The organism is Microbacterium sp. NPDC056234, assembly GCF_042267585.1.
In the GTDB taxonomy this organism is placed as follows: Bacteria; Actinomycetota; Actinomycetes; order Actinomycetales; family Microbacteriaceae; genus Microbacterium.
The window spans coordinates 390,489-445,900 of sequence record NZ_JBHJTE010000001.1 but is presented as its reverse complement, the minus strand read 5'-3'; the positions used below and the strand labels follow the sequence as shown (position 1 = coordinate 445,900).

59 protein-coding genes (2 of these 59 cut by a window edge) are annotated in these 55,412 nt (G+C 68.8%); 35 read left to right on the top strand and 24 right to left on the bottom strand.

Features of this window, described 5'->3' with window-relative positions; all coding sequences use genetic code 11:
• On the top strand, positions 1-466 hold the 3' end of the coding sequence (locus tag ACFCYE_RS02180) for an ABC transporter substrate-binding protein (RefSeq protein WP_376175913.1). It extends 884 nt beyond the left edge of the window; only the last 466 of its 1,350 coding nucleotides appear in the window; its start codon lies beyond the left edge, outside the window; its stop codon occupies positions 464-466.
• Between the two features lie 51 nt (positions 467-517).
• On the opposite strand, the gene ACFCYE_RS02175 is transcribed toward ACFCYE_RS02180, so the two are convergent.
• The 5 genes from ACFCYE_RS02175 to ACFCYE_RS02155 form a co-directional block, all read right to left on the bottom strand.
• Entirely contained in the window at positions 518-667 is a 150-nt protein-coding gene (locus ACFCYE_RS02175) for a hypothetical protein (RefSeq protein WP_376175912.1), read from the bottom strand.
• Positions 668-681: 14 nt separating this feature from the next.
• The gene (locus ACFCYE_RS02170) at positions 682-1,095 is read right to left on the bottom strand and encodes a hypothetical protein (RefSeq protein ID WP_376175911.1); all 414 of its coding nucleotides are present in this window, start codon (positions 1,093-1,095) and stop codon (positions 682-684) included.
• Between the two features lie 558 nt (positions 1,096-1,653).
• Complete coding sequence (locus ACFCYE_RS02165) at positions 1,654-2,166, bottom strand: hypothetical protein (RefSeq protein WP_376175910.1); 513 nt, start codon at positions 2,164-2,166, stop codon at positions 1,654-1,656.
• 82 nt (positions 2,167-2,248) lie between these two features.
• A complete protein-coding gene (locus ACFCYE_RS02160) occupies positions 2,249-2,947 on the bottom strand; it encodes a zf-HC2 domain-containing protein (RefSeq protein WP_376175909.1) in 699 nt (232 codons plus the stop codon).
• Positions 2,944-3,447: a sigma-70 family RNA polymerase sigma factor gene (locus ACFCYE_RS02155; protein ID WP_376175908.1), complete on the bottom strand. Its 504-nt coding sequence runs from the start codon at positions 3,445-3,447 to the stop codon at positions 2,944-2,946. Before ACFCYE_RS02155 ends, ACFCYE_RS02160 begins: the two co-directional genes overlap by 4 nt.
• A gap of 83 nt (positions 3,448-3,530) precedes the next feature.
• On the opposite strand from ACFCYE_RS02155, the gene ACFCYE_RS02150 reads away from it, so the two are divergent.
• Entirely contained in the window at positions 3,531-3,995 is a 465-nt protein-coding gene (locus ACFCYE_RS02150) for a DUF2231 domain-containing protein (RefSeq protein ID WP_376175907.1), read from the top strand.
• 34 nt (positions 3,996-4,029) lie between these two features.
• Positions 4,030-4,845 carry a tyrosine-protein phosphatase gene (locus ACFCYE_RS02145; protein WP_376175906.1) on the top strand — a complete coding sequence of 272 codons (816 nt, stop codon included), beginning with the start codon at positions 4,030-4,032 and terminating at the stop codon, positions 4,843-4,845.
• A gap of 30 nt (positions 4,846-4,875) precedes the next feature.
• Here the strand turns inward: ACFCYE_RS02145 and ACFCYE_RS02140 are convergent, their stop codons facing one another.
• Positions 4,876-5,997, bottom strand: coding sequence for a hypothetical protein (locus tag ACFCYE_RS02140; RefSeq protein WP_376175905.1), 1,122 nt, complete (start codon positions 5,995-5,997; stop codon positions 4,876-4,878).
• Positions 5,994-6,950: a hypothetical protein gene (locus ACFCYE_RS02135; protein WP_376175904.1), complete on the bottom strand. Its 957-nt coding sequence runs from the start codon at positions 6,948-6,950 to the stop codon at positions 5,994-5,996. Before ACFCYE_RS02135 ends, ACFCYE_RS02140 begins: the two co-directional genes overlap by 4 nt.
• Before the next feature lie 139 nt (positions 6,951-7,089).
• Between ACFCYE_RS02135 and ACFCYE_RS02130 the strand changes: the two genes are divergently transcribed.
• The 9 genes from ACFCYE_RS02130 to rplI all read left to right on the top strand — a co-directional run bounded on the left by ACFCYE_RS02130 (position 7,090) and on the right by rplI (position 14,741).
• Positions 7,090-8,070: a glycosyltransferase family 2 protein gene (locus ACFCYE_RS02130; RefSeq protein ID WP_376175903.1), complete on the top strand. Its 981-nt coding sequence runs from the start codon at positions 7,090-7,092 to the stop codon at positions 8,068-8,070.
• Positions 8,067-9,416: a polysialyltransferase family glycosyltransferase gene (locus ACFCYE_RS02125; protein ID WP_376175902.1), complete on the top strand. Its 1,350-nt coding sequence runs from the start codon at positions 8,067-8,069 to the stop codon at positions 9,414-9,416. Before ACFCYE_RS02130 ends, ACFCYE_RS02125 begins: the two co-directional genes overlap by 4 nt.
• Positions 9,413-10,567, top strand: a complete 1,155-nt coding sequence (locus ACFCYE_RS02120; protein ID WP_376175901.1) for a cytidylyltransferase domain-containing protein — start codon at positions 9,413-9,415, stop codon at positions 10,565-10,567. The genes ACFCYE_RS02125 and ACFCYE_RS02120 overlap by 4 nt, the downstream gene beginning before the upstream one ends.
• Before the next feature lie 85 nt (positions 10,568-10,652).
• Positions 10,653-11,525, top strand: coding sequence for an N-acetylneuraminate synthase family protein (locus tag ACFCYE_RS02115; protein ID WP_376175900.1), 873 nt, complete (start codon positions 10,653-10,655; stop codon positions 11,523-11,525).
• Positions 11,522-12,931 carry a DUF6716 putative glycosyltransferase gene (locus ACFCYE_RS02110; RefSeq protein WP_376175899.1) on the top strand — a complete coding sequence of 470 codons (1,410 nt, stop codon included), beginning with the start codon at positions 11,522-11,524 and terminating at the stop codon, positions 12,929-12,931. Before ACFCYE_RS02115 ends, ACFCYE_RS02110 begins: the two co-directional genes overlap by 4 nt.
• Positions 12,932-13,118: 187 nt before the next feature.
• Positions 13,119-13,484, top strand: a complete 366-nt coding sequence (gene rpsF, locus ACFCYE_RS02105; RefSeq protein WP_376175898.1) for a 30S ribosomal protein S6 — start codon at positions 13,119-13,121, stop codon at positions 13,482-13,484.
• A 5-nt stretch (positions 13,485-13,489) separates the two neighbouring features.
• Positions 13,490-13,996 (top strand): single-stranded DNA-binding protein, encoded by a 507-nt coding sequence (locus ACFCYE_RS02100; protein WP_376175897.1) that lies wholly within the window; start codon positions 13,490-13,492, stop codon positions 13,994-13,996.
• A 26-nt stretch (positions 13,997-14,022) separates the two neighbouring features.
• The gene (rpsR, locus tag ACFCYE_RS02095; protein ID WP_071641238.1) at positions 14,023-14,277 is read left to right on the top strand and encodes a 30S ribosomal protein S18; all 255 of its coding nucleotides are present in this window, start codon (positions 14,023-14,025) and stop codon (positions 14,275-14,277) included.
• Between the two features lie 11 nt (positions 14,278-14,288).
• Positions 14,289-14,741 (top strand): 50S ribosomal protein L9, encoded by a 453-nt coding sequence (gene rplI, locus ACFCYE_RS02090; RefSeq protein ID WP_376175896.1) that lies wholly within the window; start codon positions 14,289-14,291, stop codon positions 14,739-14,741.
• 68 nt (positions 14,742-14,809) lie between these two features.
• On the opposite strand, the gene ACFCYE_RS02085 is transcribed toward rplI, so the two are convergent.
• The 3 genes from ACFCYE_RS02085 to ACFCYE_RS02075 all read right to left on the bottom strand — a co-directional run bounded on the left by ACFCYE_RS02085 (position 14,810) and on the right by ACFCYE_RS02075 (position 18,803).
• On the bottom strand, positions 14,810-15,760 hold the full coding sequence (locus tag ACFCYE_RS02085) for a DNA topoisomerase IB (protein ID WP_376175895.1): 951 nt from the start codon (positions 15,758-15,760) through the stop codon (positions 14,810-14,812).
• A 231-nt stretch (positions 15,761-15,991) separates the two neighbouring features.
• A complete protein-coding gene (locus tag ACFCYE_RS02080) occupies positions 15,992-17,632 on the bottom strand; it encodes a hypothetical protein (RefSeq protein ID WP_376175894.1) in 1,641 nt (546 codons plus the stop codon).
• Between the two features lie 106 nt (positions 17,633-17,738).
• On the bottom strand, positions 17,739-18,803 hold the full coding sequence (locus ACFCYE_RS02075) for a hypothetical protein (protein WP_376175893.1): 1,065 nt from the start codon (positions 18,801-18,803) through the stop codon (positions 17,739-17,741).
• 505 nt (positions 18,804-19,308) lie between these two features.
• Between ACFCYE_RS02075 and dnaB the strand changes: the two genes are divergently transcribed.
• From dnaB to ACFCYE_RS02050, 5 genes are all read left to right on the top strand, one after another.
• Positions 19,309-20,709: a replicative DNA helicase gene (gene dnaB, locus ACFCYE_RS02070; protein ID WP_376175892.1), complete on the top strand. Its 1,401-nt coding sequence runs from the start codon at positions 19,309-19,311 to the stop codon at positions 20,707-20,709.
• Between the two features lie 216 nt (positions 20,710-20,925).
• Positions 20,926-21,909 carry a hypothetical protein gene (locus ACFCYE_RS02065; protein WP_376175891.1) on the top strand — a complete coding sequence of 328 codons (984 nt, stop codon included), beginning with the start codon at positions 20,926-20,928 and terminating at the stop codon, positions 21,907-21,909.
• Positions 21,910-21,969: 60 nt separating this feature from the next.
• On the top strand, positions 21,970-22,497 hold the full coding sequence (locus tag ACFCYE_RS02060; protein ID WP_376175890.1) for a hypothetical protein: 528 nt from the start codon (positions 21,970-21,972) through the stop codon (positions 22,495-22,497).
• Positions 22,464-22,922 carry a hypothetical protein gene (locus ACFCYE_RS02055; RefSeq protein ID WP_376175889.1) on the top strand — a complete coding sequence of 153 codons (459 nt, stop codon included), beginning with the start codon at positions 22,464-22,466 and terminating at the stop codon, positions 22,920-22,922. The genes ACFCYE_RS02060 and ACFCYE_RS02055 overlap by 34 nt, the downstream gene beginning before the upstream one ends.
• Positions 22,919-23,146 (top strand): hypothetical protein, encoded by a 228-nt coding sequence (locus tag ACFCYE_RS02050; protein WP_376175888.1) that lies wholly within the window; start codon positions 22,919-22,921, stop codon positions 23,144-23,146. The genes ACFCYE_RS02055 and ACFCYE_RS02050 overlap by 4 nt, the downstream gene beginning before the upstream one ends.
• A gap of 108 nt (positions 23,147-23,254) precedes the next feature.
• On the opposite strand, the gene ACFCYE_RS02045 is transcribed toward ACFCYE_RS02050, so the two are convergent.
• The 3 genes from ACFCYE_RS02045 to ACFCYE_RS02035 are packed head-to-tail and all read right to left on the bottom strand — an operon-like array spanning position 23,255 to position 24,825.
• Positions 23,255-23,572 (bottom strand): NIPSNAP family protein, encoded by a 318-nt coding sequence (locus ACFCYE_RS02045; RefSeq protein WP_376175887.1) that lies wholly within the window; start codon positions 23,570-23,572, stop codon positions 23,255-23,257.
• A 16-nt stretch (positions 23,573-23,588) separates the two neighbouring features.
• On the bottom strand, positions 23,589-24,476 hold the full coding sequence (locus ACFCYE_RS02040; protein WP_376175886.1) for an oxidoreductase: 888 nt from the start codon (positions 24,474-24,476) through the stop codon (positions 23,589-23,591).
• A 49-nt stretch (positions 24,477-24,525) separates the two neighbouring features.
• The gene (locus ACFCYE_RS02035; RefSeq protein WP_376175885.1) at positions 24,526-24,825 is read right to left on the bottom strand and encodes a Dabb family protein; all 300 of its coding nucleotides are present in this window, start codon (positions 24,823-24,825) and stop codon (positions 24,526-24,528) included.
• 98 nt (positions 24,826-24,923) lie between these two features.
• On the opposite strand from ACFCYE_RS02035, the gene ACFCYE_RS02030 reads away from it, so the two are divergent.
• A complete protein-coding gene (locus tag ACFCYE_RS02030) occupies positions 24,924-25,925 on the top strand; it encodes a phosphotransferase (protein ID WP_376175884.1) in 1,002 nt (333 codons plus the stop codon).
• A gap of 87 nt (positions 25,926-26,012) precedes the next feature.
• Here the strand turns inward: ACFCYE_RS02030 and ACFCYE_RS02025 are convergent, their stop codons facing one another.
• Entirely contained in the window at positions 26,013-26,669 is a 657-nt protein-coding gene (locus ACFCYE_RS02025) for a peptidoglycan recognition family protein (protein ID WP_376175883.1), read from the bottom strand.
• Between the two features lie 124 nt (positions 26,670-26,793).
• Here ACFCYE_RS02025 and ACFCYE_RS02020 point away from each other — a divergent pair, with 124 nt between their 5' ends.
• Positions 26,794-27,102, top strand: coding sequence for a SelT/SelW/SelH family protein (locus ACFCYE_RS02020; protein ID WP_376175882.1), 309 nt, complete (start codon positions 26,794-26,796; stop codon positions 27,100-27,102).
• Positions 27,103-27,131: 29 nt separating this feature from the next.
• Positions 27,132-28,079: a zinc-binding alcohol dehydrogenase family protein gene (locus ACFCYE_RS02015; RefSeq protein WP_376175881.1), complete on the top strand. Its 948-nt coding sequence runs from the start codon at positions 27,132-27,134 to the stop codon at positions 28,077-28,079.
• A gap of 24 nt (positions 28,080-28,103) precedes the next feature.
• On the opposite strand, the gene ACFCYE_RS02010 is transcribed toward ACFCYE_RS02015, so the two are convergent.
• The 3 genes from ACFCYE_RS02010 to ACFCYE_RS02000 form a co-directional block, all read right to left on the bottom strand.
• Positions 28,104-31,451 (bottom strand): AAA family ATPase, encoded by a 3,348-nt coding sequence (locus ACFCYE_RS02010; protein ID WP_376175880.1) that lies wholly within the window; start codon positions 31,449-31,451, stop codon positions 28,104-28,106.
• A gap of 85 nt (positions 31,452-31,536) precedes the next feature.
• Positions 31,537-34,464, bottom strand: coding sequence for a hypothetical protein (locus ACFCYE_RS02005; protein ID WP_376175879.1), 2,928 nt, complete (start codon positions 34,462-34,464; stop codon positions 31,537-31,539).
• Positions 34,464-37,004 carry a S8 family serine peptidase gene (locus tag ACFCYE_RS02000; protein ID WP_376175878.1) on the bottom strand — a complete coding sequence of 847 codons (2,541 nt, stop codon included), beginning with the start codon at positions 37,002-37,004 and terminating at the stop codon, positions 34,464-34,466. Before ACFCYE_RS02000 ends, ACFCYE_RS02005 begins: the two co-directional genes overlap by 1 nt.
• Positions 37,005-37,193: 189 nt before the next feature.
• On the opposite strand from ACFCYE_RS02000, the gene ACFCYE_RS01995 reads away from it, so the two are divergent.
• From ACFCYE_RS01995 to ACFCYE_RS01970, 6 genes are read left to right on the top strand one after another with little or no spacing between them, the layout of a single operon-like run.
• Positions 37,194-38,618, top strand: a complete 1,425-nt coding sequence (locus tag ACFCYE_RS01995; protein ID WP_376175877.1) for an adenosylhomocysteinase — start codon at positions 37,194-37,196, stop codon at positions 38,616-38,618.
• A complete protein-coding gene (locus tag ACFCYE_RS01990) occupies positions 38,615-39,925 on the top strand; it encodes an amidohydrolase family protein (protein WP_376175876.1) in 1,311 nt (436 codons plus the stop codon). Before ACFCYE_RS01995 ends, ACFCYE_RS01990 begins: the two co-directional genes overlap by 4 nt.
• Positions 39,922-40,353 (top strand): cupin domain-containing protein, encoded by a 432-nt coding sequence (locus ACFCYE_RS01985; protein WP_376175875.1) that lies wholly within the window; start codon positions 39,922-39,924, stop codon positions 40,351-40,353. The genes ACFCYE_RS01990 and ACFCYE_RS01985 overlap by 4 nt, the downstream gene beginning before the upstream one ends.
• Positions 40,354-40,385: 32 nt before the next feature.
• On the top strand, positions 40,386-41,240 hold the full coding sequence (locus ACFCYE_RS01980) for an ABC transporter substrate-binding protein (RefSeq protein WP_376175874.1): 855 nt from the start codon (positions 40,386-40,388) through the stop codon (positions 41,238-41,240).
• Positions 41,237-42,103, top strand: coding sequence for an amino acid ABC transporter permease (locus ACFCYE_RS01975; RefSeq protein WP_376175873.1), 867 nt, complete (start codon positions 41,237-41,239; stop codon positions 42,101-42,103). Before ACFCYE_RS01980 ends, ACFCYE_RS01975 begins: the two co-directional genes overlap by 4 nt.
• Positions 42,100-42,837 carry an amino acid ABC transporter ATP-binding protein gene (locus ACFCYE_RS01970; protein WP_376175872.1) on the top strand — a complete coding sequence of 246 codons (738 nt, stop codon included), beginning with the start codon at positions 42,100-42,102 and terminating at the stop codon, positions 42,835-42,837. The genes ACFCYE_RS01975 and ACFCYE_RS01970 overlap by 4 nt, the downstream gene beginning before the upstream one ends.
• A 21-nt stretch (positions 42,838-42,858) precedes the next feature.
• On the opposite strand, the gene ACFCYE_RS01965 is transcribed toward ACFCYE_RS01970, so the two are convergent.
• Genes ACFCYE_RS01965 through ACFCYE_RS01955 form a run of 3 tightly spaced genes read right to left on the bottom strand, consistent with a single transcriptional unit; the run spans position 42,859 to position 44,077 of the window.
• On the bottom strand, positions 42,859-43,086 hold the full coding sequence (locus ACFCYE_RS01965; RefSeq protein WP_376175871.1) for an RNA-binding S4 domain-containing protein: 228 nt from the start codon (positions 43,084-43,086) through the stop codon (positions 42,859-42,861).
• On the bottom strand, positions 43,083-43,634 hold the full coding sequence (locus ACFCYE_RS01960) for a putative immunity protein (protein ID WP_376175870.1): 552 nt from the start codon (positions 43,632-43,634) through the stop codon (positions 43,083-43,085). The genes ACFCYE_RS01965 and ACFCYE_RS01960 overlap by 4 nt, the downstream gene beginning before the upstream one ends.
• The gene (locus ACFCYE_RS01955) at positions 43,631-44,077 is read right to left on the bottom strand and encodes a DUF6194 family protein (protein WP_376175869.1); all 447 of its coding nucleotides are present in this window, start codon (positions 44,075-44,077) and stop codon (positions 43,631-43,633) included. Before ACFCYE_RS01955 ends, ACFCYE_RS01960 begins: the two co-directional genes overlap by 4 nt.
• 61 nt (positions 44,078-44,138) lie before the next feature.
• On the opposite strand from ACFCYE_RS01955, the gene ACFCYE_RS01950 reads away from it, so the two are divergent.
• A complete protein-coding gene (locus ACFCYE_RS01950; protein WP_376175868.1) occupies positions 44,139-44,858 on the top strand; it encodes a MerR family transcriptional regulator in 720 nt (239 codons plus the stop codon).
• Positions 44,859-44,932: 74 nt separating this feature from the next.
• A complete protein-coding gene (locus ACFCYE_RS01945; protein ID WP_376175867.1) occupies positions 44,933-45,499 on the top strand; it encodes a dihydrofolate reductase family protein in 567 nt (188 codons plus the stop codon).
• Positions 45,500-45,502: 3 nt separating this feature from the next.
• Here ACFCYE_RS01945 and pnuC read toward each other — a convergent pair whose 3' ends face one another.
• Positions 45,503-46,219: a nicotinamide riboside transporter PnuC gene (pnuC, locus tag ACFCYE_RS01940; protein ID WP_376175866.1), complete on the bottom strand. Its 717-nt coding sequence runs from the start codon at positions 46,217-46,219 to the stop codon at positions 45,503-45,505.
• A gap of 13 nt (positions 46,220-46,232) precedes the next feature.
• Entirely contained in the window at positions 46,233-47,285 is a 1,053-nt protein-coding gene (locus tag ACFCYE_RS01935) for a LacI family DNA-binding transcriptional regulator (protein ID WP_376175865.1), read from the bottom strand.
• An 84-nt stretch (positions 47,286-47,369) separates the two neighbouring features.
• On the opposite strand from ACFCYE_RS01935, the gene ACFCYE_RS01930 reads away from it, so the two are divergent.
• From ACFCYE_RS01930 to ACFCYE_RS01905, 6 genes are all read left to right on the top strand, one after another.
• Complete coding sequence (locus ACFCYE_RS01930; protein ID WP_376175864.1) at positions 47,370-48,749, top strand: extracellular solute-binding protein; 1,380 nt, start codon at positions 47,370-47,372, stop codon at positions 48,747-48,749.
• Between the two features lie 57 nt (positions 48,750-48,806).
• Complete coding sequence (locus ACFCYE_RS01925) at positions 48,807-49,790, top strand: carbohydrate ABC transporter permease (protein ID WP_376175863.1); 984 nt, start codon at positions 48,807-48,809, stop codon at positions 49,788-49,790.
• Positions 49,787-50,602, top strand: a complete 816-nt coding sequence (locus ACFCYE_RS01920) for a carbohydrate ABC transporter permease (RefSeq protein WP_376175862.1) — start codon at positions 49,787-49,789, stop codon at positions 50,600-50,602. The genes ACFCYE_RS01925 and ACFCYE_RS01920 overlap by 4 nt, the downstream gene beginning before the upstream one ends.
• A 2-nt stretch (positions 50,603-50,604) precedes the next feature.
• Positions 50,605-53,022 carry a TIM-barrel domain-containing protein gene (locus tag ACFCYE_RS01915; protein WP_376175861.1) on the top strand — a complete coding sequence of 806 codons (2,418 nt, stop codon included), beginning with the start codon at positions 50,605-50,607 and terminating at the stop codon, positions 53,020-53,022.
• Between the two features lie 69 nt (positions 53,023-53,091).
• On the top strand, positions 53,092-53,472 hold the full coding sequence (locus ACFCYE_RS01910; protein WP_376175860.1) for a GntR family transcriptional regulator: 381 nt from the start codon (positions 53,092-53,094) through the stop codon (positions 53,470-53,472).
• 34 nt (positions 53,473-53,506) lie between these two features.
• Positions 53,507-53,686, top strand: coding sequence for a hypothetical protein (locus ACFCYE_RS01905; RefSeq protein WP_376175859.1), 180 nt, complete (start codon positions 53,507-53,509; stop codon positions 53,684-53,686).
• 10 nt (positions 53,687-53,696) lie between these two features.
• On the opposite strand, the gene ACFCYE_RS01900 is transcribed toward ACFCYE_RS01905, so the two are convergent.
• Positions 53,697-54,668, bottom strand: coding sequence for an FUSC family protein (locus ACFCYE_RS01900; RefSeq protein WP_376175858.1), 972 nt, complete (start codon positions 54,666-54,668; stop codon positions 53,697-53,699).
• Positions 54,669-54,772: 104 nt separating this feature from the next.
• On the opposite strand from ACFCYE_RS01900, the gene ACFCYE_RS01895 reads away from it, so the two are divergent.
• Positions 54,773-55,159 (top strand): SHOCT domain-containing protein, encoded by a 387-nt coding sequence (locus ACFCYE_RS01895; RefSeq protein WP_376175857.1) that lies wholly within the window; start codon positions 54,773-54,775, stop codon positions 55,157-55,159.
• Between the two features lie 70 nt (positions 55,160-55,229).
• Here ACFCYE_RS01895 and ACFCYE_RS01890 read toward each other — a convergent pair whose 3' ends face one another.
• Positions 55,230-55,412 carry the 3' portion of a GAP family protein gene (locus ACFCYE_RS01890; RefSeq protein WP_376175856.1) on the bottom strand. It continues 489 nt past the right edge of the window, so only the last 183 of its 672 coding nucleotides appear in the window; the start codon falls outside the window, past its right edge; its stop codon occupies positions 55,230-55,232.

The window sequence follows — 55,412 nt, the reverse complement described above, 5'->3', positions numbered from 1 at the left end:
TCAGTACGCCTCGTACGACGGAATCGATCTCGGCATCGCTCCGACGCCGATCGGACCCGAAGGCCGGCGCGCGTCGATGTTCAACGGACTCGCCGATTCGATCTGGGTCGGCACCGACAACCTCGAGGGTTCCAGGAAATGGGTCGAATACCTCGGTTCGCCGGCCTGTCAGGACGTCGTCGGCGACCGGGGCGTCGTGTTCCCCGCGATCCTGTCGTCCGCGGAGCGCGCGGTCGCAGCATTCGAGGACCGCGGCCTCGACGTGTCGCCGTTCACCGACCACGTGACCGAGGGGACGACCTTCCTGTTCCCGATCACGGCGAACGCCGCGCAGGTCGACGGCATCATGCATCCGGCCATGGATTCCGTGCTCACCGGCCAGGCGGATGCGAGCTCGCTCACGAACGCCAACGATCAGGTGAACGCCCTGTTCGAGCGTTCGAGGGAGGATGCCGCGGACGACTGATCGTGGCGCGGTAGGGTCGCCCGACGCTGCGGGACGATGATCTCGACGTCGTCAGCGACCGGCTCCACGTCCTTCGGGCTGGTCGGTCGACCGGGCGTCCCCCGCGACGGCATCCAACCAGCCCGTGAGGTCGATTCCGATCGTGACGATGCCCTCCTCGGCATCCGAGATCGTCTGAGGGCGGAAGATGTGCTGGTCCATCGTCTGCTCCCCGGTCAGGGCGCCGGTGTCGTGGTCGGCTCCGGCGCTGGGGTCTCCGGCGCCGGTGAGGGAGTCGGCTTCGTGCTCTCCGAGTCGATCGCCGTGGCCTGACCGAACGGCGCGCGTGCGGGCGTCACGGAGTCCTCGTCGACCTCGCCCATGTCGTTCAGCTCGGCCTCCGGCAACGGGTAAACGTTCCAGATCGGCTGGCCACGGAAGTCGCGCAGCGGGACGGTGACCTTGTCGCTGCCGTCCTGCCAGCCGTAGTCGCCGCTTTCCGGATCGTGCAGATTGAGCGGGGTGCCCTTGCCGGTGAACAGCTGGACGTCCTGGATGGGCTTTCCTTCGGCGTCGTAGGCGAAGATGTTGCCCACCTGCACGCCGTCCAGGGAGCAGTTCGCCGGGCGGATAGTGGCCTTCGGAGACATACTCCGTCTGCGTGCTGACCATCCAGACGAAGACGAACGGCAGCGCCGCCGCGGCGATGATGCTCACGACCGTGCGGATGTGCCGCAGGCCGTTCGACGGGAGCCATCTGCCACGTCCCCACTGCACGCTGACGAGCGCGAGGGCTGCGAGCAGGCCCCATCCCGGCAGGCTCCTCGGCCAGTAGCTTCCGTATCCCTGGCCGGTGATCCCGAGGAGCAGGCCGTAGATCGCCGCGGCGCGCAGCACCCACCACACCGGGCGCAGGGCGATGAACAGATCCAGCATCCAGGCACCGAACCGGCTGGAGCGGATGTCGGTCGCGAGGGTGTGCAGGCGGGAGCGCACCCGGACGCTGAGGGAGTGCCGCATCTTCGCGTCGGACCGTGGCGGGAGGCCGGCGGCGTTGCGCAGCTCCTCGGCGTAGCCGGCCGGGTCGTCGAGATCGATGGACCCGTCGTTGTCCGCCGCCTTCTCCGTGAGGTCGGCGACGAGCCCGACGGTGATGTCCTCGGCATCCTCGCCGGGGAGGCTTTTCGTATCGCAGCTCGCGCCGGCGCTCAGCCCGCCATGCGCTCACCGTCGGGTGTCAGCACCCACCACACGTCGTTGACGCCCTGTCCCTTGACCTCTCCCGGTGCGGCATCGCCGACGAAGTAGTACAGCGGCCAGCCGTTGAGAGTCAGCTGCGTCTCTCCGTCGACGCCCGTGATCGTGCCGACCTCGCCTGTGACGCCCTCGACCTCCGGCGTCTCACTGTCGACGGTCACGGCGGGCCAGTTGTCCGCGCACTCGCCTTCGCACGTGCTCGCATCGGCACCCTGCGTGTCCTTGTCGAACATGTAGACCGTCATGCCTTCGCCGTCAACGACGATGCTGCCCAGGGACGAATCGGCCGTCATGAGGGAGACGTCGGCGGTCTCGGCCGGCTCCTCCGCCGGCGCACTGGATTCGCCGCCCGATCCGCCTGAGTACGGGTCCTCACCTGTGCCGGACCCCGAGGAGCATCCGGCCAGTCCGAGGGTGAGGATGACGGCGACGGCGCCGAGGCGGGCTGCGAGTGGGGCGTTCATGATGAGACTCCTTCGTCCGGTTCGAACGGGATGGGCATCCCGTCACCGTGGACACGAGAACCGCGCCCGAAGGGTTCAGGTCTCAGTCGTCGAGCTCGCTCCGCATCAGCACCGCACCCGACGGCGCGCGCAGTTCGATGGCCGCGATCTCGCTCGACCGCAGCGCCGTGCCGGCCGCGACCTGCGCGGTCGTGTCGGGGAAGGCGCGCCAGGTCGACAGCTGGCTCTCGTCACCGGATGTCGAGACGACGACGAGCGCGTACTCCCATCCGTCATAGGGTGCGGTTGCGGCGGGGCCGTAACTGCAGGTCAGCGAGAGCCGTGTACCCCATGCGGCATCCTCGAGTCGGACCCAGGCGTCCAGCGGCACGTCCTCGACGAGCTCGAGCGCAACGGTCTCGACCGGATCGGCCTGTTGCGAGAGGACGGTCGGCACCGCCACGATGCCGGCGATCATCGCGGCCGTGGCCGCCGAGGCGAGAAGCCAGCGGGTGCGTCGCGTGCGCCGTGCTCTGGCGACGCCGAGCTCGACGATGCGTGTCCGTGCGGCGTCGCTCGCGGGCGTCTCTTCAGCCATCTCGTCCCCTGACAGCAGGTCGATCGAGTTCGCCCGGGGCACGCGGGCGAGCAGGCCGGGCAGCGGGGAGAGATCGACGAGGGCGGCGCGGCACACCGCGCATTCGGAGGCGTGCGCCTCGTACGCAGCGCGATCGCCGGGGCTCAGCGCGCCGAGCACGTAGGCCGCATCCCACTCCGCGAAGCGCTCATGCTCCTGGTTCATCGCGTCACTCCCTTCTCCTGCAGTGCCAGTCGCAGAGCCCTCAACCCGTAATGAAGACGGGACTTGACGGTGCCCTCCGCGACGGCGAGCTCCTCGGCGATCTCGGCGATGCTCGAACCGAGGTAGTAGGCGCGCACCACGACGTCCCGGTGGGCGCGGCTGAGGCCGGCCAGTGCCTCCTCGATGAGCATGGCGTCCAGCACAGCGTCGGCGGCATCCTGCACTGCCGTCTCCGGCGTCTCGGCCATCGTGATCTCGCGCCGACGCCGCGCGCTCCTCGCCTCGTCCACCACGAGATGGCGTGCCACCGTGTACATCCACGACCGTGTGGCCGCCGGATCCTCGGCCAGGATGCGGGGCGTGCGCCAGGCGCGCAGCAACGTCTCCTGCACGACGTCGTCGGCTGCCGCGCTGTCTCCCGTGAGATGCACGGCGTAGCGCCGGACCGAGGCCGCATGCGCGTCGTAGAGCGCGCCGAGGCGAGCCGCGTCGTCGGGCATCGGTCACCTCCTCACCAGGGACACGAGGCCGACGTCCGCGAAGTTCAGATGAACCGGAGACGCGATCGTCTCGTGTTCCCCGCATGGACACGTTCGAGATCGCTGGACTTCCGCTTCATCCTCTCATCGTGCATGCGCTCGTGGTGCTGCTCCCGCTGACGGCGCTCGCACTGCTGCTCGGCACGTTCCTGCCGGCGGCCCGGCGAAGGCTGGGCATCGTGACGCCCGTCGCCGCCCTGATCGTCCTCGCGCTCACACCGGTCACGGTCGCGGCAGGCGAGTCGCTGATGCAGGCGGTCGGTCCGCTCCCCGGCGTGGCCGAGCACGCCGAGCTCGGCCGGATGCTGCTGCCCTGGACGATCGGACTGTTCGTCGTCTCGGCGGCGCAGTGGGCCTGGTACCGTTTCCGCCCTGACCGGACGGACCCCCGGCGATCGGATGCCGTCGTGACGGTCGTCCTCGGCGTCCTCGCCGTCGCGGTGGCGGTGGGAAGCACCGTGATGATGGTGCTCATCGGCGAGGCCGGAGCACGGGCCGTCTGGGGCTGAGCCCCGTCGAGCCGCACGCCGATAGCCTGGGCGCATGAGCGATCTCACCGCCGCCCTCCAGGTCACCCACAACGCGCGAGGCATCGGAGGCATGGCCGCGGAATCCGGAGGCGCGGTGCGCTCCGGCATCCTGTACCGCTCCGATGCGCTGGGCGGGCTCACCGAGGCGGGAGCGGCGGCGCTCGCCGACCTGGGGATCGGCACCGTGATCGACCTGCGCACGGATGCCGAGCGTTCGCGATCGGCCGACGTGCTTCCGCTGGACGGCAGTGTGCAGCTGATCAGCCTTCCGATCCTCGGCGGTGCGATGGATGAGATGGTGCGCCGGATGCTTCCCGGTGGCGGAGGTACGCGTCCGAGTGAGGCGGATGTGGCCCGCATGCTGGATGCCGTGCCGGCTCTCGAAGAGCTCTATCTCGGCATGCTGCAGGACGGCGCGGCGCAGTTCGCAGCTGTCGGGCGGGCCGTGATCGCCGCCGCCGGCACCGACCGCCCAGGGGTGCTGTTCCACTGCACGGCCGGCAAGGATCGCACCGGTGTCGCCGCGGCCCTGCTGCTGCAGCTCGCCGGCGCGAGCCGCGAGGACATCGTCGCCGACTACGCCCTGACCGGACAGAACCTCGCCGGTGCCTTCGCGGAGTCGCTCGCCGCCCTCATCACGAGCATGGGTGTGCCTCTCACTCCGAAGCTCCGCATTCTCGCGACCGAGGCGCCGGCAGAGGCGATCGAGGCCGTCCTCGACCGGCTCGCGTCCGAGTACGGCGGCGCGGCCGGCTATCTGCGCGCCGCCGGAATGACGGATGCCGAGGTCGATGAGCTCATCGGCATCCTGACGGCCGAAGCCGAATAGGCCGCGACTCCGGCCTCAGGCGGCTGCCGGTCAGAACGCGCGGAGCCAGATGTTGATCACGATGACCGCGACGATGAAGACGATCCACATCCATCCGGTCCTGCGCTTCAGCCGTCGTCCTGTCGGGGCGACCCCCGGAGGCGGCGTGATCATGCCGACGGGCGGGGCGAAGGGCAAGCTGTCGGCCCCGCCACCGGGTGACGCCGTTGCCGACGCGGCGGCGGCTCCGTACTCCGCCGGCAGACGTTCGTCACGCCAGCGCGCCCACTGGTCGAACTTCGTGATCAGCGCGCCGACGCTGCCGAACAGCCACGCCCAGGTCGCCGGATCCAGGGTCGAGGCCTGGCGCTGCGTGTACAGGAACAGCCAGTCGTCGACGATCTCGACGTCCAACTGAGCGGCGTTGTCGATGAACCGGGCCATGATGTCCGGCGTGAACAGGTACAGCGCATCCTGCTCGTAGCCTTCGGGGCAGTACAGCGTGAAGTACCGGTCGAAATCCCCCTCGAGCGACAGATGCTGATCCTTGTCGAACGATGCGGGCAGGTTCGATCCGAAACCGTTGTTGCCCACGGCATCCAGGACGATGTTCGGCAGCGGGACGTCCAGCTTCACTGCGACATACCCCCAGTGGTACGTCGTCGAGCTCTTGCCGTGCTTGACCGTGTACTGGAAGTTGCCGAACTCGACGAAGCGGGGGCTGTGACCGCGCACCAGCATGGTCGAGCGACGCGAGTTGCCGAACTGGAAGATCATCCCGGGGAGGCCGGGGTTGTCGACCTGGTCCTCGTACGTCATGTTGTTCGCTGCGGCGAATCGGCTCAGCCGGTAGCGCATGACGCGTCTCTTGCGGTGGCTGAGGAAGGCGCCGACGCCGATGACGAGCAACAGGATCCCGAAGATCGCGAACGGAATGATCGCGGCGCCGGAGAATCCCTGCGACGACGCCAGGGCGAATGTCGTCACGAGGATCGGCAGTCCGATCACCAGGCACAGGATGCCAACGATGATCCCGATGACGGTGCCGGCTGTCATGCCGCTGCCGGATCTTCGCGCCTTCATCTCGGCGATGAAGGCCCTCACGGCCCTCGGATCGACCGGCTCGGTGAGCGGGCGCGCGTCGAACGCGATGCCCGGCCGCGGGTTGCTCACGGGTTGACCTCGTCGCCCGTCCAGGAGAGGTCGGCGCCGTCCGGGATCGGCAGCGCTTCCAGCCGGCCGTCCGCGCAGATCGCGGCGATCAGCTCCGCCGATCCGGCGACGATGGTCGAGTCGAAGTCGATCTCGCTGACCATCACCCAGGCGCGATCCTGCGGCCACAGGATGCTGGGCTGCTCGGCACGGGGCTCGAAGCCGAGCTCCTCGAGGGGGCGGTTGCGCCACGGTGCGTCGAGGATCCAGCCAGGGTCGGCGAACACGGACGGTGCGGCGAAGAACAGCACGTGGCTGCGATCCGGAAGCTCCAGACGTGGCCCCTTCGAGATCTCATCCGACAGGATGCCGGGGTGCCATGTCGGCTTCGCGAAGGGGTTGTTGAACCGGTCGTGGATGCTCTGATCCAGCATCGTCTGGTGATTCGGGTCGCTGAGGAACTCGAGGTGCGCGCCTGAGGGTGCGGACTTCAGGGCGCCGACCAGGTCGCCCCAGCCCTCCCAGATCGCCGCGAAACCGGCATCCGGTGTCGTGGTGTGCGCGATCAGGTGCGACGCCAGCACGGCCAAGTGGGACGGCGGCATGCCACCCTCGTCGGGAGAGGTGAACTCGCGGCCGTCCGCCGCGATGCGCACCTGCCACCCGACGCCCTCGGGCGTCCCGACGATCCGCTGCCACTGCGCGAGCGGGTGCATCGCGGTACCGAAGACGGCGGCCGTCTCGGTCCATGTGATCTCGCGGTCGTCGAAGAGCTCGATCAGCCGCTGCTGCTCGGCATCCGGCAGCCTCACCCACTCGTCCATGTCGGGTACCGGACGGTCCGGCAGCGATCGCACCCGTGCGGGGTGGAACACGCGGGCGTACGCCGGGAACCCATGCGGCACGTACTCATGGTCGTCGAAGCGCTCGCGCAGCCATGCGCCCACCGCATCCGGATCAGCCACCCACTCCATGCGTCCACGGTACCCGGCCGGGCACCGCTCTCACGCCCGAAGTGAACCCCCGAAGAACGCCGGACCGGCCCGCGCTGAGGCACCGTCCGTTCACCGCGCCGTCGCCTCCTGGCAATACGCGCATGTCAGCATGCCCGCCGTGCGAAAGCCTCACGTCACCGTCATCCTGCCCGCCAAGGATGCCGCGCCCTACATCGGGACGACGTTGGAGACCCTGACGCGGCAGTTCGACGAGCCGGCTGCGGTGAAGCTCGTGGCGATCGATGACGGATCATCCGACGGCACCGGGGCGATCATGCGCGCGTACGCCGAGCGCTTCCCGCACTCCGAGGTGATCGCGAACGCGAAGCCCGTCGGTCTTGCGACCGCGCGCAACCAGGGCCTCGACCACGTCGAGGGAGAGGCGTTCTGCTTCGTCGACGGCGACGACTGGATGCAGCCTGCGCGACTGCGGGTGCTCGCCGATCGGCTCGGCCAGCTGGACTGCGACTTCCTGCGCACCGATCACGTCCGCGTCACCGGCACCGAGCGCACGCTGGTGCGCGCCCCGTACGCGTGGCGCGGCGCTGTCGCTTCCCCGCGGGATGCGATCCTCCCGGCGGACGACACGACCATGGTCGACTATCCGTATGCCTGGGCGGGCATATTCCACAGACGACTCATCGACCGAGGGCTCGCCGTCTTCGACGACGGGCTCTTCACGGCCGAGGACCGACCGTGGATCTGGCGGCTGCACCTGCACGCGCGATCGTTCGCGGTCGTCGATGCCCCCGCCCTGCTCTATCGCCGCGGTGTACCGACATCGCTCACTCAGGTGCGCGATCGGCGGCAGCTCCACTTCACCCACGCGCTCGCCGCCGTGCTCGACACGGTGGAACAGGATGCCGAGGCGGAGCGCTTCCTGCCGAAGGCGGTGTGGACGGTGCTCGCGCTCAGCTCTCATCACCTCGTCCGCTCGCGCCGGATGCCCCCGGCCCTTCGCAGGGAGATGCGCAGCGGCATCCGGGAGCTGCTCGAACGTCTGCCGGCCGACCAGGCCGCATCGGCTCTGCGGAGACTGGACGGTCCGCGCCGCCGCGTGCTCGCGCGCACCCTCAGACAGGCGGAGCGCACGACATGAGCCGCCTCTTCATGCTGCACAGCGCATATGGTCTGGCGACAGCCGCAGCGGCGCTCGACGCCGGCATCTTCGACGACGTGCACGAGAACGTGCTGCTGCCCGTCAACACCGCCCGCATCCCCGAGACGAGTCCCGGCATCGACGCGCAGTCGAGCCTCGCCTCGCTGCGGGCACGGTTCTCGCGGTCCGAGTCCTTGGACGAGCTGCTGTCACCGCGGCATCCGACGTCCTGGACGCCGTCCGACGCGGATCTTCCGGTTCTGCGGCGACTGCTCGTGCGGGCCTGGGAGCTCGACGATGATCTCGGGCTCTGCGTGCAGAGTCCGCAGGTCGCGCCCGCGAAGACCCTGCTCTCGCTGTTCCCCGATGCGCGGATCACGATCATCGGCGACGGCCTCATGACGTACTCGCCGATCCGTGTCGACCTCGGGCGGACCGTGGCCGAACGCGTCGGTCGAGTGGTCTACGCCGACGTCGTGCCGGGAGTGGCACCTCTCGTCTTCACAGAGGTGGGAGCGGAGCGGCTGCCGGTGCCGACCGCCGTCTTCCGCGCTGCCCTGGCGGAGACGACGGCGGCCGATCCGGACCTCGACGACCTCGCCGACGGGACGCCGACGGCTCTTGTGCTCGGCCAGTACCTCGCGGCACTCGGGCTCGTCGAGCCGGCGGAGGAGATCGCGATGCAGCAGCAGATGATCGACCGCGCGATGGCCGCGGAACCGGCGCGCATCGTCTTCAAACCGCACCCGTCCGCACCACCGTCCGTCACGTCGGCGCTGCGCCAGCGTGCACGCCGTCACGGCGTCGCCTTCGTCGAGTACCGGGGGCCGACGCCAGCCGAACTCGTCGCCGAACGACTGGATGCCGCCGTCGTCGTCGCCGGCTTCTCGACGGCCCTGCCGACGATCAGCGCGCTGTACGACCGACCGATCGCCTCCGTCGGTGCGGAGACGGTGCTCGCGCGTCTGAGCCCGTATGAGAACAGCAACCGTGTGCCGGCGACGATCGTCGACGCGCTGACCCGTGACGACTCGCCGTACCGGGATCCGACCGGATTGCAGCTGCTCGTCGACGCGGTCGGCTACGCCATGCAGCCGCGCATCGCCGCGCACCTGCGTCCACGCGCCGAGCGGCTGCTGCGGGAACTCGACGCCGTGGAGCGAGAGCGCTACTTCGCCCCCGACCGACTCATCGACCTGGGGCTCCCCGGCGCCCCGCGGGAGCGCATCCTGCGGCGGGTGATGCGTTCGAAGGGCGGCGTCGGGCGAGTCGAGGAGTTGAAGCTCACGGCAGCGGGCGCCAGACGGCGTGCCGCGCGAGCATGGAAGGCGGTCGCAGGACGATGACCCGGACGGTGGCGATCATCCCCGCCAGAGGCGGATCCAAGCAGGTGCCGGGAAAGAACCTGCGGCGAATCGGAGGGCTGCCGCTGGTCGAGCGCGCTGTTCGCGCTGCGGCCGCGGCATCCGGAATCGACCTCGTGGTCGTTTCGACGGACGATGCCGAGATCGCCGCGGTGGCGGCAGCCGCCGGAGCGCGCGTCATCACGCGACCCGCGGAGATCTCCGGGGACACCGCCTCGTCGGAGAGCGCGGTCCTGCATGCTCTGGACGAGCTCGAGAGCGAGGACGTCCGGGTAGGAACCGTCGTGTTCATGCAGGCCACGTCGCCGTTCATTCCGACGTCCGGCCTCGATGAAGCGGTCGAACTGATCAGCAGCGGGCGCTTCGACAGCGTGTTCTCGGCGCACGAGACCTACGGGTTCCTCTGGCGTCGCGACGAGGACGGCGCGGCCGAGGCCATCAATCACGACGCATCCCATCGCCCGCGACGGCAGGACCGGGAACCGCACTATCTCGAGACCGGCGCGTTCTATGCGTTCGGTGCCGCAGGGTTCCGCGCCGCGGGGCATCGCTTCTTCGGTCGGATCGGGATCGTGGAGGTGCCGGAGCAGACGGCCGTCGAGATCGACGACGCGCAGCAGCTCGCGATGGCCGCGGCGGTCGCCGACCTGATCGACCGGCCCTCCGGTGATCGGATCGACGTGCGGGCGGTCGTGACGGACTTCGATGGCGTGCACACCGACGACACCGCGCTCGTCGACAGCGAAGGACGCGAGCACGTGCGAGTGAGCAGAGAGGACGGCATGGGGGTGTCGCTGCTGCGACGCGCCGGCATTCCGATGCTGATCCTCTCGACCGAGGTCAATCCCGTCGTCCGGGCGCGCGCGGACAAGCTCAAAGTGCCGGTGCTGCATGGCATCGACGACAAGGCTGCGGCGCTCACCGCCTGGGCGGCCGAGCAGGGCATCGCTCTCGGCGACGTGGCGTATCTGGGCAACGACGTCAATGACCTCGGGGCGATGCGCATCGTCGGGTGGCCTGTGGCCGTCGGCAACGCGCACCCGGCGGTGCGCGAACAGGCGCGGATCGTGTTGAACCGAAACGGCGGACAGGGTGCTGTTCGCGAACTCGTCGAAAGGGTGTTGCCTCGGTGACCACCTCCGGTAACCGTCAGGTCGCGTGACGTTCACACTCGCGGCGTACCCATGAGAGACGGGGGTTCCACGACTGGAGGACGACATGACCGTAAGCATCGGATCGCACGTGATCGGCGGCGGCAGGCCCGTCTACGTGATCGCGGAGATCGGGCTGAACCACAACGGCGACGTCGAGCTCGCCAAGCGCCTGATCGACGTCGCGGCGCACAGCGGTGCGAACGCCGTGAAGTTCCAGAAGCGCACGCCGGAGATCTCCACGCCCGAGCACATGCGCGACGTGCCTCGTGAGACGCCGTGGGGCACCATGACCTATCTCGACTACCGTCGCCGCGTCGAGTTCGGTCGCGACGAGTACATCGCGATCGGCGACCACGCGACGATGCTGGGCCTGGACTGGTTCGCCTCCCCGTGGGACGTGCCCAGCGTGCACTTCCTCGAGGATCTGAACGTCGTCGCCCACAAGGTCGCCTCGGCGAGCCTGACGGACACCGAGCTGCTCGAGGCGCTGCGCGCGACGGGCAAGCCGGTCATCCTCTCCACCGGCATGTCGACGCTGGAGCAGATCGATCGGGCGCTCGAGGTTCTCGGCACGGACCGGGTGGTCCTCATGCACGCCACCTCCACCTACCCGATGGAGCCCGAAGAGGCCAACCTGCGGGTCATCGCGTCACTGCGCGACCGGTACCCCGGCATCCCCGTCGGATACTCCGGCCACGAACGAGGCCTGCAGATCTCGCTGGCGGCCGTCGCGATCGGCGCCGTCGCCGTCGAGCGTCACATCACGCTCGATCGCACCATGTGGGGTTCGGACCACGCGGCGTCGCTCGAACCCACCGGCCTCGACCACCTCGTCCGCGACATCCGCGTGATCGAGACGGCACTCGGCGACGGCATCAAGCGCGTGTTCCCCGGCGAACTCGCCCCGATGGCGAAGCTGCGTCGCGTACCGGCATGAGCGCCCGGCTGCGCGTCGTCGCGATCGCCGACGCCGACTCGTTCGTCAAGTGGTCGGCCTCGCTGCTGTCGGGTGTCGACGGCATCCGACGCCACCTGCTGATCGTCAGCACGCCGCTGACGGTCAGTCGCGAGCAGGAGCGCACGGCGCTGGCCGGAACGGGCTTCACGGATGCCGAGGTCACTCGCCTCTCGTTCGACGAGGTCCGAGGCTGGCTCGCCGGTCATCAGCCGGATGCCGTGGTCCTGGCCGGTCGCGGTGCGTTCGTGCGTCTGATCGGCGGGCAGATCGATCGGCTCGAGAGGCGGCCTGTCGTCGTCGGTGGTCTGCCGGGGATGTCGATCCCGGCGCAGCGCGGCGCTCTGGAGTACCGCAGGCATTGCGATCTCGTCGTGCTGCACTCGCATCGTGAGCGACGCGCGTTCGCCGAACTGGGCACGCGCATCGGGGTGGACGTGCCGCTCGGGCTCGCGACGCTGCCGTACGCGCGGTCCTCGCTCGTGGAACGAGCCGCCCCCGCCTCGTTCGTCGAGCGAGAGGCGCGCGGCGAAACGCTTTCCCGGTCGCAGACGCGTCCGGACTCGCGGGTGCTCGCTCAACGAATGACGGTGCGAACCGAGGAGCGTGCCGAAACCCTGCGCCCGCCAGCCACGGACCTCGTCTTCGCGTCGCAGGCGATGGTGCCGGTCGAACGTCACGAGCGTGCAGCGATCGCGGAGATCCTCGTCCGCGCCGCCGAAGCGAATCCGCGCCGCCGCGTCGTCGTGAAGCTGAGGTCGCGCCGAGGAGAAGCGGAGACGCATCTCGAGCGGGATGCCTATGCCGACCTGTTCGCGTCTCGACCGGCCAATCTCGTGTTCTCGTACCAGCCGATGGTGGTGGCGCTCGAGCGTGCCGAGGGTCTGGTGACGGTGAGTTCGACGGCGGCCATCGAGGCGCTCGCCGCCGGTGTCCCCGTCATCGCGCTGGACACGTTCGGGGTGCGCAAGTCGCTGCTGAACACCGTGTTCATCGGCAGCGGACTCCTGGGCAGCGGCGAAGAGGTGGTGCGACGGCAGTTCCGGCACCCGCACCCCGGCTGGATGTGGGAGAACTACTTCCACCCGGCATCCGAATCCGGCTGGTGGAGCGATGTCGAGAAGCTGATCGCGCAGCGCCGCGCAGGAACTCTCGCTCCGCGGCCGGTTCCGCAGCCGCGGGCGGGAGCACTGCATGCGGCCTGGCATCGCAAGAGCGTGCTCGGCTCGACCGATCGCAGTCTCGCCGGTGCCGTCGCGCTCGCCGTCGGGACACCACTCGTGCGCGGCATCCTGTCTCGCCGTCGCGCCGCGACCGACACATGGTCCGAGACCGGAACCGACTACACGCTCGAACCCGCCCCGCACGTGGACTCCCTCCGGCGCTGAACCGCCCCGCCCCCGGATCCGAACCGTGCAGTGCGCCTCGCGTTCGCGACACGCCCGGAACTCCGCTAGACTGTCACGGTTGTCTGCCTGCCGGCATCCATTCGGGATGCCAGGGCGGACACGTGCACACACCCTCCTGCTTCCAGGAAATCCTTGGAAGCCGTTCTAGTCCGAAGGAGGTGGGTAAGTGACGCACCAGTACGAACTCATGGTCATTCTGACCCCCGAGATCGACGAGCGCCAGGTCGCCCCGACACTGGACAAGTTCCTCAAGGTCATCACCAACGATGGTGGCACTGTGGACAAGGTCGACATCTGGGGTAAGCGCCGTCTGGCCTACGAGATCCAGAAGAAGACCGAAGGCATCTACGCCGTCGTGAACTTCACCGCGACCAGCGATGCCACCAAGGAGCTGGACCGTCAGCTCGGCCTCAACGAGCAGATCATGCGCACCAAGGTGCTGCGTGCTGAAGAGGCCCAGGCGATGGTTGCCGCGGAGGCGAAGCGCTCCGAGGAGAAGGCCGCTCGCAAGTCCAAGGCTGCGAAGGCCTAAGTCCCATGGCCGGCGAAACCGTCATCACCGTGGTGGGAAACCTCACGGCCGACCCCGAACTGCGTTACACGCAGAACGGGCTGCCGGTGGCGAACTTCACCATCGCATCGACGCCGCGCAACTTCGACCGTGCCGCGAACGAGTGGAAGGACGGCGAAGCGCTGTTCCTCCGCGCGTCCGTCTGGCGCGAGTTCGCCGAGCACGTGGCCGGATCGCTGACCAAGGGCATGCGCGTCATCGCGCAGGGCCGTCTGCGTCAGCGCTCCTACCAGGACCGTGAGGGCAACAACCGCACGGCGATCGAGCTCGAGGTCGACGAGATCGGCCCGTCGCTGCGTTATGCGACGGCTCAGGTCACGCGTGCGGCTTCCGGCGGTGGCGCCGGTGGCGGTGGCGGGCAGTCGCGTCCGCAGCAGCAGGTGTCCGAGGAGCCGTGGTCCACACCCGGTTCGTCGACCAGCGCTGATGCCTGGAGCACTCCGGGCAGCTTCGGCGACGACACCCCGTTCTGAACAAACACTTCATTTAAGGAAAAACCATGGCTGGAAAGTCGAGCGGCGACCGCCGCAAGCCGCGGAAGGGTGGCAAGCCCACCGCTCCCGCGAAGTCGATCCGGGTCGGCGTCATTGACTACAAGGACGTCGCGACCCTTCGCAAGTTCATCTCGGAGCGTGGCAAGATCCGCGCCCGTCGTATCACCGGTGTCTCGGTTCAGGAGCAGCGTCTGATCGCCAAGGCGATCAAGAACGCACGCGAGATGGCTCTCCTGCCCTACGCCGGCGCTGGCCGCTGAGGGGTACGGACATGGCAAAGCTGATTCTCACGAATGAGGTCGCCGGGCTCGGAAGCGCCGGTGACGTGGTCGAGGTCAAGAACGGGTACGCCCGTAACTACCTCATCCCCCAGGGCTACGCCACGGCGTGGACCCGCGGTGGCGAAAAGCAGGTCGACCAGATCCAGGCTGCCCGCAAGGCGCGTGCGATCCACGACCGCGACGAGGCGGTGGCACTCAAGGACAAGCTCGAGGGCACCAAGGTTCGCCTGGCCGTCAAGGCAGGCGCCGCCGGTCGCCTGTTCGGCTCGGTCAAGACCGCCGACGTCGCGGATGCCGTCGAGGCCGCCGGTCTCGGCAGCATCGACAAGCGCAAGGTGCACATCACCAACGCCATCAAGGCGACCGGTGAGCACGAGGCCACGGTTCGTCTGCACGACGACGTGACCGCAGTCATCACGCTGCAGGTCGTCGCCGCCAAGTAAGGCACGACACCTCAACGATCGGATGCCGTCCTCCTTCGGGAGGGCGGCATCCGTCGTTTCCGGTGAGGTCAGGCATGGCCGAGCAACCGCAGGAGCCCGTTCTCGGGGGATTGCGCCGGATCGATGAATCGCCCCTTCCTCGCCGCCGCCAGCACCCGAGGGTCGATGTAGCTCGCTCTGGCGACCGCTCGCGTGTTGCCCAGTGCGGCGGCGACCGCGTCGACCGCGGCGAGCTCCCGCGTCTCGGCATCCTCATCGGAGTGCTCGGCGAGCACCAGTGCGGCTGTCGTCGTGCCGCGGAGGGTCCGGAAGTCCTTGGCGGTGAACGGCTCGCCGGCGCACTCGGCCAGGAAGGCGTTCACGTCGCCGGGGGTGATCGTACGCAGTCGGCGGCCGGCGCTGTAGCGCAACAGGAAGGCGCGCGGCGGGTGCGCCGGGTGGGAACTGATCCAGGCGATGAGATCCTCGTCCTCGAACTCGATCGTGTGGATGAGATTCATCTTTCCCCGGAAGGCGAGCGTGATCATCGAGGCGTCCCAGGAGACGTCCGCCCATCGCAACGTGGTCAGCCCTCGACTGCCGTACCGGCGCAGGTAGCCGGGGGAACCGACGCGGATCGCGGTGCGGTCGAGGAGGCGGAAGGCCGCGGCGAGCACCCGGGCGCGGTCGTCATCGCCGCGCAGCGCCCGAGTGGCCTGCGCGCGCAGCGACGGAAGAGCGGCGGCGAGGCGGAGAGCCCGTTCGAACTTCTCGCCGTCCTGACGGGTCCTCCAGTGCGCATGGTAGATGTACTGGCGGCGGCCGGCGGCATCCGTGCCGATCGCCTGAACGTGTCCGTTCGCGTCCGGGCTGATCCAGACGTCCGTCCACGCGGGCGGGATCACCAGGGATGAGATGCGCTCGCGATCGGCGCTGCTCACTGCGCTGCCGTCCGGGTTGCGATAGCGGAAGCGGCCACGTGAGCGGACTCTGCGGATGCCGGGCACGGTTGCCGGATCGACGCGACGGATGCGCGGCATGACCACCTCCTCTGTGACAGCAGAGCGGGTACGCGGGTCGGCCGTCAAGGGGCTTGATCGGTGCGTCGAGTGCGGGAGCGGGCGCGACGGATGCCCCGAGGGACGAGCTCGGGGCACCCGTCTTCTGCGTGCGCGAGCGAGACGGTGCGGAGACCGCGCCACGCGCACGGCCCGGAAGGGGATCGAACGGCTCCTCCCCGAGGACGTCGATCCCGATCCGGGGTCTTGCGGTTATGTCGTGCGGCGGCGCAGCAGTCCGGCGCCGAGGAGCAGCGCGACCAGACCCAGGAGCGTCAGCGGCAGGGGGTCACCCATTCCGGTCGCGGCCAGGCCGTCGGCCCCGGTCTCGGTGCTCACGGATGCGCTCTGCGGATCGACGTCCGCCGTTGATCCGCCGGTTCCTCCGGGGTCGGTTCCGGGGTCGGTGCCGGGGTCGGTTCCGGGGTCGGTTCCCGGGCCGGTGCCGGGGTCCGTTCCTGGATCGGTTCCCGGGTTGGTGCCGGGGTCGGTGCCGGGGTTGGTGCCGGGGTCGGTTCCTGGGTCGGTTCCCGGGTCGGTTCCGGGGTCCGTTCCCGGGTCCGTTCCGGGGTCCGTTCCCGGATCGGTTCCTGGATCGTCGACCTCAGCGTTGCCGATGACGCCGATCGCGTTTCCGCCGATCGTGATCGGGGCTGTGATCGGGAGCACGATCTGCGTGCCGCCCAAGATCGAATCCTGCCCCGTCGTCACCGTGTCACCTCCCGGGGCGACCGGACCGGCGGTACCGCCCGCCCCGCCGTTCACGGTCCCGTCACCCGCGACGCCGATCGCGTTGCCGCCCACCGTGACAGGTGCGGTCACAGGTGCGACGACCTGGGTGCCGCCCAGAAGCGAGTCTTCCCCGCCTGTCGTCGAGCCCTCGGCAGGCGCGGTGGTGTCGCCGGTGTCGTCGCCCGAGTCGGTGACGGCGCCGGAGCCCACGACGCCGACGGCGTTGCTGCCGATGGTGATCGGTGCGGTGACGGGTGCGACGACCTGGGTGCCGCCGGCGATCGAGTCCTCGCCACTCGTCGATGCGCCCGTTTCCCGGCCTGGGGAGGATGCCGGGGCATCTCCGCCGTCGCCCGTGACGGTGCTCTCGCCGATGATCGAGACGGCGTTGCCGCCGATGGTGATCGGTGCGGTGACGGGCACGACGACCTGGGTTCCGCCGGCGACAGCATCCGTGCCGTCCGTTTCCGCCTCGGCGCCCGGAGTGGAGGATGCCGATGCGGCAGCATCCTGTTCCGCGGCGCTCGGTTCGACGTCGCTCGTTCCGAGCACCGAGATCGCATTGCCGCTCACGGTGACCGGCGCGTCGACCTCGACGATTCCCTGCGTACCACCGAGGAGCGAGTCCGTGCCGCTCGTCGCGATGAGGGGGTCCTCCGCCGCCGGAGCCGGATCGGCTGGGGGAGCCGGGCTCTGATCGGAGACCTGGGAAGTCTCCTCCTGGGGTGGTGCGGCGGCGGAGGCCCCGGTTTCGGAGGATCCGAGGACGCTCACTGCGTTGTCCTGCACCGTCACGGGGGCGTTGACCGTCACGACGGCCTGGGAGCCGGACGCAGTGCCGGAACTCCCGTCGGTCGACGCTGTGGGCTCAGTCGCCGCGGGCGCGGGCGCGGGCGCGGGTGCGGGTACTGGTTCGGATTCGTGGACGGTGGATTCGCCGAGCACGGAGACCGCATTGCCGGCGACGTCGACGGGCGCGGTGATGGCTGCGACCGCCTGTGTTCCGGAGAGGACGCTGTCGTCTCCGTCGGTTTCGGCCGCATTGGCGACCGTCGCGCCGAACAGGGTGATCCCGCCGGCGAGCAGCACGCCGCACAGGGCGTGCCTGGTGAAAGTGCGCATGATTCAGCTCCTGACTGAATGGTTGTGATCTGGATGGCGCGCGCAATCAGTCGGGTGTGCGCGCAGCACCGCGTCACCGTCCGCGAAGGGACGGTGCGATCACCGATCAGTCAGGAGAGACGTCGGTATCGACGACCGGGGATGACGGTGGGTCGTCGTCCGGCGCGCTGACGGCCCGCATCCAGGCATGGTGCGGGTCATCGGAGGCATCGCTGAGGCGCGCGCCGTCCGTCGGCGAGCCTCCGCCATGGCCGGCGGAGGAGGAAGTCGGTGGGTGCGAGGAACCCGGTGGTGCCGTCGGAGGGCCGGATGCCGGGGTGGGTCCACGATCGACCGATACAGCTTCGGACGACGCCGTGGCGGCGAACGAGAGCTCGATGACGGGAGACGAGAAGCTCGTGGGCGGGGTCGTCGGGGTGAGGACCCCCACGTCGGGCCATGCGCCGGTCGCGATCGGCGTCGCCGGATCGAGTCCGCCCGCGACGTTCGGAACGAGGCTGTCGACCGCGTCGCCGGCGGTGTCCGTGGCGTCGTCGATGACGGCGACCGTGTCGTCGACGATCGGGATGAGGTCGGCGCGGACGACGTCGCCGACGACCGGCACGCCGGTCACCGTTTTGATGATCGGGGTGGTGACGCGTGGGACGGGCACGTCCTGAACGAACTCGACGACAGGCTCGGTGACGCTCGTGATGACATCCCCGGCGCCCTCGATCACCGGAGCGACGACTTCTCCGACGATCGGCACCTCGTCGACGGTGTCGACCACCGCGGGGACGGTCGTCGCGGTGCCGGCGGTGACGGTCTCGACCGGAGGGGCGACCTCTGCGACGGTCGGGGGCACGACCTCGGCGACGACCGGCTGCACGACTTCGGCGACCACCGGTTCGACGGTCTCGACGGCGGGTCGAGTCACGGGCTGAATGACCTCGACGACCGGAGCGACGGCTTCGCCCACAGGGGACGCGACCTGGTCGGCGGTGTCGGTGACAGCGTCGGCCGTGTCGGTGACCAGTGAGGTGAGCGGGCTCGTCGGCGCGTCCGAATCGTCGTCAGCGGCATTCGCCGTGTCGACTCCGGCCAGGAGCGTGAACCCCGCCCAGGCGAGGATGCCGAACGCACCCCAGATGACGCCGGGCGAGACGCGGTGCCGAACCGCCGTGGAGGTCACGTTCACCTCCTCCTCCGAAGGGAAACGCTGCCGACGCACGGTGCGTCGATGGGCCGAGGCTACTCCCGCCGAGCGCCCACTGTCCAGGGGGTGCGGCGGCGAGTTTCGCGGCGTGTCGCCGGGTGACGCGCCCGACCGGAACAGGACTTGACTTTCCCCAGGTTGTACACATGTGGGTCCGTCGACGGCAACCCTAAAGTCCTCATTGAAACTGGATTCCATCCACAGCCTGGGGAATCAGAAAAGTGCAGATAAGGGTGTAAAAACTCGCCACATGAAACTGCGTTTCACAGGCTTATCCACAGGTGTTCTACACAGACACTCCGGCGTTGTCCGCAATCTGTCCACAGAGTTATCCACAGGGCGTCTTGCATGTGGAGAACGTCGCTCCTAGCGTTGTCGAGCGACGAGATGTCTGAAGTCCGTGGTTCGCTGTGTTCGGCCGCGGAAGTCGTCGTGACAGGGCCTTCCGGTCCATACCGTTCACCGCACCGAAGGGAGCCCTGTGTCGATCGCTGACATCTCGGAGGAGCGACTCGGCGGGAAGCGCCCACCGGAGCGCACACCACCTCACGACCTGCTCGCAGAGCAGAGTGCGCTGGGCGGCATGCTGCTGTCGAAGGATGCCGTGGCGGATGTCATCGAAACCCTCAAGGGCGCCGATTTCTACATCCCCAAGCACGAGCTCATCTTCGAGGCGATCCTGTCGCTGTACTCGCACGGAGAGCCGACCGACGTCGTCGCCGTCACCGACGAGCTCATCAAGACCGGCGAACTCGGGCGCGCAGGGGGCGCCGATTACCTGCACACCCTGACCTCGATCGTGCCGACCGCGGCGAACGCCGGCTACTACGCCGGCATCGTGTCCGAGCGCGCGATCCTGCGTCGGCTCGTCGATGCCGGCACTCGGATCGTGCAACTCGGCTACGACGGTCAGGGTGATGCGACCGACCTGGTGAACAACGCGCAGGCCGAGATCTACTCGGTCACCGGCACGGAGACGGCCGAGGACTACGTCCCGTTGACCATCGCAGTGGATGCCGCCCTGGAAGAGATCGAGGCCGCGAGCGGCCGCGACGGCTCCATGACGGGTATCCCGACCGGCTTCAAGGAGCTGGACGAACTCACCAACGGCCTGCACGGTGGACAGATGATCGTCGTCGCCGCACGACCGGCCATGGGTAAGTCGACCCTGGCGCTGGACTTCGCTCGTTCCGCGTCGATCGGCCACAACATCCCGTCGATCTTCTTCTCGCTCGAAATGGGAAAGAGCGAGATCGCGATGCGTCTGCTCAGCGCCGAAGGGCAGATCCCGCTGCAGAGCATGCGCAAGGGAAATCTCGATCCGCGCGACTGGACCACGGTCGCCGCCACGCGCGGCCGCATCAACGACGCCCCGCTCTACATCGACGACAGCCCGAACATGACTCTCGTCGAGATCCGCGCGAAGTGTCGTCGCCTCAAGCAGCGCGAAGGGCTACGGATGGTCATCATCGACTATCTGCAGCTGATGACCAGCGGCAAGCGCGTCGAGTCGCGTCAGCAGGAGGTCTCGGAGTTCTCGCGCAGCCTCAAGCTCATCGCCAAGGAGCTGCAGGTTCCGGTGATCGCACTGAGCCAGCTGAACCGAGGGCCGGAGCAGCGTCAGGACAAGAAGCCGGCCATCAGCGACCTGCGTGAGTCCGGCTCGATCGAGCAGGATGCCGACATGGTGATCCTGCTGCACCGCGACTCCGTCTACGACAAGGACGTCCGCCCCGGCGAGGCCGACCTCATCGTCGCCAAGCACCGCAACGGTCCGACCGCGACGATCCAGGTCGCGTTCCAGGGGCACTACTCGCGCTTCGCGGACATGGCCCCCGGTGACTTCGGCGGCGGTGGTGGTCCGGGCGGCGACTTCCACTGACGGAGCGGCGCTCGCTCTGACGTGCCTCAGCGGCGGTGCCATGCGAGGGAGTGCAATCGGGCCCGACGCAATCAGCCGCGAAAAGCCGCCAGCCGCGCCCGTAGTATCTTCGAGAGCTGCGCTCAGGCGACAGCCGTCTTCGTCTGCCGCCGACAGCGTGCGCTCGGCCTCGGTCCCTGAGGTGCGGTCCGCCCTGAGCGATGGGGAGAGATTTTCATGCCCAGGAAGTCCGTGAGCGGCGCGGCCGACTCTCCGATCGATCTGACCGCAGTGACCCAGCGAACCCTCGCGGCGGTGGAGACTCACCGGCGCGAAGACGGTTTCGCACGCTTCACGGCAGGTGAGAGCAGGGATCTCTACGGCACGGCCGACGCAATCGGCATCCTGGCCACCTTCGATCGGCTGGACCAAGATGTCCTCTCTCGAGACACGCTCTCATGGTCTCTCCGAAGCCTTCAACGCACGGACGGACGTTTCGTCGATGACAGCCATGGCGTGCTGCACGCCACCGCCACGGGAATCGGAGGGCTCTTCCTCCTCGGCGCTCGGCCGGAGCCGCCCGCCTTCCTGACTGACATGTTCGAGGTCGATCGAGTCGCTCCCTTCCTCGACGGTCTCGACTGGTCCAATCCGTGGCTCGCCTCTCACGATGCTGCCGGATTGCTCGCCATCGCCACCATGACCGGCGTGCGGCATCCGGGGTGGTGGAGCGAGTACTTCCGCTGGCTGGACCTGCACGTTGATCCGACCACCGGCCTCTGGCCCTCGAGCAACATCGGGAGGCTGGAAGACTGGCCGGGACTCTTCGGCAACCTGGGATGCTCGTTTCATCTCCATTTCCTGCTGCGCCACCACGGCCGCCGCATCCCCGCCGCGCACGCCGTCGTGGACACCTGCCTTGACATCGCGTCGGGAACCGAGATCGTGTTCGGAGCCAATGCCTGGGGCTACCCACAGCTCGACTGGGCGTACTCGCTCGCTCGGGCAACGGCGCAATCCGGGCATCGTGCCGCAGAGGCGACCTCGATGCTGTGCCGGCTCGCGGAGGCTCTCTCCGCGTCCGGTGATGTGGACGAGACCGACCTGCACACCGTCGGAGCAATCGCCGCTCTCGTCGCGGAGCTCTCCGCCGCTCTCGGGGAGATCATCGTGACAGGCGAGGCGTCGTCGCCGACCACCGACCTGCGCCCCTTCATCTGACCAGCGCGCGCGGCGCCACCGTGTCCCGCGCGTGATGAGGCGTGCGGGTACGCTCGCAGCGTGACTCTGATCGTGACGAACGCCCGGCTGTGGGTGGCGCCGGACGAGCCGATCTGTGATCCGACGACGCTCACCGTGCGCGCGGGGGTCGTCGTCTCGATCGGACCGGTCGAGGACCGTGGTGTCGGGGCTACCGTGGTCGACGCAGGTGGTCGAGTGGTGACGGCGGGTTTCTGGAACAGTCACGTGCACTTCACCGAGCCGATCTGGCGCGATTCGCGCGGCACGGACGGCTCACGACTGCAGGCGGCCCTGGACGACATGCTGCTGAGCCGTGGTTTCACCACCGTCCTCGATCTCTCCTCCGACCCCCGGACGACCTTCGCGCTCGCCCGGCGCGTCGAGACGGGGGAGTTGCGCGGTCCGGCGATCCACACGGCAGGATCCGGCCTCTATCCGGCCGCGGCGTCCCGTTCTACGTCACGGAGGGCGCTCCGTGGTACCTGCGGTTTCTGCTGCCGACGCCGGCGACGTCGATGGGCGCGCGGTGGGCGGTGGGCCGACAGATCTCCGGTGGCGCCGGGCTGATCAAACTGTTCACCGGTTCTTACATCGCACCCGGTTCGGTCAGGACGATGGACGAGCGCGTCGCACGCGCGGCCGTCAGAGCCGCTCATCGACGAGGGCGACGTGTCTTCGCGCACCCTTCGAATCGCGCCGGCACGCAGGTCGCCGTCCAGGCGGGCGTGGATGCTCTGGCGCACGTCCCTGACCAGCCCGAGGGCACCGAGGCGCTGCTGCGCGAGGCCGCCCAGCGCGGCATCCGCATCGTGCCGACTCTGCACATGTTCGCATCCACCGTCACGACGGAGGAACGGTACCTCGGACCGATCCGCGACGCCCTGCGTGTCTTCCTCGAGGCGGGTGGACGCGTGCTGTTCGGAACCGACGTCGGATACCTGGCGGACGCGATACCAGCGGTGAGTTCGCCGCCATGGCCAGGGCCGGCATGACGTCGATCGACATCCTGCGGTCGTTGACCTCCGAACCCGCCGGCTTCTTCGGGCAGCCGGAAGCAGGCGAGATCCGGATCGGCAATCGCGCGGACCTGACCATTCTCGAGACACACGATGCGCCCGCTCCGAGGGACTTCGCGCGGATCCACGCCGTGATCCGCGGCGGAGTTCAGATGTACCCGAGGCCGCCGGCGGCGGGCGTCCACCCGTCGAGTCGTTGAGCCCGCCCGCCTGGACCAGGAGTGGCAGGTTCTCGAAGCCGTGGCGGACGACGTCACAGGGCGCAGGGTCGCGCCGGACAGCCCACGCGCTTAGGCCGGGCGGTCTCGTCAGAGAAGCATGTCCGGCAGCAGCGGACGCATGAACGTGCGCTCGTAACGGAGGATGCATCCGCTCTCGTCGCGGATCCGATCGGCTGCGATGAACTCCGGGTCGACGCCGAAGCGCTCCCGGTAGATCTCGTAGTCGGCGAACGAGGGGAACGTGAACAGCGCGAGGGCTTCGTCGCTCTTGCCCTCGGACGGCAGAAAGTACCCGTGGTGGATCCCGCCATGACGGGAGACGAGTTCCATCCAGCGCTGGGCGAACTCCTCGAACGCCTCGACGCGGCTGGGGTCGATCGTGTACGTCACGACGCAGGTGATCACGGACCCCACGATACGGCTACGGCATCCGGGGAGAGGTCGCCTTCTTCGAAGACGGCGCTTCGCCCGACGTGGGCTGCGGGTACTGCGAGCCGACGAACCGGTCCCACTGCCGGTCGGTCAGGATGCGGCGCAGGACCATGAGCAGGCGTGCGGAAGGGGTGACCCGCATGCGTGCCCGAGGGGTTCGCGCCGTGACGGCGCGCTCGACAGCGACGGCAACGGCGTCCGGCTCGCCGCCCAGGCGGGCGAGCGGCCCTGCAACGTACGTCTGCGCCGTGTTGCGCGCGACGGCCGCGTTGAAGGTCGAGTACGGCCCGCTCTCCTGCGAGACCGCGGCGACGGCGGTGGTCGTGAAGGCGCTGCGGATAAGACCGGGTTGGATCAGCACAACATCGATCCCGAAGCCACGCACTTCGAACCGCAGCGCGTCGCTGAAAGCCTCCATCGCGTACTTGGTCGCGTGATACGCGCCGCCGCCGGGGAAAGTGAGGATCCCACCCATCGAACCGATGTTGATCACACGGCCGCGGCCGGAACGGCGCATCGAAGGCAGGACGAGTTGCGCCATCCGCACCGCGCCGAACACGTTCGTCTCGAACTGTCGGCGGACATCTGTCATCGACAGCGTTTCAACCGCCCCCGACAGCGAATATCCCGCGTTGTTCACGAGGACGTCGATGCGTCCGTGACGGTCCAGGACGCCGTCCACTGCCGCGTTCATGGAGGCCTCGTCGGTGACATCGAGCTCGAGGAGCTGGCATCCGAGTGCGGCGAGGTCGTCGATGTCCTGCAGGCGTCGAGCCGACGCGTACACAATGTGGCCGGCGGCGGCGAGCCTGATGGCAGTGGCTCGCCCGATCCCGGTGGAGCAGCCGGTGATGAGGATCACAGAGGGAGAAGGCATGTCTGCAGACTAGACAAACTCTGCGGGGTCCGAGCCGACCAGCTCCTGGTCACACGACGACGTAATCGAACTCCTGGAACGCTGCGACCTCGGGTACCCACCGTTCGGCGACGAACGCCACGTGCGTCGGATGCTGGTCGTACGCCGCGTACGCGCTCTCGTCGGCGAAGAACATCGAGAACTGGAACGCCAGGTCGCTCTTCGGGCTGACCTGCGCATGGACGCGGAAATCCTCGACGCCGGGGATGGCCGTCAGGGTCGCGCGCGCGTCGCCGAGGAAAGTCGTCTCGGCCGCGGAGCCGGACGGGTGGTTCAGACGGAAGGTCACGGTGTGCTGGATGCGGGACATGGGATCATCCTGGCATCGCCCGCGATCTGACGACCGGAGGCCGGCCCGACCGTTCACTCCGTGCACACGCACCGGCGCGGAATGGGAGGATCTTCTCGATGCTGAAGCTGTCTGAGATCCTGCGCCTACGTCGAACAGTGGATGCCGCGTGGCGCAGTCCGGAAGCCGACGTCGCTGGCGCGGCGTGGGATCTGCCGGCCGGCGCCGCCCGGTTCTGGAGATCGAGTGCGAGCCACGTCTTCGTCGTCCCGTCGATGGCCGCGGATGAGCGGACCGCTTACCTGCGGTTCGTTCCTGCAGGATCCGTGCAGGCCGACGCCCTGACGCGCGCGGCCGCGATCATGTCGGCGTGGGCCGATGCAGGACTGTCGGTGGCGAGGCCTCTGCCGAGTCGTCACGGTCGGCTGACCGAGCGCATCCTCGCCGAGCACGGCGAGATCGTGGCGATGCTGGTTCCTGCCGCGGTCGGGAACGAACTCGACCTGGACGAGCTCACGGATGCAGCAGCCGCGGACTGGGGCGCGGCGCTGGCGTCGCTCCACACCGCGTCGAGCCGTTTCGACGATGCACAAGGGTCGATGGGCGTGCACAGCACGCGTGCGCGCTTCCCCGTCGCGGATGACGAGCTGATGCGCGCGGCCATGGAGATCGAAGCGAGGATCGCGCGGCTCGATGCCTCGACGCACGAGCGCGGCATGATCCACGGCGATTTCGAACTGGACAATCTTCGCTTCGACGACGCAGGCGTCACCTTCTTCGACACGGATGAGGCGCGCGTGGATTGGTTCGCGGCCGACGTGGCTCTCGCGACGCGGGACCTCGCCGGAGTCACGCTGGACTCGGAGCCCCGGCCCGCGCTGCTCTCCGCGTTCCTTCGGGGCTACCGTGGGACGCGGGAGTTCAGTGCTGAAGCGGAGGCGAGCCTTCCGCTGTTCGGCGCTGCAGCGTCCGCCGCTCTCGCGTTCGACCTGCATGAGGCCATCGATCTCGATGAACGGCACGGCGATCCGGACTGGCTCGTGGATCTGCGCACATCGCTCCGTCGACACCTCCAGTGGCATCGTGAGCGGGCTCTCGCGTTCTCGGCAGCTCTCGCCTGACGGACGCTCACCTCGGACAGCTGCGACACGCGCACGGCGAGTCGAAACGGATCGCTCCGTTTCGACTCGCCGATGAGGATGCCGGGATCAGAGGCGCGCCTGAACCGCCGCACGCAGTTCGGGCAGGCGCTCGTGCAGGCCGCCGGGGCACTGCGTGGCGTTGAAGTCCATGTGGCCGTAGATCTCGGTCGCGGGGATGCGGTAGTTGTCGCAGGCGTAGACGCAGAACGCCACGAGGCTGTCCCACTGCGCCTGGGGGACAGGATCGCCCAGGTGGTAGGAGCCGTCGTTCTCGATGCCGATCGCCTGCGTGTTCTGCCCCACGCAGTGCGCGCCCTGGATCATGTACCGACCCGACCGGAGTGCGTTGAGGCTGCCGGTGCGCCCCTCGGTGATGAATCCGCCGCGGCTGTTCGTGAAGTGCTGCCCGGAGTCGGACCATCCGTTGCCATCCATGTGCAGGTTCTGGATGTCCCGCGAGTTCTGGAACGCGTACTCCAGGGAGAAGTCCTCGACGTTCGGGAACGCGGTGTGATGGATGATGATCTTGTTCGGACGCTCGGCGATCCGCGTCAGCGCGTCGGCCGGCGGCCGTGCGCCCCACTCGCGGGCGCTGTAGATGCGCGGTGGTCGACGACCGGAGGCATAGGCGGGGCTGGCCACGTGGGGCACGGCGGCCGCGGCGGCAAGCGCAGTGAGTCCGCCGAGGAAGTGACGACGCGACAGACGCGGGGATTCGGTCATGATCCTTCTTTCCGTTGACGATGGATCGGTTTCAACGACATCGTGGCAGAAATTTTCACCGCGGGACATAATCTCAAAACTTTATGCCAGTCGGTCGATTCGAGAGGCGAAGTAGTCTGGCGGCATGAGCCACCGCATCCGGATCGAATACTGCACCCAGTGCTCATGGATGCCGAGGGCGACCTGGGTCGCGCAGGAACTGCTGACGACCTTCGTCGATGAGCTGCGCGGCGGCGGCGTGACCCTGGTGCCCGGAACGGGCGGCATCTTCGAGATCCACGCCGACGACGAACGGATCTGGTCGCGCGCCGACGATGACGGCTTCCCCGACATCGTCGAGCTCAAGCGTCGGGTGCGCGATCGGATCGCCCCGGAGCGCGTCCTCGGTCACGCGGATCGGGCGGCCGCGCGCGACGAGGGGACCGCGCAGTGACGTCGGGCACGACCCGAGCGGAGACCGCGATGGCACGGCAGTGGATCGCACGGGAGTGGGGGAGCCCCGATGCCTGGCGCTTCGAGGACGTCACGCCTCCGGCACCGAGCAGGGGCGAGGTCACCATCCGCGTGCGTGCGGCCGGGGTCAACCCCGCCGATGCCAAGCACGTCGCCGCGCAGCGCCCGGGTGCGAGCCTTCCCGTGGCGATCGGATACGAGGTGTCCGGCGAGCTCACCGCGATCGGACCCGAGACGGAGATCGGCTCTGGCGCGGCATCCGTCGGCGATGAGGTGCTCGCGTTCCGCGTCAGCGGCGGCTACGCGACCGAACTCACCGTCCCCGCCGAGAAGGTCTTCCACAAGCCCTCCTCGTTGAGCCATCCGGAGGCGGCGAATCTGCTCCTGACCGGGACCACGGCCGCCGAGATGCTCGCGATCACGGCCGTGGCACCGAACGAGACCGTGCTGCTGCACGGGGCATCCGGCGCCGTGGGCGTCAGCGTCCTCCAGCAGGCGGCGCGCATCGGGGCCCGGGTGATCGGCACTGCCAGCCCCCGTCGCGCCGACGAGGTGCGCCGCTTCGGCGGCACCCCCGTCGCCTACGGAGACGGGCTCGCTGACCGCATCCGCGCGGCCATGGCGGATGCCGGAGTCGACCGGATCGACGCCGCACTGGATGCCGTCGGCACCGACGAGGCGGTCACCACGTCCCTCGAGTTCGTGGCCGACCGCGCTCGGATCGTCACGATCGTGGCCGCGGCATCCGCACGGTCCGAGGGGTTCACCGCGATCGCCGGATCGATGCCGGACAGTGCCCGGTTCCGCGACGAGGCGCGCGCGGGACTGATCGCGCTCGCCGCCCGGGGCGAGCTGATCGTTCCGATGGCGCGGACATATCCGTTGAGCGAGGCTCCGGCTGCCCACCGCTTCCTCGCCGAGCAGCACCCAGGGGGAGCGCTCGCCCTGATCCCCTGACGCGGCTCGGCGCCGTGACTGGCATCAGACGATCTCGCCGAGGCGACCGGCCGCGCCGGAACGGACGGCGACGAGGTGGCGCGCGCCCGCCGGATACGGCAGACGCGCCGCGAGCGCTTCCGCGGTGTCGAACTCCTGCGCCGCATGCCTGGTCAGCCCGAGCGCCGCGAGCGCGGCTGCGAGCGCGGTGCGCGCGTCCACCTCGGTGAGCGCCTCGCCGGCCTCCGAAGCCCTGGTGACCTCGCCGCGGGCGATCCGCTCGGCCGTCACCGCGTCACCGAGCCCCAGATGCGCCGAGGCCGTCGTTGTCGCGGATCCCCGAGGCAGCCCCGCGAGCAGATGCAATGCCTCTGCGTGCGCGCCCATCGCGACGAGCCACTCGGCGCGGGCCTGGCCGATCTCGTCCAGCGCCTGTCGGTCGGATGATCCCTCTGCGATGATCTGCGCGCGGTCGAGTTCACCGAGCGGGCTCTCGCCGCGCCGCATGCGCACGCGGGCGAGAGCGACCAGTGCGTACGTCGTCGACAGCCCCGCCTCATCCTCGGGTGTGTCGACGGCCGCGTTCGCGAACTCCTCGGCCAGGTCGACCTCTTCGACGAGCAGGTGGAGCTCGGCGAGATTCGCCTGCTCGAATGCCTGCGTCCGCCGTTCTCCGGATCGGACGGCCAGCTCGAGCGCGCGGCGTCCGGTCTCGAGCGCCTCGGGAAGCCGACCGGATCTGCGTGCCTGCTCCCGCTGCACCGACAGCACCGAAGCCAGGATCTGCGGGTCGCCGTACGCCTGAGCGTGCGGCAGCGCCTCCTCGGCGAACGGGCCGGCCTCGGCGAATCGTCCGTCCAGCGCGAGGGAGACCGCCTGATACTGGATCGCACGGGCGAGGAGTCCGCGGCGGTGCGGCTCGGCCGTGAGAAGTGCTGCGCTCCTGGCCCGACTCGCCGAGACGACCGCGTCGGGGTAGCCGCCCAGGACCAGCAGCGCGCGGGTGCGGGCAAGATGATGCGCCGCGGCGGCGAACGGACCGGTGTCCGCCAGTGCTGGATCCGCGTCGAGAACCGACAGCGCCGTCTGCGCCGTGGCGGTGCTCACGAGCACCTCTGAGATTCGCGCCGTCGCGAGCACGACCCCGTCGTGATCATCGCGTCTGCGCAGCTCACCGAGAGCCTCATCGAGCACCGCGCGGGCCTCGTCGAACCGGGCCGTGCGCGTGAGCACGATGCTGCGGTCGAGACGGACCCAGGCGGCCTCAGCGCTCACGGCATCGAGACGGCTGATGAGCTCGGTGTAGTACAAGTCGGCTGTGTCGTTCGCGCTGAGCGCGGCGGCGCGCTCGGCGGCTTGGCGCAGATACGTCGTCGCCCGAGGATCGTCGGCGCGCGCGAGGTGCATCGCGAGAGCATCGACCGCGTGCGGGCGCCGGCGCAGCACCGCGTCGGCATACGCGCTGTGCAGCACCTGGCGGCGCACCGCGGAGAGCTCATCGTAGGCGGTCAGGCGCACGAGCGGATGCTGGAAGACCAGACCGGGGACCGGACGTCCGTCGATCACCACATCGCGCTCGAAAAGCACGGCAGCGCGCAGCGCGGCATCCACTGCTTCGGCGACCTCGCCCGTCGACCAGGTCGGATGCAGGGCCTGAGTCGCGACCTCGACGACCTCGGCGGCCGCGGCTTCGCCGCCCGCCGTCGCGACGATCTCTGCCACACGGCGGGCAGCGGGGCTGAGACGCGCCAGACGGGCCGCAACCAGGTTCCGAACCCCGGGCGAACGCGCCGCGCCGAGATCCTTGCGTCCGTTCTCGCGAGCGAGTTCGACCGCGAACAGCGGATTGCCCAGCGACAGCTCCCAGACCCGGTCGGTGATCTCTGCGCCGGCGACGTCGGTCGCGAGCGCGAGACAGTCCGCCTTCCCGAGGCGTGCAAGCTCCAGCCACTCCAGCAGACCGTCTCGCGCGAGCGCCTGGAGGACGCCCTCGCGCGGATCTGCCGCGGACAGGTCCTCGCTCCGCAGTGTGGCGATGGCGCGCCAGCCCGATCCGGAATCGTCCCGATGGCGGATGAGGCTTCCGAGCAGTTGAAGGGTGCCCAGGTCGGCCGCGTGAAGATCGTCGAGGACCAGCAGCACCGGTCCCGAACCCGCCAGATCATCCAGCAGCGCCGCCACGGCATGGAACAGCCGTCGCCGCTCGTCGTCGGGACTGCGCTGCATGCCCGGGGTCGTGCCGCCGAGGCTCGGAAGCAGGGCGGCGAGTTCCGAGTACTCGTTGCCGGCGCGGGCGCGCTCGACCGTCGGCCTGCTCGAGAACCAGCCGTCGAGCGCCTCGACGATCGCGCCGTACGGTGGCTGCCCCTCCGCATCGCGCCCTGCGCCCCATAGGACGATGGCTCCGTCGTCGAGCATGGCGCGAGCGACCTCGGCGACGACCCGGGTCTTGCCGATGCCGGATTCGCCCGCGACGACGATCAGGTCGGCGGCATCCGAAGCGCTGAGCCGGTCGATCGCCTCGGCGCGCCCGCGCACCGGCGTGCCGTTGAGCACGCGCAGGGTCGGTGGGGGTGCGACGGCGACGCCGGTCGGCCGTGCGGCGTTGCCATGGGTCTCGAGCGCGCGCAGGTGCAACTGCTCGGTCTGTGCGCCTGGCCTGATGCCCACTTCCTCATCGAGCGCCTCGCGGCACAGGTGGTACTGATGGATCGCCTGCCTCCGCAGCCCGAGAGACAGGTACGCCCGCATGATCGTGCGATGAGCGCGTTCCTCGGCCGGTTGCCCGGCGAGCACGTCCCGTGCCACCGCGACGGCGTCCTCGGCGCGCTCGCCGTCGAGCAGCACCTCGGCGAGGGCCAGCAGGACGCGCAGTCGGGTCTGCGCCATCCGGTCGCGCACGGGCTGCGCCCAACTCGCGTACCGGTCCTCCGGCAGCACCTCATCGGTCAGGGATGCCGTCGCACTCGTCAGCTCAGGGATGCCGCGGACCTCGAGTGCTTCGGCGGCGGAGCGATCGGCCTCGTCGACGTCGACCACGACCAGCCCGGGTTCGAGGCGGAGCATCGCACCGTCGCTCGTGAGATATCTCGACGGCTGGCGGGGTGCGAGTTCGGGCTCCAGCGCCCGACGAGCGGCATGGAGGGCCACTCCGAGGCTGCGAGATGCGGCGTCGGGCGCGGCATCCGGCCAGCACACTCCGACGATTTCGTCGCGGTGCAGGCGGTGGCCTGGCGCGACCGCAAGCAACTTCACGAGTGTCCGGGCGCTCGGCCGGGACCACTGCTCCGGTAGGGGAACGCCACCGTCGCGCCTGACCCGGAAGCCGCCCAGCAGGTGCACGTGCAGTCGAGGCGGCCCCTGCTCCGCGGGGGCATCGGTCGCGGTCGCCATCCCTCTGAGGATACTCGCCGCACACGCACGCCGGCCCCTCCTCCCCGGAGGGAGCAGGGGCCGGCAGGCGTCACCGGGGCCGGTGTCAGGGGGTGTCGATCGTCGCGACCACGAACTGACGCATCGCGGTGAAGGGTGACGAGTACCCCGACCCGAAGAGGCCGGCGGCACGGTCCGCGCCGCGAGCGTCGAAGTTCAGCGAGATCGCCTCTAGTCGACCGTCGCCGTCGAGATCGGCGAGGGCGAGTTCGCGTCCGGCCGTCACGTTCGTCGATGCGGTCGCCGACTCGAATCCGGTCCCCGCCGAGTTCAGGATCAGCGAAGCCGGGTACGAGGTCAACCCGCCCTCCGAGCCGGCGATCAGGATGCGCTCGCCGCCGGGGGATGTCGCGAAATCAGCATCCTGCAGGGCCGACACCGTGCGCATGATCGATTCCTGACCGTCCGCGCGGAACGTCGTGATCCGGCCTGTCGTCACGGCCATGAGCCCTTCAGGTCCGCTCAGCCACGTGCCGAGGTTGTGCGGTCCGCCCAGCAGCGCGGTGTGCAGCACATCGCCGGTTCGGCCGTCCCGGATCTCCATGAACATCGTCGGCGCGGACGCGGGGGTCTGACGGCCGAGCCAGGTGTACGCGACCGCGTGTCCGTCCGCGTACGGGATCTCCGGCGATGCGAAGGTGGCCGCACGTTGCGTTGCGCCGTACACGACACCGTCGAGCCCGAGATCCGTCGGCGCAGAGGGCGACGCCGACCACTTCACGGCACCCGACTCCGCGTCGAGCGCGACGGCGGCCACGGCGACGTCCGCAGGCGCGAGCCGGAGAGACGCGTGGGAGGAGTACTCGGCGTACACCGTGCCATCACCGAACGAGACGTCACCGAACACGACGCCGTCCTGCGGAACATAGCTCCACGCGAGCTTGCCGTCGCCGCGGTACGCGCGGATCGCATCGGTCGAGAGCACGATCTCGGCCTTGCCGTCGCCGTCCAGGTCTCTCGCGGTGACCGTGCGCACGTACTGTCCCTTGCCGTCGATGGTGCGGATCACCTCTCCGGTGTCCGCATCGATAACCGCCGCCGCCGTGTCGGCGGCGGCGACGATCTCGTCCCGTCCGTCGCCGGTCACATCCGCGAGCACGAGCTTGTGCACTGAGCCGGGCACTGTCGCGGCCCACAGCGGCACGCGCTTGCCGTCCACGAGTTCGCGTCCGTCGTACGCGAAGACGCCGCGGGAGTTGCCGCCGACGATGAGGTCGTCGGCGCCGTCTCCGGTGATGTCGATCGCCGTTGCCGACGACGAGTCCGCGGGCAACGGTGTGATGCCGCTCTCCTTGCCCGAGCCGACATTGTAGGTGTGCACGTTCTGCAGGGTGTCGATCGTGCGGATGTGGGTGCTCTTGCCCGTGACGACCACCTGCGACCACAGCTGGGATGCTGCGGTGCCGGTGTGCTCCCACTTGAGCGCACCATTGGAACCGGCCAGCGCCGCGATACGGCCGTACCAGCTTCCGCTGCGGTTCTCACTCACCTCGGAGTCGGCGTCGTCGCGGTAGTTGACGACCACACGGCCGTCGGCGATCTGGACACCCCAGGCCATGATGCCGGTGGCAGGGTTGTCGGCCTCGCGTTTGAGCGTGCGCGACCAGAGCTGCGCGCCGGACTCACCGTCGAGTGCGCGGGTCGTCGTGGCACTGAATTGCGCGTTGCCGTCGAGTGAGGCTTCGTTCACCACGATCTCGGTGCCGTTCGCGCGATTCACTTCGCCCACGGCGGAGGCGAGGGGCATCGCGTTGACCCGCGTGTCGAGCACGGTGCGCGCACCGTCATCGAGTGCATACGTCACGACCTGATACTGCACGTTCTCGTTCGGATCCGACTGCTCCAGTGCGACGAGGCGATCCCGTGCAGCGTCCAGCCGGAGCTGACGGGAGTACAGGCGGTCGGTCGCCGTCCACTTGACCTCGCCGTCGGCGCCGTCGATCACGAGCGTGTTGCCGCTCGGCACCGTGGCGAAGGCGTCTTTGCGTCGATTCCAGGAGACGGCCAGCAGCCCGTCACCGATCGGCTCCAGGTCTGCCCATCCGGACGCCCGCGGGGTCTCAGGAGCGTATGTCCACGCCGAGGCGGGTGTGAGCCTGTCGCCATCGGTGTCGAACGTGAGGCCGGTCATGGTCATCGTCGCGCCGTCGGGCGCGTTGATGTTGAACGCCGGCGAGTCGGCGATCACGAGCGTGCCGTCCACGAGCTCGAGAGAGTACACGGCCGCGTACAGCTTCGACCACAGCGTGTGGCCGTCGGCGCCGTCGACGATCGTGACGAAGGTGCCGGTCGACAGCTCGCCCTGCATCGGTCGGTACGGGTCCGACCCGACGGAGGCCGAGAAGACGAGATCGTCCACCCCGTCACCCGTGAGGTCGCCGGTTGCGAAACCGTCCTCCGATGCGGGCGTGAAGGGGCTGACCGCGTTGAACCCGACGACGATGCGCGCCGGGAACGGCTCGATCTGCCAGGGGCGCACGGGCTTGACACCCCACTCCGCGAACCACGAGGTGTTATCGCGACGCCAGACCTCGTCACCGTCCGCGGTGCGCCGCTGCAGCATGCCGAGGGAGTCGATCGCGAAGTAGTCGTCTCCACCGCCCGTGACGGGAACGGTGGTCGCCATACCGTAGTTTCCCTCGACCGATGCGCGCACGGTGTGCTTCCACGTCGTCCCGCCCAGAAGCGTGTTCTCGTCGACGGGTGACTCCGGCTCGTTCCCGGGATCCCCCGCGCTGCCGAGTTCGGCGCCCGTGGCGGCATCCGGTTCCGCGGCGTCAGGATCGGCCAGGACGTCGCGGTAGACGTCCGGCTGCGCCTGTGCCGTCAGAGCGGCGATCTGCTCGGGGGACAGGACCAGCGGATCCTCGGTGCCGTCGGCCGCGAACGCCGGGGAGACCATGCCGAACGACATCGCAACGGCCGCGCACGCTGCGGTGATGCCGATCGTTCGACGTTGTGTGCGGGTGAACATCATGCTCCCTTTCGGATGAAGCTGATCGCCGAGCCGTCGGTGACGACGGACTCGTTGAAGGAGTACTGCAGCGCATCGGTGCCGGTGGCGTTCTCGATGCCGATGGTGGCCGAGGAACCGCGCTCGATCGGCGAACTTCCGACGTCCTTGTACTGCAGGGTGATGGCGCCGGAGCGCTCGTCGAAGACGACCTGGAACGAGACCCGGACGCTCGTGTCGGCAGCGAGTGCGGCGTTGTTCCAGACGATCGCGAAGCGGCGCGATCCGGCCGCGCCGGTCGTCGCGGTCTGCACGCTCGCCTTCTTGTCGATCACGAGATCGTCCCAGAACGCGGCGATGATGCCGTTCGGCGCGGATGCCGTGGGCAGCGCGCTGTTCGCGTAGTCGCCGACCCGTGGGGCGGCGAAGTTCACGAGTCCGTTCGTCGTGACGGCTGCCGACGTGTAGGTCGCGCCGTAGTGCGTCACCGGGAACGGCAGGGCGATCGTCTCGGCATCCTCGTCGCCGGAGACGGCCACCTTCGACACTCCCTTGACCCAGGAGTAGGTCGCGGGCAGGCACGAGGTGCCGGCCGCGTCGGTGCGGGCGGGGAGGTCGATGTCGTTCACGACGTCGCCGGCGACGGTCAGGCCAGCTCGTGAGACGCCGTTGCAGAGCACCGGGGCCGCGGGAGACGCTGCGAGCGAGAACGACCCCTCGGCCACGTCCGGCAGGGTGTAGCGGCCCTCTGCGTCGGTGGTCACGGCAGCGACCGGCATGTTCTCGATCGCGACGCTGACCCCCGCGATCGGTGCGCCGACGACGTCGCGAACGACGCCGGTGACGCTGTGGTGGGCGACAGCGGCCAGTGCGACATCGTGCACGGCGTCATCTCCGGCGGCGACGGTGTAGCCGTCCTCCACGAGCGTCGCGTAGCCATAGCCGCTCATTTCGAAGCGGAACGTGCCGGCCGGGAGCACGACACGGTAGCGACCGTTCACATCGGTCGTCGTCGTGCGCTCGAAACCCTCGCCCGCGACCTGAACCGTCAGGTTCGGCAGAAGGGCGCCCGTGGCCGCATCGGTGGCGGTCCCGGTGATGATCGCCCGGGTGTGCGGTGCGGCGTCGACAGCCGCGAGCACGTCGAGCTTGCCCTCTCCCCAGACATTGTTGCGCGCCGGGGTACCGCCGCAGTGGGTGTCGTCGACGTCGCGGGCCGTCCCGTTCAGCAGAGCCTGAGTCGCGTCGATGTCGCCGATCAGCGTGGGCGCCTCCGACCACAGCAGCGCGACCGCGCCGGAGACATGCGGCGTCGCCATCGAGGTGCCGTTGAGCGCACTGTACCGGCTGCCCCGCACGGCGGAGCGCACGCTGACGCCCGGTGCGGAGATGTCGGGACGGAGTGAGGCGTCCATCGGCGACGGCCCGAATCCGGAGAACGAGGCGATCTTTCCGTTCACGTCATACGCACCGACTCCGTAGACGTCACCGAGTCCCCCGGGCGCCGTCGTCGTCATGCAGGTGACTCCGTCGCCCTCATTGCCCGCGGCGAAGGCCTCGAATATGCCTGCCGCGTTCCAGGCCGCAATGATGTCGGCGTAGAAATACGTGTCGTTGCTGCCGCCCCACGAGTTGTTCACGATGTCGGGCGCCAGGTCCGGACGCGGGTTCTGGCCGTTGCGATCGGTCGGTGCGAGCATCCACTGGCCTGCCGACAGCAGGGAGGAGTCCGCGCACGACCGGCCTTCGCAGCCCTTCGCGGCGATCCAGGTCGCGCCGGGTGCGACGCCGATGCCTTCGGACCCGACCATCGTGCCCATCGTGTGGGTTCCGTGATCGTTGTTGTCGCAGGGAGCGCTCGTGGCGCAGAGCCCTGTCGGGTCGTACCAGTTGTAGTCGTGCGAGAACGTGCCGTCGCCGAGATTGCCGCGGTAGTTCCCGACCAGGGCGGGGTGGTCGTACTGCACACCGCTGTCGATATTGGCGATGACGATTCCCTCACCGGTGACGTCGTACTGCGACCAGACCTGGTCGGCCTTGACGTCGGCGATGCCCCATTCGACGGGGGTTTCGGCCGTGACCGCCGTGGTGCTCGTCGACCCGGCCACCACGACGTCATCGAGTGCGTAGCTCTGCTCGGGAACGATCTGCGCGACGTCCTTGCGGGCGGCGAGATCCTCGATGAGGTCGGCATCCGCGGAGGTCGCCCTGATCGCGTTCGTGATCCAGTACGGCTGGTATGCGACGTCATGCTTGTCGAGATAGTTGCGCAGCGGGCGCTGCGTGTTCGCCGCGGTGGTCGTCAGCTCGTCGTAGGCGAGGGTCGCCTTCTTCTCGTGGCCCTTGGCCTTGTGCGCTCCCGAGAGGTTGGCCTTCTCGTTGAGCAGGATGTAGAACGTGGCATCCTCCCCGCTGCGCGCGGTGTCGAGGACGGACTGCTCGACCTTGTCGACGCTGTCGTCGGGCGCAGCGGATGCCGGGGGCACGGCGATGAATATCGCCGACGCCGCGGCCGCGGTCGCCAGCGCTGCCACCCATCGGGTGGTTCTGGGCTTGTGCATGACGTGTTCCTTCGTGACGGGTGAGAACTCGAACCCGTCCACGGACGATCGCTCGACGCCTACGGGATCGCTGCAGGCTATCGCCGCGCTCTTACTGGCGAATTACCGTCGTCTTCTGCTCCGCATCGCAGCCGCCCACCGCGACCGGATGGTCATCATCACGGACCCCGCGCCCTCTACGCTTGATACGTGACCGATGCCTCCACGACCGCCCAGCGACTCGTGCGTCGTTTCGCCCGTGACACCAACCTGCTCATCGCGGGACGAACCTTCTCGGTTCCTGGTGCGGATGCCGTGTCGCACGAGCTTCGCCGGCTGCTCGCTGCGCTCGGCGCGCACCTCGGCGACGGCGGTGTGACCATCGCACCCGATCAGACCCCGGAGATCCTCCTCGACGGCCAGCCGCTGCCGGTCCGCGAGGCGGCCGTCGACCGGGTCGACTTCGCCGGTCGGCACATGCCCGTCGCGACCGAACTCGCGCGTTGCCTGCACCAGAGCGGCATCGTGCGCGGCATCCGGATCGGCATCGCGATGGTGCTCGAACCCAAGACCGCGCAACTCGCGCTCCTGCTGCGGGATGCCGGGGCCGACATCGCCGTCTACGCCCACCCGGACGAGATCGACGTGACCGTCGCGGACGTGCTCCGCGAGCGCGGGATCCCGGTTGACGGCGACCCGGCGCTGACCGGTGCCGCGGAGCGGGCCACCGCGGTCGACTTCCTCCGGCGCGGGTTCGACCTCCTCCTCGACGACGGGTCGCACCTCATCCGCCTCGCCCACGAGGAGGGCCTCGCGACCGGGCTGCGCGGAGCCGCCGAGGAGACCACCAGCGGACTCACGCCTCTGCGCCTGATGCAGCGTACCGGCATCCTCGGCATCCCCGTCATCTCCGTCAACGACGCCGCGATGAAGACCTCCTTCGACAACCGGTACGGAACAGGGCAGTCGTGCGTCTTCGCCATCGCCGACGTGCTGGATGCCGCGGGCATCGAGATCCGCGACCAGCCGGCTGTCGTCGTGGGCTACGGCCCCGTCGGCGAAGGCGTCGCGGCGTACCTGCGTGCCCTCGGGGCGCAGGTCTGCATCGCCGAGGCCGACCCCGTGCGGGCGCTGCGCGCCGTCCACGACGGCTTCGGGATCGGAACCTTGGCGCAGCTGGCACCCGACGCCCTCGTCGTCTCCGCCACCGGCGCTCCGCACACGATCGACGCCGACATCCTCCGCTCCGCCGCGATCGTCGCAGTAGCCGGCGGTGTGCCCGACGAGGTCGACTTCGATGCCTCATCCTTGCGTCCGCACGGGGCGGCCCAGCTCGACCGCGTCGGCGACGGAGCGCTGCTGATCGCGCGCGGAGGCTGCGTCAACCTCGCCGCGGCCGAGGGAAACCCGATCGAGATCATGGACCTCTCCTTCGCCGTGCAGCTCGCCGCCGTCGAGCAGTTGCTCGGTTCGACGCTGACACCGGGTCTGCACGCGTTCCCCGCCGAGGCCGACCAGCGGATCGCGCGCGCTGCGCTCGCCGTGCGAGGAACCGCGATCGACGAGCGCAGTCCCGCACAGGTCGCCGCTCTCGCCCAGTGGCGATCGCCGCGCTACCTCGGAGCATCCGCATGACTGACGTCACCGTCTACTCCGCCGATCTCGTCGTGCCGATCACGGCACCGGCGATCTCCGACGGCGCCGTGGCGGTGCGCGACGGCCGCATCGTGCACGTGGGTGAGCGCTCCTGGGTGCTGCGCTCGCTCGCCGATCGTGGCATCGCGGGATCCGAGGTCCACTGGTCCGGCGTCCTCACTCCCGGCCTCGTCAACGCGCACACCCACCTGCAGTACACCGGCATGGCCGAGGTCGGTCAGGGCCGCTACGACGGTTTCGAGGACTGGGTCCGCGCCTTCGATCCGGTCTACGAACGCGGCCGGGATTGGGCGGCGGATGCCGCGGCCGGCGCCGAACAGGCGCTGCGCTTCGGCACCACGGCCGTGGCCGACGTCGTCACGGACACCCCGGCCGCCTCGGCCCTGCACGATGCGCGGCTGCACGGCATCACCTACTGGGAGGTGATGAGCTGGACCAACGCCGACTGGGCGCGCACCGGCCGCGCCCAGGTCGAGCACGCGCTGGATGCCCTGCCCATGCCGCCCGGAAGCGGGCTGTCTCCCCATGCGCCGTACTCCCTCGACATCGAACCGCTCCTGGAGATCCCGGACATCGTTCGAGAGCGCGGCGGCCGCATCCACATCCATCTCGGCGAGGCCGCATTCGAGAGCGAGTTCGCCCACGAGCACCCGCAGGCCTGGCACACCGCCGGCCTCGCCAGCTTCCAGGAGCTGCGCGATGCCGGCTTCGGAACCAGCGCCACCGAGTTCGTCGACCAGCTCGGCGTGCTGGGCCCCGACTGCCACATCGCGCACGGCGTCTACATGAGCGCGCGCGACCGCGCCATCCTGCGCGAACGTCGGACGACCGTCGCCCTCTGCCCGCGGTCGAACGCCGTGATCGGACTCGAGGAGCCGCCCATCGCCGCCTACCTCCGCGAGGGCAGCCCGATCGCGGTTGGCACCGATTCGCTGTCGTCGAGTCCCTCCCTCGACGTGCTCGCCGACGTCGCCGAACTCGCCCGCATCGCCCGCTCCCAGGGGTACACCGACCGCGACCTGCACGCTCGTCTGCTGGGCGCCGCCACGCTCGGAGGCGCACACGCGATGGGCATCGACGTCGGTCCCGAACGCACCGGCTACCTCGCCGTCGGCGCGCTCGCAGACCTCACCTTCTTCGACATCCCGGCCGGAGACGACGCCGTTGCGGAGCTCGTCGAGTCGGGTGCCGGACGCGCCGCTGCCACGGTCGTCGCCGGTGAGGTCCGCTACGCGATCGACGCGTTCGACCGGTCGCCGGTCGCCGCACCGGAAGGAACCCGATGACCGATCAGCGTCCCGCCACCGCCGTCAGCCTGGACCTCGCCGCGCACCCGGAGGGCGGTTGGTTCCGCCGCACGTGGACCAGCCCGCTCGCCGTCGAGACGCCGAACGGCCCGCGACCGGCCGGAACCTGCATCCACTACCTCCTCCAGGCGGACGAAGCGAGCGCCTGGCACGTGGTGACCAGCGACGAACTCTGGCTCTGGCACGGCCCGGGACGGCTCGAGCTGAGCCTCGGCGGTGACGCGGCATCTCCCGGCCGGACGACCACCGTCGTGCTGGGACCCGACGACGTCAAGCAGCAGCTGGTGCCGGCCGGAGTATGGCAGGCGGCTCGACCGCTCGACGACCTCGAGGTGCTGGTGTCGTGCTTCGTGTCGCCGGGTTTCGACTTCGCGGATTGGCGCCTCGCCGAGTCGCATACCCTATAAGGCGAACCCGAATCTTCTTCTCTGGAGTCGCCGTGCCTCTCGCACCCATCTTCCGTCGTGCCGCCGTCGTCGCCGTCGGCGTCGCAGCCGCCGTCTCCCTGGTCGCCTGCGCCCCGGCGTCCGAGTCCGCCGGTCAGGATGGCTCGTCCTCCGACGGCCTGCAGACCGTCACCGAGGGCAAGCTCACCATCGCCACGGGCGAGCCGAATTACGAGCCCTGGTTCGTCGATGACGACCCGGCCAACGGCAAGGGTTTCGAGGCCGCGGTCGCCGGCGCGGTCGCCGATGAGCTCGGCTACGACGCCTCCGACATCGTCTGGGTTCGCACCACCTTCGACGGCGCGATCGCGCCGGGCCCCAAGGACTGGGACCTCAACATTCAGCAGTTCTCGATCACCGACGAGCGCAAGAACGCGGTCGACTTCTCGTCGCCGTACTATACGACCACTCAGGCGGTCGTTGCGGTCGGGTCCTCGCCGGCGGCATCGTCGACCACGATCGACGAGCTCAAGGAGGCAAAGGTCGGTGTGGCCAGCAGTACGACGAGCTACACGGTCGCGAAGGAGCAGCTCGGCGACGCCAGCCTCAGCGTCTTCAACTCGGTCGACGACGTCGTGCTCGCGCTCAAGAGCGGCCAGATCGACGCCATGATCACCGACCTCCCCGGCGCGTTCTACGTCGTGGGGGCACAACTCGATGACGGCGTCGTCAGCGGACAGTTCGCCGACGCGGACGGTGGCGACGACTTCGGCATCGTCCTGCCCAAGGGGTCCGCGCTCACGGAGGACGTCACCGCTGCCGTCGACGCGCTGCGCGAGGACGGGACGCTCGACGAGCTGCAGCAGGAGTGGCTGAGCGACGCCGTCGACGTACCCGTCCTGAAATGACGCAGAACGCCGTCGACGCGCCGTGGCAGCCGAGCGAGCTCGAGCTTTCGCGCCGTCGGCTGCGTAAACGTGCGACGACGAAGTCGGTGTTGATCGCCTTCATCAGCAGTGTCGTCGTCGCCGTCGCGGTGATCGTCGTCGTCGCGAACACCCCCGGCTGGGTGGCCGTCCGCGAGATGTTCTTCAATCCTCAGGTGGCGCTGGACAGCATCGGCCCGATCTTCCAGGGACTCCTTGTCAACCTGCTCGTGCTGGCGATCGCCGCTGTCGGCGTGGCGATCTTCGGGACTCTGCTCGCCACGCTGCGGACGCTGCGCGGGCCCGTGTTCTTCCCGCTGCGCGCGATGGCGGCCGCCTACACCGACCTCTTTCGCGGGGTCCCGTTGCTCATCGTGCTGTACATCATCGGCTACGGCATCCCGGCGCTGATGATCTTCCCGCGTATGCCACCGGCGTTCTGGGGAACGATCGCGATCATCGTCACGTACTCCGCGTACGTGGCCGAGGTGCTGCGCGCCGGCATGGAGGCCGTGCACCCCTCACAGCGCGTGGCCGCCAGGTCGCTGGGACTCAGTCACGCGCAGACCCTGCGCATCGTCGTCATCCCGCAGGGGGTCCGCAAGGTCGTCCCTGCGCTGATGAACGACTTCGTGTCGATGCAGAAGGACGTCGGACTCATCTCCGTGCTCGGCGTGATCGACGCGGTGCGCGCGGCGCAACTGCAGGTGGCCGACACCTACAACTACACCCCGTACGTCATCGCCGGTCTGTTCTTCATCATCCTGAGCTGGCCGATGATCCGGCTCACCGACGGACTCGCGGCACGGCTGAACAAACGCGAGCAGGCCGGAGGCGTCGTATGACCGTTCCCGTGATCGAGGCCCGCGGCGTGCGTAAGCGCTTCGGCGACCACGACGTCCTGCGCGGCATCGACCTTGCGGTCGGCACGCACGAGGTCGTCGTCCTCATCGGCGCGTCGGGTTCGGGCAAATCCACGCTGCTGAAGACGATGAACCTCATCGAGCGCGTCGACGACGGCCAGATCTTCCTTTCCGGCGAGGACATCACCGACCCCCGAGTGGATGCCGATGCGGCACGCGCCCGGATCGGTGTCGTGTTCCAGCACTTCAACCTCTTCCCGCACATGACCGTGCTGGACAATGTCACGCTCGCTGCGCGCCGCGTCCATCGGATGCAGAGGGCAGAGGCCTTCGCTCGCGGACGCGAACTGCTCGACGCGCTCGGGCTGGGCGCGAAGGCCGACGAGTACCCGGACCGTCTCTCCGGTGGCCAGCAGCAGCGCGTCGCGATCGTGCGTGCCATCCTGACGCGCCCCGAGGTCCTGCTCCTCGACGAGATCACGAGCGCGCTAGACCCGCAACTGGTCGGCGAGGTGCTCGATCTGGTCCGCGAACTCAAACGCCGCGGGACCACGATCGTGATGGCTACGCACGAGATGTCGTTCGCGCGCGAGGTCGCCGATCGCGTCGTGTTCCTCTCGAACGGCGAACTGATCGAGCAGGGCACGCCCGAGCAGATCTTCGACGCCCCGCACCATCCGGCGACCGTGGAGTTCCTGGCACGCGTGCGGCATTGACGCCGGTCCGGCCGTACCGGATCAGGGCCGTACGCGGACCGTGCGTCCTTCGAACGTCACGAGGTCGCCGTCGTGCAGCTGACGGCCTCGGCGCCGATCGACCTCGCCGTTCACCGCCACATAGCCGTCGATGATGACCTCCTTGGCGTCGCCGCCGGAGTCGAGGAGCCCCGCGAACTTGAGGAACTGTCCGAGGCGGATCATCTCTCCGCCGATGGGCACGTCTTCGATGGGGTCGTTGGTGGTCACTCCTGAATGCTAGAGGACGTGGGGTCGAGCCCGTCCTGGAGCTCCGCGATGATGGCGCCGAGTACGCCCGTTCCCAGAAGGCCCGGACCGAGCGGCCCCGCGGTGTCCTCGCCCACGCGAGGAAGTCGCCGCAGTGCCGCACGCACGTCGTCGGTCATCGCGGACAGCTGCCATCGGATCTCGTGTGCCACGGCATCCGGATCGTCCGGCGCGGCGAGTCCCGCTGCCCGTGCGGCGTACGCGGCGGCGCCGAGCGCATGCGCACCCATGTGGGCGACGCCGGCGGACTGGGCCGCCGCGCGGGCTGCGGCGATCGCCGCCGGCGCGTCCACGACCTTCGCGGCTCGGCCGGCGACGAACCGCCGCCGGATCTCGTCGGCCGCCGTGAGCTCGCCACGCGCGAAGGCGCGGGCGCGGGCGATCGCGTCGCGCGGGCGTTCGTCCTGCGCCGATGCTTCGAAGAGCGGGAGCACCCGCTCGGCGCAGGACGCGGCCCAGCCGGCGACGACGCGCCTCTCCGATTCGGAGAGGGTCTGCGGCGAGCTCACGTCGTCCTCCGTCGCCTGTCCGTCCTCGCCCGCGCGGCTTGATGCGCCCCTCGCAGCAGTTCGAGGACGGCGTCGCCGGTACGGATGCCGGGGTTCACGATCGACACCCACCCCGAGTCGCCGTACACCGGGTGCGGTGCGATGGCATCGGGTGCGGCGGGGTCGGCAGCCGCCGATGTGAACTCGGCGAGACGTTCGCGTCCGATGTGGATGTTGACGCGGAAGCGATCCGGGGCGTCCAGACCGCTTTTCGCGTCTTCGGGGTAGTCCTTCGTGATGATCGTCCCGTAGGGCTGGGTGCGTTCGGGCATCACGCCGTCGGGGGCGTAGTAGAAGAACGCGTCTCCCCAGGCCAGCGGAGGAAACGCGCTCCCTTCGTCCGGCTCGATCACGAGCGCACCTTCGAGAGAGCGGATGTGGTCGACGATCTCGTGCATCTCCATGTTTCGATGATGCCCTTCATGTGCTTATGTGGAGTTCGACCCTGAAACGACGGGACTTCTTGTGCCCAACCCTCAAGAGCGTTACTTCACGACCGTCGAAGTCGGCCGCCTCACCGGCTATTCGACGCAGCAGATCCGCGATCTCGAACGACTCGGGGCGCTGCCGCAGGCCGAACGCGGTGCGAACGGCTACCGCCGCTATCGGCCCATTCATGTCGCCGCGGCTCATGCCTACCGCGCCCTGGCGCTCGCGATCGGCCCCGTGCCGACGCGACGGCTCATGCCGCGCCTGCTGACGGCGACGGTGGACGATGCCGCGGAACGCATCGACGCTCTGCACGCGGCGTTGGACAGTGAGCGCGCCCGCGTGCGCAGCGCTCGCCGCGGTCTCGACGCGGTGCTGTCCGAGCCACCGACCGAGTTCGACGAAAGCGATGTCATGACCATCGGCGAGCTGGCACAGGCGCTGGGCGTGCGGCCCTCAGCGCTGCGGCACTGGGAGCAGATGGATCTCGTCCGGCCGGGGCGCGACCATTCGACGGGCGCGCGTCATTACGGCGACCGCAGCATCGCCGAGGCCCGGATCGTGGCGTCGCTGCGCGAAGGCGGTTATCCCGTCCCTCGCATCCACGAGGTGCTCGCCCACCTTCGCGCGCGCGGCCTCACCGCTCACGTGAGGGCGCTTCTGGACGAGCGGCTCGCGGGGCTCACCGCACGGAGCGTCGCCCTGCTCGCCGCGGCGAGCCACCTGCACGCTCTGCTCACGACCCGCTCCGCGTGAGCGCCGATCCAGTAAGGGTTTCGCGAGGCGCCCGACCGGCCTAGGCTCCTGCGTGAAGACCGAAGGAGACGGTGATGCAGACCCTGACGATCGACTTCATCTGCTCCCTCGACGGCTTCGGTGCCGCCGAGGGCTGGCCCGGATTCTGGGGGCTGGAGGGCCCCGAGTACCTCGCGTGGCTCGAGAGCTCGCCGGAGAAGGACGACCCGCTGCTCATGGGGGCGACGACGTATCGACTGATGTCCGCGCTCGCCTCCGGCGGTGAGCCGGGAACGGACATGCTCGACGGCATTCAGAAGTACGTCTTCTCTTCTTCCTTGGAGGATCCGCTCGCGTGGGCGAACACGACTCTGGTCTCCACGGATGCCGTGGACTACGTCCGTCGGCTCAAGATCGAGTCGGATCGACCGCTGCGCACCCTCGGCAGCGTGGCGCTGTGCCGGTCGCTCCTGGCGGCCGGACTCGTCGATCGCTATCGCGTCGGTGTCTTCCCCGTCATCACCGGCGCGACAGGGCGCGACCGCATCTTCGACGGCTACCCCGATGTCCGACTCGACCTCATCGAGGCGCGCACGTTCGATCGGAGCATCCAGATGCTGGAGTATGTCCCCACCGTGCTCAAGAGCCCTCCGCTCGGCTGAGGTTCAGCCGTCCGCGGCATCCGCCCTGTGCACGGTCGGATCCGGCAGGATCGTCTCGATCTGCGGCTTCGCGTTCGCCTGGGCGCGGCACCAGACCACGAACCCGATCGCCGTGAACACGCCGTAGAAGACGTACATGAACCCGGTCGCGTAATAACCCGAGCTGAACAGCAGCGGCACCCCGACGACGTCGACGGCGATCCAGATCAGCCAGAACTCCGTGTATCCCTTCGCCATGCCGTAGGTCGCCAGCAGCGAACCGACGAAGGTCCACGCATCAGCCCAGACCGGCTCCCACGAACCGAGCGCGCGGAACACCGGGGTGAGGGCGACCGTCCCCACGACGAGCACGACGATGAGGCCGACGCGTGTGGGGTTGGATGCCCAGCGCGGTGTCAGCTGGCCACCGTTCTCGGTGGCGCGCCGCCAGCGGATCCAGCCGTAGATCGCGACGGCGATGAACATGATCTGGCGCCCGGCCTGGCCGAGGAGAGCCGGCAGAGAGTGCGCGGGGCCGAGGATCGACGCGAGGAAGACGGTGAGCAGGAGCACATTGCCGACGATGCCGACCGGCCACGCCCAGACCTTCCGGCGCATGCCGCCCAGCGCGCTGGCGAGGCCGAACGCGTTGCCGACCACCTCTCGGACGAGCAGCGTCTGCCCGCCGGGCAGCACCCACTGCGACGAGAAGGCGTCGACGAGCCAGCGTAGGAGATCCATCGGGTCAAGTCTCTCAGGGCGTCGGGCGCTGGCGCTTCCTTGGCGGTGCCACCGACTCCCGCGCCACGAGCGCCGGGTCGAGCGTGATGCGTCGCGGCTCGCGACGCCCGTCGAGCTGATCCATCAGCAGTTCGACCGCGGCGCGCGCCTTCTCTGCGATGTCCTGGCGGACGGTGGTCAGCGACGGGGTGACCATGTCCGCGATCGGCAGGTCATCGAACCCGACCAGCGAGAAGTCCTCCGGCACCCGGATGCCGCGGCGAGCGAAGGCCTTGATGAGGCCGATCGCCAGGATGTCGGCGGTGACGACCGCGCCGGTGAAGCGCTGCGGATGCGAGAGCAGATCATCGGCCGCGGCATCCGCGTCGGCGAAGGTGAGATTCGCGATAACCCGCTGGGGCTCGGCGGCCATGCCCTCCTCGGCGAGGGCCCGGGAGAAACCGGTGAAGCGCGCGTTGATGACACCCGCGCTCGATGCGCCTGGCCCGACGAAGGCGATCTCGCGATGGCCGGCGTCGAGCAGGTGACGCGTCGCCGCATAGCTGCCCGCGGCGTCGTCGATGCCGATCGTGGAGATCTCGGCATCGGTGTAGGCATCGATGAAGACCATCGGCACGTCCTGATGACGGCGCAGCTGCTCGACCTCGTCCGCCAGCACGCCGAGGAACACGGCGCCGTCGACGTTCCAGGAGCGCAGCCGGCGCGCGGTGTCGGCGGCATCCGTCGCCGCGTGGATCATCAGGTGCTTGCCCGCGGCGCTGACATGCCGTTCGATCTCGCCGAGCAGCATGGCGTCGTGCGGGTTGGAGAGGCCCAGGTCGCCCTCCGCCGCGGCGTAGTACACGAGGGAGATGATCTCGCTGCGGGACGCGGACAGTGACCGGGCCGCGGCGCTGGGCTGATAGTTCAGCTCGGCCGCCGCCTCGAGCACCCTTTTCCTGGTCGCCGCCGACACGCGGCCGTCCCGACCGTTGAGCACGTTGGAGACGGTCATCTTCGACACTCCGCATACTCGCGCGATGTCCGCGATCGTCACCATGTCGGTCGTCCCCTCGTCTTGAGACATCCTGCCCCTTGACGGGAACGGTCTCCGTGTTGCACCATAGTTTACCGGTATAGGTATACCGGTAAACCTGACAAAGGAGTCCTGATGTTCCGAGCAACCAGGCGAGGCCGCGGCGTTGCGGTCATCGGTGCCGCCGCAGCTTTCGCGGTGTCGTTGACGGCGTGCACGAGTGGCGGCGGCGGTGTCGAGGACACCGAAGCCGACAAGGGGCTGCCCGTCGCCGGCGTAAACGTGACGTACGACCCCAACACCCTGGTCAACGACGGCAAGCCCATCGAGCTCGAGTGGTGGGCCTGGAGCAACATCGAGCAGTTCCAGGCCATCGCCGACGCCTACAGCGAGATCCACCCGAACGTCACGATCAAGGTCGTGAACCAGCCGTGGGAGGACTACTGGACCAAGCTCCCGCTCGAGCTGCAGTCCGACGGCGGCCCCGCGATCTTCAACGTCCACAATTCGCAGCACGACAACCTCATCGCCAAGATGGAGCCCTACGACATCGACGCGGCCGATCTCGAAGCCGACTTCACGGGCGCCGCCGCACACGTCATCGACGGCGAGACCTACTACATCGATCTCGGACTCATGAGCGGGTCGATCTACTACAACACCGACATGTGGATGGCGGCGGGCCTGACCGACGCCGACATCCCGGCCACCTGGGACGAGTTCCGCGAGGTCGCCGAGAAGCTGACCATCCGCGAGGGCGACGAGCTGCGCCAGGCCGGATTCAACTTCAACGGCGGAGGGCAGGCCATGCAGATGGGCATGGCCTACCAGCTCGGTCAGAACCTCTTCGCCGAAGACGGCAGCACGCCCACGGTCGACAACGCGGCGAACCTCGAGGTCATCAACCGCTTCCTGGACATCTACGCCGACGGTTCGGGTGACGCGAACTTCGGCGCCTCAGGTACCGAGAGCTTCGGTCAGGGCCTGTCGGCGATGACCTACGCCTGGGGCTGGTTCTCCGGAACGCTGCGCAACGACTACCCGGACCTCAAGTGGAGTGCGTTCCGGACCCCGGTGCCGGATGCCGGCGAGACCCCGTACGCCTTCGACCGCTACAACGGCGAGTCGACGTTCGGCATCAACGCGAACGGCACCGACGCCGAGAAGGAGGCGGCACAGGACTTCCTGCGCTACTACCTGACGGACGAGGAATCGATGAAGGAACTGGCGCTGAGCTTCAGCATCTTCCCGGCCTACAAGCCGATCGCGGACGACCCGGCGTTCGCGGACGACCCCGCACTCGCCGCGTTCGGCGACATCGAGCGGTACATCTGGCCCGGCCCGATTCCGGCGACCTTCGAGACCTCGACCGCCACCATGTGGGAGGAGATCCTCTTCAACGGCGTGGCACCCGAGGACGCGCTGGCCACAGCGCAGCAGACGATCGAGAAGGACCTCGAGGGCACGGACTTCACCGCCGCCGAGAGCCTCTACGCCTTCTACGCCGCCGACTGAGCACCCTCCCAGGAAGGAGCGCTCCCGGCCACCCGAGGCGGCCGGGAGCGACACCCCATGACCATTCAGACCCCCACGCGCGCGACCGATTCGGAGCCATCCGCCCCGGTCACGCAGGCCACGCGGCGCATCCGGAAACCGGCGAGCGAGCTGTGGCTGCGCAACCTCACCGTCGGGACGGTGATGGCATCCATCGTGGTGCTGCTGCTGATCCCGATCGGCATCGCCTTCGTCGGCAGCTTCCATGACTGGAACCCGCTCAACGGGACGTTCGACTTCACCGGCGTCGACAACTACACCGAGCTGTTCGGGGACCCGACCTTCTGGCGCGCGTCCGGAAACACGCTGATCTTCGGCATCCTGGCCATCATCGGCCGTGTCGTGCTCGGGCTGGCGATCGCCTACGCGCTGTTCTCGAAACTCAGCCGCTGGCGCACGTTCTTCCGCACGATCTTCTACCTTCCGACCGTGATGCCGCTGGTGGCCGTCGCGTTCCTCTGGAAGCTCATGTACAACCCGCAGTTCGGCGCCATCAACACGCTGTTCGGCCTGGACATCAACTGGCTGTTCGATCAGCGCTACTCGCTGCTGGCGATCGTGATCATGACGATCTGGAAGGACTTCGGCTTCGCCGTCATCCTGTTCCTCGCCGGCCTCTACGCGATTCCTGAGGACGTGCTCGAGGCGGCATCCGTCGACGGCGCGAACGCCTGGCGGACGTTCTGGCACATCATCCTGCCGCTGCTGCGACCGATGCTCTTCTTCATCGTCATCACCTCGATGATCGGCTATCTGCAGGCGTTCGTTCAGGTGCTGGTGATGACCAACGGCGGACCGGGGACGTCGACGCAGCTGATCTCATTCATGATCTACGACCAGGCGTTCGTGAAGTACGACTTCGGCTACGCCTCCGCGATCGCCTTCGTCCTGCTGATCATCACCGCCGTGCTGACCGCGGCGTCCTGGCGGATGAACCGATCCGCGCTGGATGCTCCGCGGCGTCGACGCTTCGCGAAGCGCGCAGAAGGGAAAGTGTCATGAGGCTGCGCGTGTTCGCGTTGAACGCGACGCTGCTGGTGGTCGGGCTGATCATCGTCCTGCCGTTCTTCTGGATGATCCTGTCGGCGTTCAAGTCCAACGCGGAGATCGTCGGATTCGATCAGACGTTCCTCCCGAAGGAGTGGACGATCGAGAACTTCATCTCGATCCAGACGAAGCTCGACTTCTTCCGCCTGTTCTTCAACAGCGTGTTCCTGTCGGTGACGATCACGGCGCTGTCGGTCTACACCAGCCTCGTGGGCGGCTTCGTGTTCTCGAAGTACCGCTTCCGCGGTCGCGGCCCGCTGTTCGCGGTGATCCTGTCGACCATGATGGTCACCTGGGCGGTCGTCATCATCCCCCGGTACACGATGTTCCGCGAGGTGGGGCTCACCGACAGCTACGCGTCCATCATCATCCCCGCGGTGATCAGTGCGTTCGGCATCTTCATGATGCGACAGAGCATGGATGCCGTGCCCGATGAGATCCTCGAGGCCGCGCGCATCGACGGGGCGTCGGAGTGGTTCATCTTCCACCGCATCGTCGCGCCGATGAGCGTCAACGCCATCTCGGCGCTGTCGATCTTCATCTTCCTCTGGGTCTGGGAGGACTACCTGTGGCCGTATCTGATGGTCTCGTCTGAGGAGAAGCAGGTCCTCGCGGTCGGCCTCACCACGTTCAACGGGCAGTACAGCACCGACTACGGTGGGCTGTTCGCCGCCACGACACTGGCGATCGTGCCGGTGATGATCGTCTACATCGTGTTCCAGCGCCGGTTCATCGCCGGTGCCGCGAGCGCAGCACTGAAGGGTTGAGGATGCCGGAGCGTACGAAGATCGCACTGTCGGACGGAGCGTCGGCACCGGCGAGCGAGGGGGCGATCGTCGCGGGGCCTGGGTACCGGATCTCGCTGCTGACCGACCGACTGATCCGCATCGAGTGGGATCCGCAGGCGCGGTTCTTCGACGAGAAGACGCAACAGGTGCTGAACCGCGCGTTCGACGTGCCGGAGTTCCGTGTCGTGCGCGACGAGCACGGCATCGAGATCACCACCGACAGCCTGCGGCTGCGGTACGACGAGCGGATGCCGAGCACGGCCGGCCTCTCGATCTCGCTGCTCTCGGGCGCCACCGACGTGCACTACACGACGTGGCGACCGGGGCAGCAGTTCCCGCAGACCCTGCCGCTGCGGGGAAATCTCGGCAGCACGGCGCGCACCCTCGACGAGATCGACGGAGCGATCGAGATCCCGCCGGGGATCCTGTCGACCTTCGGCTTCGGCGTCCTCGACGACTCGGAGTCGCTGCTGCTCGGGGCGGACGGCTGGATCCGCCCGCGGGACGGCGATGGTCAGGACTTCTACTTCTTCGGATACGGGCGCGACTTTTCCGCCGCCCTGCGCGCCTTCCACCACCTCACCGGGCCGATTCCGCTCGTGCCGCGGTTCGCCCTGGGCAACTGGTGGAGCAGGTACTGGGCCTACGACGAGCCCGAGTATCTCGCGCTCATGGCACGGTTCCGCGACGATGGCATCCCGCTGTCGGTCGCCGTGATCGACATGGATTGGCACCTCGTCGATGTCGATCCGGCGATCGGAACGGGGTGGACCGGATATACCTGGAACACCGAGCTCTTCCCGGATCCGGAGCGCTTCCTCGGCGAACTGCATGCCAGGGGTCTCGCGGTCACGCTCAACCTGCACCCGGCCGACGGGATCCGCCGCCACGAGTCGTCCTACGTCCGGGTCGCCGAGGCGATGGGGATCGATCCGTCGGTGGGGAACCCGATCGACTTCGATGTGTCGTCTCGCGATTTCATGGGGGCGTACCAGGACCACGTGCTCGGGCCGCTCGAGGACCAGGGGGTGGACTTCTGGTGGATCGACTGGCAGTCGGGTGAGCACTCCCGTATGCCGGGGCTGGATCCGCTGTGGATGCTGAACCACACGCACTTCCACGCCTCGGCGCGGCACGGACGCCGCCCGCTGACGTTCTCCCGCTACACCGAGCGCGGGGGCCATCGCTATCCGGTCGGCTTCTCGGGCGACACGATCGTGAGCTGGGCGTCCCTCGCGTTCCAGCCGGAGTTCACCGCCACCGCTGCGAACGCCGGTTACACGTGGTGGAGCCACGACATCGGCGGGCACATGCACGGCGTCCACGACGTCGAACTGGCCGTCCGCTGGCTCCAGTTCGGCGTCCTCTCGCCGATCAATCGACTGCACTCCTCGGCCAACCCGTTCAGCTCCAAGGAGCCGTGGGCGTACGGGGAGCCGGCCGCGACGATCATGCGGCGGTATCTGCGTCTGCGTCACCGCCTGATCCCCACGCTCTACACCGCGGCGTGGGCGGCGCACCGCGACCACGTGAGCGTGGTGCGGCCGCTGTATCACGACGCCCCGCGGGAGCACGCGGCCTACCGGCATCCGCACGAGTACCTGCTCGGCGAGCATCTTCTCGTGGTGCCGATCACCGCGCCGCGGGAGCGAACCTCCGAGCTCGCGACAGTGCGCGCATGGCTGCCCGAGGGCGACTGGGTCGACCTCCTCACCGGGTTGCGATACCGCGGCTCTCGCGAGGTGCTGCTGACGCGCTCGCTCGACGAGTACCCGGTCCTCGCCCGTGCCGGCGCCGTCGTGCCTCTGGATGCCGATCCGATGTCCCACGCGGCCGATGCGCCCGAACACATGGAACTCCTGGTGATCCCCGGTGCCGCGACCTCGACCTTGATCGAGGACGACGGCGCGGCCGAGCCCGAGCCGGGGGTCGTGAGCTTCGTGCAGACCCTCCAGGTGCGCGGCGATGGTCTTGCCGACATCACCGTCGTGGCCACGCATTCCGGCGCGCCGATGCGTGCTCGACGGGTGACCGTCCGAGTCCCAGGAATCCGCGGCGCGGAATCGGTGTCTCTCGAGGACGGCCGGGTGCTGTCATCCACGCCGCTGCCTGCGGATCCGGAGGCGCTCGCGCCGGCGGGTCTGGGCATCGACCTGGACGACGTCTCCGTCGGTGACGGCTTCACGTTGCGCGTCTCCGGCGTCGAGCGGTCGGCGGCGTTCGATCCGGAACGCATCTTCGGGCAGCTGCAGAACGCGGGGATCGGGTATGAGGCGAAGCGGCTCGTGTGGAGCATCGTCACGGAGCGCGGCTCGGCGGATGCCATCGCGGGGATGGACCTGCCGCGGGAGCTCCGGGACGCCGTGACGGAACAGCTCGCGGCCGTGCCCGCCTGGTGACCAGGCATCCCGGTGGGCGGTCGCCTCGGCCGCCGTGGCGGCACCGGCAGTCGCGGCCGAGGCCGGCCGATGACGACCCAGCCGCTGGTGTCGAGCTCGGACGCGTCGAGCCCGACGATCGCGATCTACCGTCAGCTGCGCGGGCTGATCCTGTCCGGACAGCTCGGCGCGGACGAGCGCCTTCCGACCGTGCGGCAGACCGCCGCCGATCTCGGCGTCGCACCGGGGACGGCCGCGAAGGCGTACAAGATGCTCGAGCAGGACGGTCTCGTGGTGAGCCGAACGGCTGCCGGGACACGCGTCTCCGCGTCGGCGGCGGTGCTTCCCGGCTCCGTGATCCGTCGGATCCGTGAGCTGGTGGATGAGGCCGATGCGACCGGCGCCGACCGCGAGGACGTCCTCAACGTCCTGCGCGTCGTCTGGCAGGCGGGCGACGGAGAGGGGGCATGAGCCCTCACCGTGGCCGACTCCGTAAGCTGGAGCCATGACCAAGAACACGATCTGGACCATTCTCGGCGTCATCGTGGCCGTGGTGATCGCCTGGTGGCTGGTGGGTCTGCTGTTCTCCGTGCTGTGGTTCATCGCGAAGCTCGCGATCGTCCTCGTCGTCGCGCTGGTCGTATTCCTCGTGCTGCGCAGCGTGTTCAGCAAGAGCGACGTCTGATTTCCCCGGCTCACCGCGACAGCTGCACCCGCAGCACCGCGTAGAGCGAGGGGAGCGCCGCCCCGAAGATCAGGGCGAGGCCGATGCCGATCAGGGTCTCGATGGTCCGCTCGACGAACTGCTCACCCGGCGCCGTCGACGACGTCGCGAGCACCAGTGTCAGCACGACGAGCGTCGTGAACGCCGGCGCGACGTACCAGCGGCTCTCCTGCATCGCGCTCATCGCGCCGACGGCGACCGCGATCAGCAGGCCCACCAGCACCCCGCCCGGCTCGAGCAGCGCGAATCCGATGGCCGCGATCGCCCCCGCGAAGACGGATGCCGCGCGTCCGATGCTGCGCAGGATGACCTGTCCGCGCACGGGGCGCATCACGAGCAGGACCGTTCCGGTCGCCCAGCCGACCTGATCGAGATCGAAGGCGTACCCGATGGCTGCGGCGCTCGCACTCGCCAGCCCGAGCAGGATGCCGTAGGCGAGGAGGTCGGAGCCGCGTGTCGTCTTCGGGGCGGCCGGCAGCGGGTCGGGCCGCTCGGGCCAGAGCAGTGACACGAGCCAGGCGTACACCGAACCGCTGATGCCGAAGGCCGCCATCACGAGCGTCGTCGAGATGTCGGGGAAGCTGAGGCCGATGCCGACCAGAGGCAGGACGAGGACGAGCAGCAGTCGGCCCCAGCGGCCACGAGCCGTGCTCAGGCTGGCCAGGATCGACAGGAGCAGCAGGGCCGCAATCGCCACCATCGGAACCTGCGTGAGAAGGGATCCGAGTACGAGGCCCACGGCGCTGAGCGCACCCACCAGTGGCAGCACCGCGCGTCGGCTGCGTCGTGACGGCAGTCCGAACGCGGCCGCCGGAAGGACACCGATGGCGAGCGCGAGTCCTGCGGCCGGCGAGAACGGCGCGACGAGGATGCCCGGCAACGCGAACACGACTCCGAGCGCGAAGCGCGACCACTGCCAGGTCAATCCCGTCAGCACGTGCATGACACCGTTATACACGCGCGTGACCGTGGACGTGGATGCCGGGCAAACGATAGCGTTCGATCATCCGCTGTGCTTCCGTGGCGGGCATCATCGAAAGGTTCATCATGAACTTCTGGACATCGTTCTGGGACATCATCTGGTGGTTCGTCTGGGCATTCGCCTTCATCGCCTACCTGTTCGCGCTGTTCGCCATCATCGGCGACCTCTTCCGCGACCGGAAGCTGAACGGCTGGCTGAAGGCGGTCTGGATTCTCTTCCTGGTGTTCGTGCCGTTCCTCACCGCGCTGGTCTACCTGATCGCGCGCGGCCAGGGCATGGCCGAGCGCAGCGCCGCCGAGGCGCAGCAGGTCAGACAGGCCACGGACTCCTACATCCAGCAGGTCGCCGGGTCCAGCCCGGCCGAGGAGATCGCGAAGGCGAAGGCGCTGCTCGACTCCGGCGCGATCACGGCCGAGGACTTCGCCCAGCTCAAGGCCAAGGCCCTCAGCTGACCCGCTGAACGGCACGGCAAGAGGGGCGATCCGGAAACGGATCGCCCCTCTTCTCGTTGCCACGAGGGTGTCAGAAGCTCCCGATGCCCTTGCCGACCATCGAGAATCCGATGACGAGCAGCAGCACGGCCATGATGACCGCGTTCTCCTTGGTGAGCCAGTCGCGCAGAGCATCCAGCGCGCCGCCGAGCCTGTCGGCGGCGAACAGGTAGCCGACCACCGGGATCAGGACGGTGGATGCCGCGATCAGCGT

Coding starts and splice junctions, on each gene's coding strand:
- ACFCYE_RS02035 (WP_376175885.1), bottom strand. CDS start 24,825: ATGTCCCGCATCCAGCACACCGTGACCTTCCGTCTGAACCACCCGTCC.
- ACFCYE_RS02110 (WP_376175899.1), top strand. CDS start 11,522: ATGAGCGCCCGGCTGCGCGTCGTCGCGATCGCCGACGCCGACTCGTTC.
- ACFCYE_RS02155 (WP_376175908.1), bottom strand. CDS start 3,447: ATGCCCGACGACGCGGCTCGCCTCGGCGCGCTCTACGACGCGCATGCG.
- ACFCYE_RS01920 (WP_376175862.1), top strand. CDS start 49,787: ATGAGGCTGCGCGTGTTCGCGTTGAACGCGACGCTGCTGGTGGTCGGG.
- ACFCYE_RS02085 (WP_376175895.1), bottom strand. CDS start 15,760: ATGCCGCGCATCCGTCGCGTCGATCCGGCAACCGTGCCCGGCATCCGC.
- ACFCYE_RS01970 (WP_376175872.1), top strand. CDS start 42,100: ATGACCGTTCCCGTGATCGAGGCCCGCGGCGTGCGTAAGCGCTTCGGC.
- ACFCYE_RS02175 (WP_376175912.1), bottom strand. CDS start 667: ATGGACCAGCACATCTTCCGCCCTCAGACGATCTCGGATGCCGAGGAG.
- ACFCYE_RS02065 (WP_376175891.1), top strand. CDS start 20,926: ATGCCCAGGAAGTCCGTGAGCGGCGCGGCCGACTCTCCGATCGATCTG.
- ACFCYE_RS02125 (WP_376175902.1), top strand. CDS start 8,067: ATGAGCCGCCTCTTCATGCTGCACAGCGCATATGGTCTGGCGACAGCC.
- ACFCYE_RS02160 (WP_376175909.1), bottom strand. CDS start 2,947: ATGAACCAGGAGCATGAGCGCTTCGCGGAGTGGGATGCGGCCTACGTG.
- ACFCYE_RS01975 (WP_376175873.1), top strand. CDS start 41,237: ATGACGCAGAACGCCGTCGACGCGCCGTGGCAGCCGAGCGAGCTCGAG.
- ACFCYE_RS02020 (WP_376175882.1), top strand. CDS start 26,794: ATGAGCCACCGCATCCGGATCGAATACTGCACCCAGTGCTCATGGATG.
- ACFCYE_RS02000 (WP_376175878.1), bottom strand. CDS start 37,004: ATGCACAAGCCCAGAACCACCCGATGGGTGGCAGCGCTGGCGACCGCG.
- ACFCYE_RS02080 (WP_376175894.1), bottom strand. CDS start 17,632: ATGCGCACTTTCACCAGGCACGCCCTGTGCGGCGTGCTGCTCGCCGGC.
- pnuC (WP_376175866.1), bottom strand. CDS start 46,219: ATGGATCTCCTACGCTGGCTCGTCGACGCCTTCTCGTCGCAGTGGGTG.
- ACFCYE_RS01935 (WP_376175865.1), bottom strand. CDS start 47,285: ATGTCTCAAGACGAGGGGACGACCGACATGGTGACGATCGCGGACATC.
- rplI (WP_376175896.1), top strand. CDS start 14,289: ATGGCAAAGCTGATTCTCACGAATGAGGTCGCCGGGCTCGGAAGCGCC.
- ACFCYE_RS02165 (WP_376175910.1), bottom strand. CDS start 2,166: ATGAACGCCCCACTCGCAGCCCGCCTCGGCGCCGTCGCCGTCATCCTC.
- ACFCYE_RS01915 (WP_376175861.1), top strand. CDS start 50,605: ATGCCGGAGCGTACGAAGATCGCACTGTCGGACGGAGCGTCGGCACCG.
- ACFCYE_RS01900 (WP_376175858.1), bottom strand. CDS start 54,668: ATGCACGTGCTGACGGGATTGACCTGGCAGTGGTCGCGCTTCGCGCTC.
- ACFCYE_RS01895 (WP_376175857.1), top strand. CDS start 54,773: ATGAACTTCTGGACATCGTTCTGGGACATCATCTGGTGGTTCGTCTGG.
- ACFCYE_RS02050 (WP_376175888.1), top strand. CDS start 22,919: ATGACGTCGATCGACATCCTGCGGTCGTTGACCTCCGAACCCGCCGGC.
- ACFCYE_RS02005 (WP_376175879.1), bottom strand. CDS start 34,464: ATGTTCACCCGCACACAACGTCGAACGATCGGCATCACCGCAGCGTGC.
- ACFCYE_RS01990 (WP_376175876.1), top strand. CDS start 38,615: ATGACTGACGTCACCGTCTACTCCGCCGATCTCGTCGTGCCGATCACG.
- ACFCYE_RS01985 (WP_376175875.1), top strand. CDS start 39,922: ATGACCGATCAGCGTCCCGCCACCGCCGTCAGCCTGGACCTCGCCGCG.
- ACFCYE_RS02010 (WP_376175880.1), bottom strand. CDS start 31,451: ATGGCGACCGCGACCGATGCCCCCGCGGAGCAGGGGCCGCCTCGACTG.
- ACFCYE_RS02030 (WP_376175884.1), top strand. CDS start 24,924: ATGCTGAAGCTGTCTGAGATCCTGCGCCTACGTCGAACAGTGGATGCC.
- ACFCYE_RS01930 (WP_376175864.1), top strand. CDS start 47,370: ATGTTCCGAGCAACCAGGCGAGGCCGCGGCGTTGCGGTCATCGGTGCC.
- ACFCYE_RS01945 (WP_376175867.1), top strand. CDS start 44,933: ATGCAGACCCTGACGATCGACTTCATCTGCTCCCTCGACGGCTTCGGT.
- ACFCYE_RS02135 (WP_376175904.1), bottom strand. CDS start 6,950: ATGGAGTGGGTGGCTGATCCGGATGCGGTGGGCGCATGGCTGCGCGAG.
- ACFCYE_RS02145 (WP_376175906.1), top strand. CDS start 4,030: ATGAGCGATCTCACCGCCGCCCTCCAGGTCACCCACAACGCGCGAGGC.
- ACFCYE_RS02115 (WP_376175900.1), top strand. CDS start 10,653: ATGACCGTAAGCATCGGATCGCACGTGATCGGCGGCGGCAGGCCCGTC.
- ACFCYE_RS02170 (WP_376175911.1), bottom strand. CDS start 1,095: ATGTCTCCGAAGGCCACTATCCGCCCGGCGAACTGCTCCCTGGACGGC.
- rpsR (WP_071641238.1), top strand. CDS start 14,023: ATGGCTGGAAAGTCGAGCGGCGACCGCCGCAAGCCGCGGAAGGGTGGC.
- ACFCYE_RS02015 (WP_376175881.1), top strand. CDS start 27,132: ATGGCACGGCAGTGGATCGCACGGGAGTGGGGGAGCCCCGATGCCTGG.
- ACFCYE_RS01955 (WP_376175869.1), bottom strand. CDS start 44,077: ATGGAGATGCACGAGATCGTCGACCACATCCGCTCTCTCGAAGGTGCG.
- ACFCYE_RS01905 (WP_376175859.1), top strand. CDS start 53,507: ATGACCAAGAACACGATCTGGACCATTCTCGGCGTCATCGTGGCCGTG.
- ACFCYE_RS01925 (WP_376175863.1), top strand. CDS start 48,807: ATGACCATTCAGACCCCCACGCGCGCGACCGATTCGGAGCCATCCGCC.
- ACFCYE_RS02025 (WP_376175883.1), bottom strand. CDS start 26,669: ATGACCGAATCCCCGCGTCTGTCGCGTCGTCACTTCCTCGGCGGACTC.
- ACFCYE_RS01910 (WP_376175860.1), top strand. CDS start 53,092: ATGACGACCCAGCCGCTGGTGTCGAGCTCGGACGCGTCGAGCCCGACG.
- ACFCYE_RS02150 (WP_376175907.1), top strand. CDS start 3,531: ATGGACACGTTCGAGATCGCTGGACTTCCGCTTCATCCTCTCATCGTG.
- ACFCYE_RS02120 (WP_376175901.1), top strand. CDS start 9,413: ATGACCCGGACGGTGGCGATCATCCCCGCCAGAGGCGGATCCAAGCAG.
- ACFCYE_RS02040 (WP_376175886.1), bottom strand. CDS start 24,476: ATGCCTTCTCCCTCTGTGATCCTCATCACCGGCTGCTCCACCGGGATC.
- ACFCYE_RS02100 (WP_376175897.1), top strand. CDS start 13,490: ATGGCCGGCGAAACCGTCATCACCGTGGTGGGAAACCTCACGGCCGAC.